Consider the following 52,956-nt stretch of genomic DNA (forward strand, 5'->3'; position numbering starts at 1 on the left):
AATATTTGGAGTGTTATGGACTTTAATAGCAATAATTATTACGGTTTCTCATGGATATAATGCTTTTTCCGATAGAGGTATTCCATCCCATGAAATCTTTATCGATGATACCTCAGAAACCCACGCTAATAATATAACTCCTGAGTATAGATTAAATGAACTGCAAAATTTATTGAATAAGGGGCTTATTACTAATGATGAATTTAATGAAAAACGCAAAAAAATTCTAAACGACCTCTAAACTTATCTTAAGCCATCAAATAAAAAACAGATCAATCCTATAACTCCAATCCGAGTAACTTTGATTGGACTTATGGGACTGACCTATATAGATTGTTCCTGGTTTCTTTATTTTTTCTCTTTTTTTGTTTCTTCTCTTTTTTTGTTTCTTCTCTTTTTTTGTTTCTTCTCTTTTTTTGTTTTCTTCTCTTTTTTTGTTTTCTTCTCTTTTTTGCTTTTGTCTCTGCTTTTTTGCTTTCTTCTCTTTTCTTGTTTCTTATTCCGGTTTCATGTATGTATCCAATGCAAAACTAATTAACAGCGCCCTATTTATTTTTTTTAGCACGTCTTGATCCAGATGACATACTTTTTCTTTTAACCTCGATTTATCAATGGTCCTTACCTGTTCCAGTAAAATAACAGAATCTTTTATTATTCCATATTTATCTGCATCAATCTCCACATGTGTAGGGAGTTTGGCTTTATTCATTTTAGAGGTTATGGCTGCACAGATAACAGTAGGACTATGCTTATTGCCTGTATCGTTTTGTATTATTAAGACTGGCCTAACACCGCCCTGCTCCGACCCGATGACAGGCCTTAGATCTGCATAAAAAATATCTCCGCGTTTAATAATCACTTTTCTCACTCTCCATTTTATGGCTTTAGTCTTATTATTTCCCAATTCTGACCGGTGTATTCCATAAAATATTCTCTTAACGTGATTATTTCTGTTAATTTTTGTTTTCTCTTTTTAAATCTATCTTACAATCTTATCTTTCTGTTTTATATTCCGATATTCCATAATTTATTATTACGATAATATATACGCGGGATTCGCTTGCCTACATTACAAATAAATTCATAATTGAAGGAATATGACATGTCTGCCACTTCCTCAACAGATATAAACTCATCCCTATCTCTTCCGATAAGGGTTACGGCATCGCCTTGTTCTACCCCCGGAATACCTGTTACGTCCACCATGAACTGATCCATACACACTCTTCCTATAATTGGTGCAGACATACCATGAATCAGAACTCTCCCCTTTGAGGAAAGCTGCCTGGGGTAACCATCTCCGTATCCTACCGGAATCGTAGCAATCTTTGTTTTTTTAGAGGTTACATATGTACTTCCATAACTAACCCCTATTCCGGCTTCAACTTCCTTCACATAGCTTACATGAGATTTGATCTCCATTGCTGGCTTTAGTTCCAGCACATCTTTATTTACTTCTTTTGAGGGATAAAGCCCATAGGTTGAAATACCGCTTCGTACCATATCCAACTGAGCCTCCGGCATATCGATAATACCGGCACTATTTGCTATGTGCCTTATGGGGATATTAATACCTTCTTGTTTTAGTTCTTCCACAAAGGTTAGAAATTTTCTTAACTGACTGTTGGCTGAGGTCTTATCCGTTTCATCCGCACAGGCAAAATGAGAAAAAATACCTTCTATTTCTATTCCCTTAAGCTCCGATATTTTCTTTATTTCATCAATACTAAGAGCATCATCGAAGAAACCGATTCTTGTCATTCCCGTATCTATCTTAATGTGAATCTTAGCTGTTTTTCCCTGGTTTAAAGCTTCTTCTGACAGATCCTTTGCTGTGCTGTATTGAAAAATTGTCTGCGTTATATCATGTTCTACCAGCTTTTTATATTGGCCTTTAGGGGTATAACCCAGTACCAGAAGAGGTTTTTTAATTCCTGCCTTCCTTAATTCAATTCCTTCTTCCAGAATTGCAATACCAAAACTGTCTACAGCCATCTCGGAAAGAGCTTTCGCTATAGGTACAGCACCATGGCCATACCCGTCAGCCTTTAAGATAACCATAAGTTTTGTCTCAGGACGTAATATTTTTCTTGTATTATTTATATTGCTGCAGATTGCATCCAGATCAATATTTGCTGATGCTCTGTAATATTTTGAATTAAATTCTTCAATTGATGTCAGGTCTATATTTCCTGCTGTCATAGGTTCCTCCATTCATATCTGCAGTAAATTCCTTTAACTTTATTACCGCTGAAATGTGATTGATTATATCATCTGCCATTACAGAGTGCTGACCAGATTCTTCGGCCGCAAGGTCACCGGCTAAACCATGCAGGTATACGCCAAGGGCTGCTGCTTTTGCCTCTGTCAAACCCTGGCCTAACAGTCCTGCTATAATCCCGGTTAGTACATCACCGGAACCGCCGGTAGCCATACCGTTATTTCCGGACAAATTAATATATCTGCTTTCCTTTTCCGCCACAATGGTTCTGGCATCTTTTATTGTATATACTATATTGTTATCTAAGGTACATAGATCGGCTGCCTTTAACAGGTTGTTCTGAAGCCATTTTACAGGAATATTAAGCAAATAGCTTAGTTCTTTTAAATGTGGCGTAAGTATGGTTCTGTCAGGCAGAAGATTCTTAAGAATTGTTATTCTATCAGCGGCCTGCTTTTCTTCCATTATTTCCGCTTTCATTAATTCAGAATTTCCCGGTGAAAAATCCTGTTCTTTCACGAAATTTGTTGCTTTTTGGCCAAGCAGCCAGAGGGCATCACCGTCAATAACAACAGGTACCTTTACCTCCTCAATTACTAGCTGCAATAACCTCTCTGCCTGTGTACTTCTTCCAATACCAGGTCCAATAACTACTGTATCCGCCCATTTAAGCTCTTCTTTTAGAGTATTCACATCCCTGGGTTTAAGTTCCCCATCAGAATAAGTATTTAAGAGAGCTTCCGGTAATATGGTCTGCAAAATTATCCTATTCTTCTCATTGGTCAATATCTTGACTAAACCGGCTCCCATACGGTATGCTGCCTTGGCAGAAAAATAAGCTGCTCCTGACATATCTTCTGAACCGGCAATAACCAGAATCTTTCCATAAGTTCCTTTATTTGAATAGGCTTTTCTATTGGGTATTAATTTTAAATCTTCCTTATTAAAAGTATAGTGATGAAAGGGTAGCTTAAGAAGTTCAGGTGCCGCAAAACCAATGTCCGCAACCGTTATTATCCCCGCATATTCACATCCGGGAAACAGTACAAGACCTAACTTAGGGTATCCGAAGGTTATTGTATAGTCTGACTTCACTGCTGTTCCTAAAGGAAATCCGGTATCGGCTGATATTCCTGAAGGAACATCAACAGCAAAAACCTTTCTTTTCTTTAATCTGTTTAATTTATCTATTATATTCTTATATTCACCCTGGATATCTTTATTTAATCCTATGCCAAAGATGGCGTCTATAAGAATCGTGTTTTCATCAATAGTATATTCCGGGGTATCAATATTGCTAACTATTTCAACGCCGAAATTGGCAGCAATTTCTAATTGCTGCAAAAACAAGGCGGATGCCTTATTCCTGTCACCCACCACATATATTGTTGCTTTATACCCTTTACAGGTTAGAATCCTGGCAGCTGCAATTCCATCAGCTCCATTATTCCCTGTACCGCATATAGCAAGTATTTTCAGTTTATTATCTTTGTCACAGCTTGAATTTTGGATATATTCTTCAATAACTTCTGCTACCGTTAAGGCAGCACGCTCCATTAAAACAATAGCAGGTATTCCCATTTCTTCAATGGTCTTCCTGTCAATTTCCTGCATTTCATTACGCTTGACCAGATATTTCATATAAACCTCTTTTATATACTTGACTTTCTGAATACCTATCTACGTATTTTCTTAATTCTAAGAATTAATGCTTTCTCCAACAGCAAAAGCACTGGCAAATTCCTTTGTATTTGTAATAGTTACCAGTATCCTTTGACAATGGATTTTATTGGCAGCCTCTTTGGCCCCTTTAAATAAATTCACATAAGGTTTTCCGTATTCATCCCGCAATACTTCTATATCTGAAGGATGAATCCCTCGAAAACCCAGACCCAGCATTTTAACAACTGCTTCTTTCACAGCAAAATTTCCGGCAAGCTTTCTTCTGTCTTTCTGAGCAAGCTCTAATTCTTTCGGAGTAAAGACTCTCCTGCAGAAATGTTCCCGCTCACAGGCTTTCATGACTCTTTCGATTTCAATTAAATCCGTACCGATGCCAACAATCATGCTATTGATTCCTTTTTATCTCTTCGTCCAGTTCCTGCAATAGTTCCGGTCCCAGCAGATCATGCATGTAATTATAGATATCTGCATTTTTCATTTCCATATCCTGTTTCTCCAGGATTTTTATTTTCAGCTGCTCTCTGATGTTTTGAATCCACTTATTGATCTCATTGATTTTCTCTGTGTTCTCACTAAGCCGTTTATAGCAGACTTGCGAACTTTCTATAATTAAGGCTTCGTTAGCTGCCTTAATTTGATAAGGCAGATCAACAAGTTCATTCTCTGAGTCTTTTACTTTGTCGCCAATCTCCCTTATTAGTCTCTGGTTCTGATCAAGTTTCTTTTCCTTGGCTTTCCCTAACTTAGTGTCATTTACATCCATGTGGGTAATAATCTCACCCATCAGCTGATTTTTTATCTTTTTATAATCCTTTAAGTCATTAGTAAGTTTGCCTTGCTGTTTCATCAGCTCATCCAGCTTATTTTCCATTGCTCTGATGTGGGCAGGTTTATCATAATCCGGAAACAGCTGATGCCAGCGTTCATCCAATACAACTATGGGTATTTTCTTACCCTTAAAGATTTTTTCAAAGTTAATTTCTTCTTTTTTTCTCATGTATACTTATACCCCATTTCTGGTGCAAGCTTTCGCTTTTGTGTCCGTTTTAATTATTATCGGATGAAATGTCTTCTTCCGTAATACCTTGGGACTCTTCCAAATCTTTTAGGGTATAGGATAATCTCATAAGACTTTCTGCCAGATGTACATTCTCTACTATGACATCTGAGGGGAGATTTAAGTCTACCGGTGCAAAATTCCAAATAGCTTTAATACCTAAGGCAACTATTTCTTTTGCTGTCTGTGGTGCCTTTATCTTTGGTATGGTCAGTGCGGCTATATGAACCTTATTATCTTTCACAAACTCTTCCAGTTCATCCATCATCTGTATCTGAGTTCCCCTGATTGATATTCCTTCCAATCTTGGGTTAACATCAAAGATACCTTTAATCATAAAACCTCTTCTCTCAAAATCACCGTAGTTTGCCAAAGCCTGTCCTAAATTACCCGCTCCTATAATAATTACATTGTACTTTCTGTCAAGTCCTAATATTTTTCCGATCTCAGTATACAAATATTCAACATTATATCCGTACCCCTGCTGCCCGAACCCGCCAAAATTGTTCAAATCCTGCCTTATCTGGGAGGCAGTAACCTTCATCCTCTCACTTAATTCCTTAGATGAAATACGTACCACGTCATTTTCCAGCAGTTCTCCCAAGTAACGGTAATATCTGGGTAAGCGCTGTATTACTGCTAATGAAATTTCTTTCCCTTGCACTTCTGACCCTCCTTTATTTTTTATAACTGAAAGCAGGTAATTCAATATAGCAAATTAAAACTAGTATATGCATATATTCATTAACCTGCTTTTGACTTTTCTTATGTTTAAAGGAATGTATTAAGTAAAGTATCATCTGCTCTTCCTGTGTTAAAATACAGTATTTATGTATTTTAACATAATGGATTTTACAAATACTTAATATAACTTAAATAACTCCTGAATATAGCTTTCTACTAAGATATTATATGTGAATGATATTTATTTGTCAAATGCTGATTCCTTTGTGGGTTTTCTTATATTCCCTCAATTTATCTGCCGGCTCTTATATTTAGAACCGTTCTGTGCTCCAGTGTTATTTTCTCAAAATATCGTTCTCCGCCTTTTCCGATTGGTGCCTGCGCCACCAAACCAACTTTGATAGTCTGACTAACCGGTAGAATAAAATAACGCATCATATCAAATTTTATACCATCCAAAGAATAATGAAAGGCGAAAGTATCTCCTACCCTGGCTGCCTGAAGCCACACCTCATTCCCTTGTATATTACAGCCGTTCGCATCATCAGACAGTGGATTCGTTACAACACTGACAACTGCATTGGTGTCAAAATCCGTCTTCTCAAAGCAGGCCTTAGCCCAGATGCTTTCATTCTCCATTAACATAATTGTTGCTGCATCAAAGGTATCCTGAAAAGCATGGGATACCTTAGCTCTAAACACAAAATCACCAAAAATCTCTGTATAATAAAAAGGAGCATTATCGCGCACAAATACTCCCGTACCACGGAAGAAATCACTCTGCCCGGGTGCTTTTATCATAATTCCTTCTTTTGTATACCGAATACTGCTTTCATTTAACCATTTAAAATCCTTAAAAAATGTCTTGCTCATATGTAAACCCCTTTCATATTTGGCTTATAATAGTACCTGCGCTGTATATGACAACCTTCCCGCAGTCTGAAACAGTCACTTTTTTTCCATAATAGCATTGATATGGGCACTATTTCAAGTTTTTTATCTTACTTATTACCTTAAGCAGTATATTTTCATAAAATGCTTTGATTATCAATTGAGTTTCCTATTGAGATATCACATTGAGACCTCGCGGCAATTGCATTGTCCTTCTTTAAGGCAATGGTCTAAGGTTTTGCCATATATGGGACATGTCAATTACTTGACTTTTTACAGGCATTCCTTTATCATTCTAAATAGAAATCCAAAGAGAAAGGTAATTTGAAATGATTTTAGCATGCAGAAATATTTCTAAAAGCTTTGGAACAGACCAGATTCTTAACAATGTTTCTTTCCATGTAAACGAAAGGGAAAAAGCCGCTGTTATCGGTATTAACGGTGCGGGAAAATCTACTCTCTTTAAGATTATTATGGGAGAACTGGCACCGGACGACGGAGAGATTATATTTGCAAAGGGCTGCAGTGTAGGTTATCTTGCACAGCATCAGGGACTCTCCTCTGAAAATTCCATTTATGATGAAATATTGACCGTTAAACAGGATGTTATTGATATAGAAACCAGGGTTCGCCAGCTGGAAGAATCCATGAAGGGAGCTTCCGGCACCGAACTGGAGCAGATGCTCTCTGCCTATACAAGATTAAATCATGAATTTGAACTGAAGAATGGCTATGCTTATAAAAGTGAGGTTATTGGTATCTTAAAAGGGTTAGGTTTTGCTGAAGAAGACTTCTCAAAACCCGTTACTACATTATCAGGTGGCCAGAAGACACGTGTTGCCTTGGGTAAACTGCTCTTAAGCAAACCTGAGTTAATTCTTCTGGATGAGCCTACCAATCATCTTGATATGGAATCCATTGCCTGGCTTGAAAACTTTCTGGTTAATTATCAGGGTTCTGTTGTTGTAATAGCCCATGATCGTTATTTTCTTGATAAAGTTGTAACAAAGGTCGTCGAGTTGGAACAGGGCAAAGCAGTTTCTTATGATGGTAACTACACAGCTTATGCCGATAAAAAAGCTATGCTGCGGGATGCCATGTTAAAGCATTATCTCAATCAGCAAAGGGAAATAAGGCATCAGGAAGAAGTAATTGCCAAGCTTCGTTCCTTTAACCGTGAGAAATCTATTCGCAGGGCTGAAAGCCGTGAAAAGATGTTAGATAAAGTGGAGCGCCTGGATAAACCGGTTACCTATGAGCCCCAGATGCATATTAACCTGGAGCCTTCTGTAATCAGTGGAAATGATGTGCTGCGAGTTGAAGAACTTGCAAAATCCTTTGGCAATTTAAAGTTATTTGATAATCTGAACTTTGAGATAAAAAGAAGTGAAAAGGTATCTATTATTGGAAATAACGGAACCGGTAAGACCACTTTACTGAAAATTATTAATGAGATCATTCCTGCTGACTCCGGAAAAGTAACCTTAGGCTCCAAGGTAAAAATCGGATATTACGATCAGGAACATCAGGTGCTTGATTCTGACAAGACTCTTTTTGACGAATTAGGTGATGCTTATCCTAATATGGATAATACTGCCATCCGTAATATTCTGGCTGCTTTTCTCTTTACCGGAGATGATGTGTTCAAGCGAATTAAAGATATCAGCGGTGGTGAAAAAGGACGTGTTTCCCTTGCAAAGCTTATGCTCTCAGAAGCTAACCTTTTGATTCTGGATGAGCCTACCAACCACTTGGATATCACCTCCAAGGAAATCCTTGAAAATGCAATTAATAATTATTCAGGAACCGTCTTATATGTATCACATGACCGTTATTTCATCAATAAGACTGCTACCAGAATTATGGATTTAACCGGTAATAGGCTGGTTAATTATATTGGTAATTACGATTATTACCTGGAAAAGAAAGATGAACTAACACCTGGTACTATTGCTAACAATACGTTTTTTTCCCAAAAAGACAAGGATTCTGAAGAGTCTGACACGAAACAGGATTGGAAACAGCAGAAAGAAGAACAGGCTAAGATACGTAAACGTCAGAATGATTTAAAGAGAACAGAAGAAGAAATACAAAAGCTAGAGCTTCGGAACGAAGAAATTGATGAACTATTGACCAATGAGGACATCTATACCAATTCCAGCGAACTTATAAAGCTTACTACAGAGAAAAAGACCCTGGAAGCCAGATTGGAGGAACTCATGGTACTCTGGGAAGAACTGGCTGAGTAGAATTAGTGCCCTATAATGTTTTATTGTGAATATTGTTATGTATAAATAACATCACCCCTGTAAAAGAGATTGTCATATCATAGAAATCTTGATAATCTATTATAACAAGAACTGCTCCCGGTTTATATGTTGAAATTGGTAACCTGCAATACATATACCGGGAGCGTTCTTATTGTATTCTTTCTTATAACATGATATTAAACTCAAAGGCTTAGTAAGCTTTGCTTCCATATGAGTACAGGCAGATTCCATGAACAGAAAGAATAAGTACACCTGTGAAAGGTATTGGAAATCCTTTCACCGAAACTTATGCTCAAATCCTCCTGTTAATCTTCCAGTAAGTATGCATCATCCGGAGACAGTCTCCGTTCAGGTGTAAAGATCAGCCAGTCTGTTATATCTTCTATCTTATAAGTCCCTTCACTGCCGGTATGCATATCCTTAACGTAATAGGGCTCCTGGGTAAGTGTTCCCCTGACCTGGTCCTCTGTAATTTCAAGAAGTTCAAACCAGATATGCTCATGGAAATTATCCTCGGTTTTATGCTCATCATCAACTGTCAGTCCAATTTTTACAAGTATCTGATTCTCTTCTGAGGTTATTGCCTCTCTGACATAATTAATCCGCTCCAGTGCCAAAGCTCTCATTCTATTTGTTTCGTTGTTGGAGATCATATAGATTGGATTATCTTTCAGTATCTCATCATAAATAGATACGGGCTTGTATTTCTTCTTTTTATAATCCTCCTCCGTTGGATAAACAAAGACAGCACTGGTATTTCTGTTATGACTCTCCTCCCTGTCTCTTCTTCCCCCCAACATATCTGCAGCATAACCTTTAACAGCTTCTTCCCAGGGTATCAGAGTTATAACCAGGTAATCCTCCTCTGATAATCTTGCAAGATAAAGGGGTTCCTTGTGCTTTAAAGGTTCTTCTGCTTCCAGCAGCCGGTTGGCAGCGGTTTCAATGATGTTATAATGATTATTATAGGTATCTCTGGTAGAATTCAGTACCTCCAATTCAGTGATGCCACAACGTGATAATCCATGGGAATGCAGCCAGACATGGTCTTCATCGGATACTGCCTGAACGGTATAAATATAACGAGGTGCCGGCGGTACATCTGAGCTTGCCGCCATGGCTACCCATCTGCCGGACAGAATCTTCTCTGAGCTGATATCAAGCAGTGCCAGAATATCAGGTATTATTCCATTTGCGATTTTTAACTGCAAGTGATAGGACTCTAAACTGTCATCCCCAAAAAGCATTTCTATCATTAATCCGGATTCTGCTCTCTCAAGCTTATGTATGTCAACATCAGGGAACAGATGCTGCTGTCTGTAGAAATCCGGTAAAGCAAAACTATCCGGATAGAAAATCAACGGATACTCATTTTTCTTGTATTCAATTACAACCTCAATTTTATAATCCTGCATTTTCCTGGACAATATACTGATTTCTGGAATATCACCAAGACGGTTTATGATGATTTCAGGTTCTTTTATATCATCTTCTTCCTTCGGTATTGCCAACATCATGCTAAAGTCATCAAACTGCTGCTTTTCTTCTACCTTTCGGTTAAATAAATTAAATAATCCCATTCGTATCTCCTTATCAGCGGTAATTCCTTAAAGTTACAAAATACACTTAAACCGTCTTTGCAAATATTTACAAAGGCGGTTTAAATGCAGCTATATTAAATTTCATATGGTGAAGGTCTGTTTCAGTCACCTGCTGCCTGTGCTTCTTCTTACAGCCCTCTCTCACTTATGTTCTTGATGGTATTCATAATATGTTCGTGAGCAAGCATTTCTGCCTTATCACCATCTCTTTGACGGATAGCGTCCAATATGGCGGTGTGTTCCTTATTGGAATTTGCTGCCCGTAAATCCGAGGCCAGGGTTATCTTTCGTATTCTTTGCACATAATGATGAAAATCAGAAAGTATATGATTTAAAATCTTACTGTTGGAGGCTTCATAAATCAATTGATGAAACTTATTGTCCAACTCCACTATCTGTTCGTGATGTTCTTTCTTAGCGTGAAATTCAGACAAATATACAACTTCCTCCAGCTCATCTATCTGTTCTTTGGTAATGTATTCACATGCCCATTTGGCACAAAGTCCCTCCAGATAAGACCGGATAATATAAATATCATGGATATCTTTTTCTGAAATGCCATTCACATAAGCACCTTTATTGGGTACTATGTTTACCAGCCCTTCCAGTTCAAGCTGACGTAATGCTTCTCTGACCGGTGTACGGCTGACCCCAAGTTCCTGTCCGATTGTGGTCTCTTTTAGTTCGTCATTCTGTTTATATTTTCCTGATAGTATATCTTCCCTGATCTTTGTAAACACTCTGCCTCGAAGGGAATATTTATCCGTATTTTCCTTATGAACATCTTTTTCGTCCACAAAATTCCTCCTAAAGCTTTTCAATGGTCTCCATTAGGTAATCGGCAAATTCAGCACTGGTTGCTCCGGTATTTCTTCCTGTAATGACCAGTTTCTTCTCGGTGATGGTACAGATATCAAGCGCTTTATAGAGCTTATCTGCTTCATTCTGGTACCCTATATGTGATAAGAGCATAGCACCTGCACGGATTACACTGCAGGGATCTGCATAGATATCTCTTCCTTCATCCACCATTCTGGGTGCTGATCCGTGGATTGCTTCAAACATAGCATACTGCTTACCGATATTGGCACTGCCGGCAGTTCCCACACCGCCTTGAAATTCTGCTGCTTCATCTGTGAGAATGTCTCCGTAGAGATTAGGCAATACCAGTACCTGAAAATCTTTTCTTCTCTTTTCATCTACCAGCTTCGCTGTCATAATATCAATATACCAGTCATCTGCCTCAATATCCGGATACTCTTTTGCAATTTCCTTAAAGGTATCAAGGAATTTACCATCTGTTGTCTTAATGATATTTGCCTTGGTTACTGCAGTTACTTTGGTTTTATTATTTGCTTTTGCGTATTCAAAGGCAGCTCTGATAATTCTTTCGGTTCCCTGACTGGTAACCACTGTAAAGTCAACTGCCAGATCCTCTGTTACAGGAAAACCCTTACTGCCTACTGCATATGCACCTTCTGTATTTTCACGGAAAAAGGTCCAGTCAATTCCCTGCTCAGGAATACGTACAGGCCGCATATTGGCAAAGAGGTCCAGTTCTTTTCTCATAGCTACATTGGCACTCTCAACATTGGGCCAGGGATCGCCTTTTCTTGGTGTTGTTGTAGGTCCTTTTAGAATTACATTGCATTCTTTGAGCTCTGCAAGCACATCATCAGGAATCGCCTGTAATTTTTCTGCCCTATGCTCAATGGTTAATCCATCAATGGTCTTAAAGGTTACTTTTCCTTTTTTCACTTCTTCACTTAACAGGAACTCCAGCACTCTTTGTGCCTGACCTGTTATGGCAGGGCCTATACCGTCTCCTCCGCATACGCCGATTGCTATGGTTTCAAGCTCTTTATAGTTCACAAAATCCGCCTGATTCTTCATTACCTCAACCCGCGCCAGCTGCTCTTCTAATAATTTCCCGAATTTTTCTTTCGCCGCCTGTATAAACTCTGTCATCTTACACCGTGCCTTTCTTTTGCATGTTAATAAGTTTCTATTGAAGCATTCGAATGGTAGTACCATACAATGCAGATCTAAATTCCTGTGATGGCTTATCAGTAGGAATTTACAACCGGTTTTCTCTGATGTCTGTAATTACTCCGATCAACTCTTCATCTGTAATTACCGTTACACGTCCGCTGTCATATTCCTCATCTACCCATTCTTTTACTTTAATCACAAGAGGGTCATTCTTGTCAACGATTTCATCTCCCTTAAGTTTAAAGTAAGTATTAATCCAATGGGCGATACCGGCAAGCCCTGAAGTATTGGATACTGCAACCAATGCAGGCCTGTTTAAAAATTTCTCCGTATCAAATATATTATATATTTCCTCATTTTTCAATAGTCCGTCTGCATGAATTCCTGCTCTTGTAACATTAAAGTTCTTTCCGACAAAAGGTGTTCTGGGAGGAATCTTGTAGCCGATTTCTTTTGTAAAATAATCTGCCAGCTCAGTAATAACGGTAGTGTCCATACCGTCTAAGGTACCTTTGAGCTGAGCATACTCAAAGACCATGGCCTCCAAAGGCGTATTACCGGTACGTTCTCCGATACCGAAAAGGGAACAGTTAATACCGCAGGCTCCATATAACCAGGCAGTCGTAGAATTGGTAACTGCCTTATAAAAATCATTGTGCCCATGCCATTCTATCAGGTGCGAAGGTACCCCTCCATGGGTTAAGAGACCATAGATGATGCCCTGTACAGACCTTGGTATAACAGCACCGGAGAAATTAACTCCATACCCCATGGTATCACAGGCTCTGATTTTAACCGGTATACGGTATTTTTCTCCCAGCTTCATTAATTCCATACAAAAAGGTATAACAAAACCATGGATATCTGAGCGCGTAATATCCTCCAGATGACATCTGGGCGCAACACCGGTCTCAAGACATTCCTGAACAATATTCAGATAGTGGTTCATGGCTTCTCTTCTGGTCATCTTCATCTTATAAAAGATGTGATAATCAGAACAGCTTACCAGTATTCCGGTTTCTTTCATACCGATATCCTTCACCAGCTGAAAATCCTTCTTGCTGGCTCGAATCCAGGAGGTGACCTCCGGGAACTGGTATCCCTTCTCCATACATTTATACACTGCATCCCTGTCCTTCTTGCTGTACAGGAAGAATTCACTCTGGCGTATAATTCCTTTGGGACCTCCAAGTCTATGTAAATAATCAAATATGGTAACAATCTGTTCGGTGGAATAAGGAGCTCTGGATTGCTGTCCATCACGGAAGGTAGTATCCGTAATCCATATCTCTTCCGGAAAATTATGAGGCACTATTCTGTCATTAAAAGCTATTTTAGGGACCTCATCATAAGGAAATAAATTCCTGAAAACATTTGGTTCGCCGACATCAACCAGAGTATATAAGTGTTCCTCCAGCTGAAGCAGGTTATTCTGACGGTTCATAAATACTTTCCTGTTTTCCATTGCTCTGCTCCTCATTCCTAATAGTTTTAACTTTTTCAATTTGTCTTATTGTATACAATTATACCTGTGTTGTCAAGAAAAAAATTTTACAATGTAAACAGATAATGAATTATCACGTTACTGCAGTAAACTACAGCCAGGCTCATCTGTTTATTTATTTGTAATTCCTTCATGTAAGGCCTTGTACAAAGTCTAATTTACACTTTCCTTTTAGGCTGTATTATTATATAATTTGAATTATCTATATAAGTTGATTGCATTATTTCATATCTCACTTCAGCTTATAATTGCAATTACAGGAATTCTTTCTGCTCACAGAGCTGGGATTCTTAGTGAAATAACCTATGAAAGAGGTAATAATATGCCTAAAAAAAGAATGGTAGTTGTATTAGGCAGAGATGCGTTTGCCGAAACTTTTCCGGAACAGCAAAAAGCAATTAAGAAAGCGGCCAAAGCAATTGCTGACTTAATTGAAGATAATTATGATATTGTAATAACTCACAGTAATGGTCCCCAGGTCGGAATGCTTCATACTGCAATGACTGAATTTGCAAGACTTGATAACCAGTACACTGCACCTCCCATGTCAGTCTGCAGTTCCTTAAGCCAGGGTTATATGGGTTATGATCTTCAGAACATACTGCGTACAGAACTGTTAAACCGAGGTTTATATAAACCGGTGGTAACTCTTATCACACAGGTTAAAGTAGACCCTTTTGATGAGGCTTTTGCTAATCCTACGAAAGTCATTGGCAGATATATGACCGAAGAAGAGGCGGAAAAGGAACAGCAGAAAGGCAACCATGTAGTGAAGCAGGACAAGGGCTACCGCAGAATAATTGCTTCACCAAATCCTCTGGAAATATATGAAATTGATTCCGTAAAAGCACTCTTAGAGGCGAATCATCTGGTTATTGCCTCCGGTGGCGGCGGTATTCCTGTGCTGGAGCAGGGTACTAATTTAAAGGGTGCCAGCGCAGTTATAGAAAAGGATGCAACTGCAAAGCTACTGGCTGAGGGTGTGAAAGCTGATACCCTTCTGTTCTTAACCGGTGTTGATAAAGTATATTATGGTTTTGGCAAGCCTGATGCCCGCCCCCTTGATACCATATCTGTTGCAGAAGCCGAAGATTATATAAAAGAAGATATTTTTGAATCCGGATCAATGCTGCCTAAGATTAAAGCAGCAATAGAATTCATCACAGGCTCCGATGATAACAGAGAAGCTATTATTGCTCCCATTGAGAAAGCACTGGATGCTGTTCACGGCAGAGCCGGAACCCATTTTACCAAATAAGAAAATAGTTTCCCATAATAAAATGCACCTCCAAAAGATCTGTCTGACCTTTTGGAGGTGCATTTGCTTTGGATAAGAATTTTTCTTTTGGTATAAATCTTTAGATGATATAATTTCCCAGGTCTTCCTGGAAGTTCTGAATCATGGTATCAAATACTGTAATCTGGTCGTTAAGTTTCTTTATCTGTTCAACATAAACCGTAACATTGGAATTGGCTTCCTGTGTAGATGCGGAATTCTCTTCTGCTATAGCCGCAAGATTCTGTATTCCGTCAAACAGGTCTGAAATGTTATCTGCTTCTGACTTCAATTCAGTTGAATTCTTTATTAAAAGCTGGGATACTACCTTTAATCTCTGGTTCATCTGATTTGATTTCGTAACCGCATCCGAAAGCTTGGTATTTTCATTTTCCAGAACCGTGTACTGAGTATCAATTCCTTCAACGACTATTCCTATACTGGAAACAAAGCCCATAAGGCTCTCATTAATCTGCTTAACCGCTTTATTGGTTTCCTCTGACAGCTTTCTTACTTCTTCTGCTACTACGGTAAAACCTTTTCCGGCCTCACCAGCTCTGGCGGCTTCTATCGATGCATTTAATGCCAGCAGGTTAATCTGCTTGGCTATTGAGGCTACAATAAGCACAATCTGAGTGATCGCATCGGCATTATTCTTTAGATCCGTACTTTCTTTTTTGATATTACTGAAACTATACAGGACATCCGCAATCTGGGAAGCAGTCGCCTGAACATTCTTAAAGCTGTCTTCAATTCCAAGTACTGCTTCTTCAATCTGGGTCTTATTCTGCTGTCCTTCATTAGAGATTGTTGTTACATTCTGTACACTATCATCCAGGACACTGATAGCCTTTGTAGTATCCTCAGCCTGGGTTACTGCTGCCTGGGCTACCTGATCCAGCACAACCGTAATATCATCGGAGGTATTCATCATGGTCCCGGCAATATCAGACACAGATTTATTAAAGGTATACAGCTCATCAACAATAGCATTAAAACCGATAAAGTCCTTCTGGATGTTTCTCTTTATCTCGTTTATATGTTCCATATAAGTCTCGTATTCATCCTTTGTCTTAAGCTGGATGGTTTCTACGAATTTACGCTCGCTTAAGTTCTTTAATTCCTTCATGATCATCCGGCTTGGACGATTAAGATAAGAAGCTGACAAAATAGAGAAACAGAAAGCAACAAGAGCAAGTATGCCTGTTTTTAGTATACCTTGGGATAATAACAGAGAGGTCACGGTAACAGCAGCGGTATTTACAATAGAGGACTTTACGGCAGTATTCTTAATAAATCCAAAAGACAGAAATCTGTTGGCACGATACTTCTTAGTGGATTGAATTTCTCTTTCAAAAGTCAGTTTAAGCTGTGTCTCTTCTTCATTCTGATACAGAATTTCAATTTGGGCATTTTCGTTAAAATGCTTGATTGCACCATTTGTGAGACCAATAAGATAATCCACCATACCTCTTTTTGACCGGTAAGTAAATAAAATTTCATGTGATGATATTGTTTCTACGTCGAGAAGAGGAGGTTTTGCACCTCGGAAGCGTTTCATAACAATGATATGGACATCGTTCATAGATTTCAGGAACTGATAAGCAGACTCATGCCGGAAGAAACCAGGGTAGTTCTTACTAAAGGTCTTTATATTCTCCTCTCCCATGGTATTCCATATTTCTTTGGTTGTTTTACCCAGCTGATTTCCTATGTGGTCTATGATTCCTCTGGCAACTCTGTCTTCCACATCTTCAAAAGGTGTAAAAATATGCTCGCTTGTAAGGTTGAATTCTTTTAATGCTTTATTGACAATATCATTGCCATACAGCTTCCTGCATGATTCCACCCAAGACGATACTACTGTACCTTTCATAACCTTCCTCCTTAAGTTAATAAATTACCGCATTTATCTTAATATTTCGATTTTTTAACACTTTATACTCCATCATTATAAATCATCTGTCATTTAAAAACAAGACAGTGCAATTACTTTTATCCGGCCTTAAGTATCATTGCCTTAAGGCTTGCATAGAATAACTAGCAGATATCTATAAATGTAAGGATGGTGGCAGAATTGTGCGGAATAGCAGGTTTTTGCAGCTTCAAGGAAAATTACTCTAAGGAGTCTGCCAAATGGCAGGAGACTCTGGCTAACATGAAGAACAGTATTAAGCACAGAGGTCCCGATGAGGACGGTTTTATGCTGGAAGAGCACGCGGGCTTTGCTCACGCCAGGCTATCTATAATCGACCTGGCAAACGGTAAGCAGCCAATGACCAGAAAAATCGGTAATCGCTCCTATACAATTATATATAACGGAGAACTCTATAACACCAGTGAGCTTAGAGAAGACTTGGAAATCAAAGGCTGGCGTTTTAAGACTACCAGTGATACAGAAGTTATTCTGGTGGGAATTATCGAATATGGAAATGAGTTTGTGAAAGAATTAAACGGAATCTTTGCATTTGCAATCTGGGATTCCTATCAGGAAACCTTAAGTATCTTCAGAGACCGATTGGGTATCAAACCCCTTTTTTATACCAATACAGGCAATGCATTGATTTTCGGCTCTGAGCTCAAGGTTTTATTTGAATATCCTGGCATCAGACCTATAATAGACAAGGAAGGGCTGTGTGAGGTCTTTGGAATCGGCCCTGCTAGAACATATGGAAAAGGTGTATTCAAAGGCTGTAAGGAGGTACTTCCCGGATATTATAATGTATATACCAGAGACGGGATGAAAGAATATCAGTATTGGAAATTAGTAAGCCGGCCCCATACGGATTCTTATGAAGAAACCGTTGAAAAGACCGCTATTTTGCTAAAGGATTCTATAATCCGACAGATGATCTCTGATATTCCTATCTGTACTTTTCTCTCCGGCGGTGTAGACAGCAGTATCGTTACTGCCGTTTGTGCTTCTGAGCTTGCCAAAAGAGGCGAACAGCTTAATACCTTTTCCTTTGACTTTGCCGGAAATGATCAATACTTTAAGGCAAATGATTTTCAACCCTCCAGAGACAGACCTTATGTCGATTTGATGGTAAAGCATTTTAATACCAAACATACTTATCTGGAATGTGATAATTTTAAACTTGCAGATGCCTTGTATAAAGCAGTGGATGCAAAAGACCTTCCCGGTATGGCAGATGTGGATTCCTCCCTGCTATATTTTTGCAGTGAGGTAAAGAAATTCAATAAGGTTACACTTACAGGAGAATGTGCGGATGAATACGTACATATATGTTAACATCCATTACAAGTAATATATACATTATAATAGGAAGTTACTTTATTATACACAGTTATTTCGTCTTTTCATTTACAAGAGAACGTTTGTTCTGTATAATTAGATTTATTAAACCGTGAGGTACTAACCTATGAATATCCCTATAGATGTAATTGCAATATTTGACCATCAAGGTAATATAACTCCTTCCTATGTGCGCTTGGAGGATGAAAAGCATAAGCTAATTAATCATAAAGTAACAGATGTTAAGCTGCAGCAAGACCGCAACTATGCCGGTATTGCAACGATAGACTACCTCTGCAAATTAGACGATGGCCGAAGCATAGAGCTTATGTTTTTCACGCGTGAACATAAGTGGGTTATAAAGCCTTGATATTTTACAGAATATGTATTACAATATACTTGTTCTAGTCGTAGGAGCAAGCGACAATTTATATTTAATCCCCCAGAACCATCCCCTCTGGGGGATTATTTAATTTGACATCATAGGAAATATACTCCATAATAATTACATAATATTACACATAGGAGGAGTATATGAAAAAGTATTTATCTTTGTTATTAACCCTGGCACTTATATTTTCTCTGGCCGGACCTGTACAGACCGTAAGTGCCGCAACTATAAAACTTAATAAGACAAAAGTTTCTTTATTTGCAGGGGATTCAGTAGATTTAAAGTTAGTTGGAACAACTAAAAAAGTGAAATGGTCAAGCAGTGATTCCAATATTGTCAAGGTGTCCTCCTCAGGAAAGGTTACTGCTATGTTTGGTGGTAAAGCTAATGTAATCGCTAAAGTGGGAAATAAATCATATACCTGTAAAGTAACTGTTAAGTATGATGTTGATTATATGAAGGTAGAAAGTTACAACTGGGTTGTTGGAATTTGGAACGATAGCTTTTGTGATATATACCATTATATTGAAGATGGGACAAGTGCTACCGGCAGAAAATTAGATGTTGAAAAATCGATTAAAAACGCTGAATCATATATGAAGAAAGTATATTTATATGATAATTTTGTGAAAAGTTTAAGTAACAGTGAATATTCTGACTTTAAATCTACATGGAAGGCCCTTAGAACTGAAGCAGACTATCTTTATAATAGAATCAAGGAGGAAACTCCAAGGGCAACTGATGAAACCTATGAATTCAAGTATGAATCTTTTAACGATGAAATGTATGAATTGATGGGTTTACTGTATTAAACCTAATATATTTGGACATAACCGTCCATTTACTGTTTACGCATCTATGTTATAATTATTTACAGAGGGGATTACCCCGGGTGTTCTATGCCCGGGGTTTTTCTTATTTTATCCCAATAACTTCTTTAACGCTGTAGCTCCTAGCTTACCATTCTGGATCCAGAGATTCTGTACACGGAACTTATTAACAGCTGCCGTTGTTTTATCTCCCCATATTCCGTCCGTTACCAATCCTGCTCCTATCTTCTTGTTAAGGGCTATTTGCACTGCCATAGTGACATAATAGGTTGTATGGCCTTTATAAAAAAGACTTTCAAAGTCCCCTTTTACCTGGAAGTGAGGAGAATCCGGGTTATCCTTCCAGTTCGCTCCGGGTTCAAAACCATACTTAAGCATTGTACTTATAATGGCTTTAGTCTCTTTATCCTGGCTGTCCCAGATAGCTGTCATCTTGCCTGATACCTTACGCTGTGGAACGACGTCCACGGCTTTACGCTGTATATGTATACTGTTTAAAGTCCACGTCACCTTGGAAGCTTTAGGAGCGCTGTGAGCCGTTGCGAAAGTCTTTGTTATCCCTGCTGCTGTACACTCTGATATCGTGCGTCCCTGGCAGTACAAATAACGCTGACGCTCTAATGGGCGGTATGTCTCCACCACAAGAGGGTTAATGCCCTGTCTCTTAATATCTTCCAGGGCAAGGTTTAGCATAACTTGTACTAATGGATTAAGTTCTTTTATATCTCTGCATTGGTCTGTATTACTCATTCTTGGAGTCCTCCTTATCTCTGAGCTGTAATAATGTTTCTTTAAGTTTGGGTGGTATGGGTATTAGCACAGCAGCGTTTTCAAGAAGGCTAAGGGCTTCATTCACAATGAAGAACATTATAACAATCTCTCTTAAGGCAATGGCTTCACCCAGCAACTTCTGGATTGTCCAAGCTGTTGTTATTACTATAAAAATCATAATCTTTTTCAGAATACCTCTGAATCCTATTTCAGAGGATAGCTTTTTCTCATAGATTCCTTTAATTACGCCGGTTGCATAATCCAGTATAACGAGCACAATAATAGTTTTAAGTAAAAGGTCAAACCCTCCTAACCAACTGCATATAATTCCGCCCACCATTCCAAGGGCTAAACTGATTGAATTAAATAATTTATCCATTTTATACCATCCTCTCAATAATAAAAAGAGGAGCCTTTTTGCCCCTCTATACTAAACTGTCCAGTATACTCCAGACTACTTCCTGTAAGTTATAAAGCTTTGGAACATCTTCGCGCTGGTATGTCCCTGCCAATACTAAGCTAACCCATATCTTAACGATTGAACTATTTGGTGTAAACACCATAAGTAACACCGCCTTTCTAAGCTTTAGCTTCCAGAACACTGTTAACAATATCCCTAAGGTTACCAATGTTAGGAACCTGCTCTTTTTCGTACTGCCCATTCTTAACCACCCTTACCCATGTTTGTACTAATGCATTATCTTCCGTAAAATTCATTATGCTATTTCCTCCTCTTTTATCATAGACGCTATAAGGATTGTAATCTCAGCTACGGCCGTATCGCTCATTGCTTGCTGTATAGTCATAGCACTCTGTAAGGCTCTCATTTCTCCAATACTGGCATCTGTACTTAATTCGATTAAGTATGTATCCTGTGGCTCTCCGTCTATCTCTGTACCGTATTCTGCTGCCATTCTTTTAAGGCTTATACAGTCCGAATAAACTGCTGCCGGTTGCCCATCATTTCCGATATGGGTAATCTTTTTTTCTAGTCCCTCACGGATTATTAGAAGCATGGGGTCAAACTCCATACTTTTAACAACTTTAAAAGACCTTGTTTTCCTTTGGGCATCTTCTGATATCCCCATCGGTACAAGGTCAAATTCTGTGTTTCCGATTATTAATTTTTCCATAGTTTATCCTTTCCTTATGCCCAAGGGAACCACCCAGTTGAGTTGATGTTTCTGCGGCTATATTTTGCACCGGCAGTTGTAATAAATTCTTGGAACACCCAGTGACCATAATCAGCAGTTTTTACTGTTAATATTCCGTATGCGTCAACTGGTGTATTTGTGGCACCTACATAGACTGAGTATATGCCTGCTGTAACAACAGTGTTTAAATCAGTAACTAATGATGAACCACTAATTTTTCCATTAATAACATCAATCTCCTGCCCAAGTGTATATCCGACATTAGCGCCTAAAGGTTTGTTCGAATCATTAACGGTGTCTGTGTTGGCTAAATCTGTATTTCTTAAGAGTCTGTTCCAGCTTGGACTTCCACTTGTATACATTCTTTCATATGTTGTTCCTGTGGAGTCTATTGCTATCTGTGCATTTGCAGATGCGCTACCTTTACACAGGCATATTCCCCAGTAAGCACTAGGAGCACCTACGTCTCCTGCTGAATAACTCACTATTTTTACCCCTAAGGCCCCCGTGGTATATATTTTATTTAACCCCTTCGTAGTATCAGCAAGGGTATATTTAATATTATTGTTTATATCCGTCAGTGATGTAAGAATATTTGTATTTGCATTTTCCAAATTACCTACGGCATTTTCCAAATCAACTATAGCATTATCCAGATCGTTGATACCTTTATCCATCGTGTTAAGATTTATATCATTGACGGGTGTTGCTACTGAAGGTCTATTCTGAAAATTTACTCTGGTGTACCTTTTAGCCAACCTTATCACCTTCCTTTTGCGCTTGTTCCTGCTCCATCTGTACACAATTCTGCACTATCGCGTTTAATTGGTTAAGGATCTCAGCCATACACATACTCTGCACGATAACCGGCAAACCAGATTCATTGCCGATAGTCTCAACAGCTTTCGTTAATTTTTTCTTATACTCTATTATCGATAAATTATCCATTCATCCTCCTATACTAGCCCGTAGTTTTTTAATGCATTCACCAGATTGTTATAGGCATCTATAACATTTGCAAGTGTGCTCGACGTTGAAATGGTAGGTATTGTTTGCTTACTCCGCTGAGTTGCACCAAAGAAACCAAGCGTACCGGAACTGTGATGATAAAACCCTCTGGTATATAATCCGTTCCAGTAATTCAAGGATCCGGTACCAGGACCTCCAATATAACAATCCGATGTTAGAGGGTAAAGGTATTGTCCATTCCAGTACATGGAGTAACTTGAACCACCTGACCTGGTAGCAGATAAACCTACATAACCACTGCTGCTAGTAGCTTGGATGGATACTATCCTGCCCATGTTCACTACCGTATCACCGTAGACAGCTGTCTTTTCAGAGGTATCACCTATAACAACCGCTTGGTAACTTCCTGATTCATTAGTGGTATTCTTAAAAGAAACAACATTGCTTGTACCGCCAGAAGATACTGCATATACAGCCGTGTCATTATCATTAAGGTTCAGATACAATTTACCCACAATTGACACTGCATTGGAAACTAAGTCTATTTTAGTCCCTTCAATTTTGACACCGCCACCTGATAAGTTTATGGCTGCTATGACACCTGCAGTATCCACCTTTAGAGCTATTTGCCCAGCCTGTACATCAATCTGCCCTTGAAGGTTATTGTTAACATCAGTAACCTGCTGTGTAATACTTGTAGCAGTCTGAGATATCTGACTTTCAAGATTATTCTTAGTATCCGTGATCTGTGTCTGCAGCTGTCCGGCTGTCTGTGTGATCTGACTCTGTAAACCGGCTCCCATATCCGTTATGGTAATAGACATTTCTTCTACGGTCCGCTTCAATACATTGGACTTGCCAAGGAGCTGAATTACCTGTGTGTTAAGACTAAAATTCTGTTCTCTTTCCTCATTACCCTCCGCCGAAAAAGTATCCCTGAGAGCCTGTATACCGGTAAGATTCCTTTTAAGGATGTATCCTGAGACAGTGTCGCTCTGTTCAAAAGAGGCTGTATCGCCTACCTCGACATAAGGTAATCCAATATTCTGACTTTCAAATGGTCTGTAGGGTCTTTTCTGCATATTACCAAAGGCGTTAATAGCTATTGTTTCTAATTCTTCCGCGGATTTACCGAATACCAGGAAGTTTCCTTGTATGACATATGCATTTGTACCGGTACCCACTATAGCGCCGATATCGCCTTCCTCTTGGCGTATTTGGAGCTTATCTATCTCTTTTACGGTATACTCTTCAAAACGGATACCTGACCGCATGGCAACCGATATGTTTACAGCCTCGGTACCCTCCTGGAAGAAAGTCGTATCATTTTCATCTACCGGATAAAGATCATCGGAAGGATAAAGATTATCTGCAGGATAAAGGCCGTAATTGGGTTCTAAGATAACATGCTTAAACTTTCCGTATCGACTTATTCGTCCGAATGCACCGTTTATCTCTTCGCTGGCCTGCAATACATCTCTTGCCTTAAGCTGTACCGGATCTATCGTTTTCTCGACCGTCATATTATCATTTGGGAGATGCCTTTCCTCTTCCTCTATATCAAGATAACTTAAAAGGCTGCCCCGAAAGGCAGCCAGTGTTAAAGGAAATGTCAGTCCGTTATACCATGAAGCAACGTCTGTATCAGTGTATTTTAATTTATCGTATGCTACTACATCCTTAAACCTTAAATCATCTTGTTTTTTACAGCTAAACACCCAGTAAGTACCAAGCGGGATAGATTCGCCCTCGACAACCTGAGTCACGGTGAACTCCTGACCTTTTAAGTCCTGAGTTACGTCTGCAACTGTAATTCTTATTAAAGAAGATTCACAGGATCCAAAAACAAGATCTTCACTGCTACAGAGTGCTTCCTCTAATGAAAAGCTATCTTCCACGATTTGATCTGTTTCTATGGTCAGGCCAAGGACTGGAAAATGTATTATTAAATCCTTTTCAACATTGGAAGGGACCAGAGGAAGAATATCGTTTCGTAACTTGTTTTTTAACTCTGTTGATATATCTATCACTGCGGCTCCTCCCCGTATGCTATAAATTCAATTTCCATTCCCTCATAGTAAAAGTTTCCATCGTCGTCAATCTTATCTACTACATATTCAATATCAGGAACATAGCAAACACCATATTCATAGCTGTTCGTTTCATCATTCCAACGCTCAGCAGGAACGTAATCTCGATTTAGGAAAAAAAACTGGACAATAAGCTTCTGGCCATAGGTTAGGTCAATCGTCTTAAGCTTACTGGTAGTCCTTTTTACGGGTAAGATATTCCTACGCGTTATCCCCTTGCCGTCAGTGTAGCTGTTCTTATCCTGTCTACGGTTAGGCGTGTTCCTGTACCCTCCACGAGCAAGGAGCGCATTAGGGAATATGGTGCCGTCAACTTTTAAAACATAACCGTTACCTGTCATAACACACCTCCTTAATGTACAAATACAGCCTTGCCGGTTGCATTATAATTCTCTTTTTCTGCTTGGACTATTGTATCTAAGAGTACTTTTCCGTTAGGTAGGGTAATCGTTACATGCATCATGTTTCCGGATCCACCGTTTGCTGCTAGTTCTTCACGCAGAGCTTGTTTCATCGTGGATAATGGGGATACAATTTCGGGTTCCCTTCGGTTATCTCCAAGCGTAGCCAGGAAATTACCATAGTTAGCAGGAACAACGGTTCCGGTAGCAAGCTTTGGTATGCTGGGAACTGATAGTGGATTATATCCCCATAGCCCTTGAAACGGCTTTATCGCACCAACACCAGCGTCACGAATGGCGTTGAGCATTCCATTTATTTTATTGAATGGAACGGCAATAATTACATTAATTCCATCAATTAACTTATTTACTACTGCGCTGAAAGTATCTGCGATCCCCTCTTTAATTCCATCATATACCTTGCCTCCAGTGGAAAAAACGTCTTTAACAGCTTTCCAAGCTTTAGAGAAAGTGTCTTCAAACCAGCTAGACACATGGCTAAAAGATTTTTTTATGTTTGTCCATACATCATCGAAATGCGTCTTCATAGCGGTTGCACTAAACACTTCTTTAATCTTATTTAAAGAATCCGTAAACTTACTTCCAAACCAATCCGGTAGCCCTGTAAAGAATCCCTTTATATCAGTTGTCAATTTAGAGAACTTTGTCTTAACATCTCCTACAAGTGACTGAACTCCGTTTCCAAGTCCCTGCATAAAAAACTTACCGATTTCAGCCATAACGGTACTGGGACTGTGTATACCAAACAATTCTTTAATGTTGTTTACGATGGGATTAAAGATATGTTTCTTGATCCAGGTTCCTGCATTCTTTATGATATCACTTAAGGTTATACCATCCTTTAAGCCATCCATGATATTTTCGCCGATTGTTTCGCCGATTCCGAATATTAAGGATACCAAACCATTAAAAGCTTCCACAAGTAGGTCAATGACTCCTTCCGCTATCCCTGCCCAATCAATTTCAACAATCATATCCCCTATCGTATTACCTATGTTCCTCCAGTCAATTTCTTTTATGGCGGTAACGATAGAATCTAATAGGCCGGTTACCAACTTCGATGCACCTTTCGCAAGCTTTTTCCAATTGGTTTTTTCCATGAATCCATTTATAGAATCCGCAATGCTCTGTCCAAACTCTTTCCAATCAAAATCCGATATAAAACCATAGGCTGTATCAATAGCAATGTTAAGCACATTTGCAATAGCCTCTCCGACTTTCTTCCAGTCAGTATTTCTTATGGCTGCATTTATACTGGAAGCTATATTACTGCCAAACCCTACCCAGTCAACCGATTTGTAAAAATTGGTTATGAAGGATGATATAGAGTTAAAGGAATCCGAAAACACCTTCCCGATACCTGGCCAGTCTATACTCTTAATTGCAGTCTGTACGCCGCCACCTATCTTTTTTCCAGCGGTTGCCCAGTCAATGGAAATTATTACATTGTCAATGGCCCTAAATATACCGGAATAGAAAGTACCGAATGTTTCGCCCAGCTTATCCCAATCGATGGTTTTAATCATGCCATCTATGGCGGTACCTATTCCTTTTCCTATGGTCTTCCAATCAAGAGTTTTTACAAGTGTATTTGCAAACCCTATTGCTGTATTTATACCATTTCCTAAGGTACTTCCAAGAGTAGACCAGTCCAGCTCCTGCGCAAATCCGTTAATCAAAGTGGCTATACTCTTAGCAATTTTATCAGCGGTGCCCTGTATCCCAGACCAATCAATCCCCTGCATGGCCTTATTAAGACCACTTGCTATTGTTTTGCCAACCTCGGTAAAATCTGCATTAGCCCAAGCCTCTTTTAACTGTCTTACAAAGTCAGAGACAGCCTCAGAGGTTTTTATATCACTTGTGAAATCAGGAGCTGCAGCACTACTATCCGACCCAGATCCGCTGTCAGTGGAGTTATTAAGCTTATCAATAGAGGATAACTGCTTATTAGCCCCTTTGGCTGCTTTGGCAGTATCATCCAAGGCTTGTGCCTGTTCGTACTGTGCCGCCGCTGCTGCCTGGCTGGACTGTACTGTTTTCCCAAAGAGCATAGAAGTAAACTGTGCCAGATAACCGGTAACCCTTACAAGCACTTCCATGAGGGCATTCAGTACCGGCATAACAGCGGATGTAATCGGTTCAAAGGCCGTGTAAAGATTACCTTTAACTTTGGAAAGACTTGATACAAAAGTATCATTTGTCATAACAGTAGATTTCAGTACATTTCCTATACCGCTTAAAATTTTACTAAGACCCTGGTATAGAAGTATGGACTTTAAAGCCTGGCCGATTCCAACACTAAAGCCTTTCGCATTCTTATTATTCTGCTTAAAAAGACCGCCCATCTTACCGAGTCTTGAAAGAAGAGAACCTATTCCTTTACCGGCGGATAATACAGCCTTACCTAACTTTCCAAATACCGAAGCTGCTATACTTCCCATTTTCTTTAATACTGGTATCACCTTATGTACTGCGCCTGAGATACTGCTTAAAGCCTTTGAAAACCCTTTTTGATTACCTGCCTGGGCAAGGGAAGACTTATAACTGTTAAGACCTTTTGTAAGCCTCTGCAATTCTGCATAAGCCTCATCATACTCTCTGTCTCCAAAATAATACCCTTGAGATTCTAGGGAATGCAAACGTTCTTTATAGCGGTCAATTTGATCTACCATATTCTTTATTCCCTGGTTAGAGCCATCGCCAGCCAAGGAGGACTTTATACCTTTTCCAGCTCTGGAAAAAAGGCCTGGTAAATCACTCGCTGCCTGTTTTAGCAGGTTCAGAGTGTTACGAAGCATCGACGCATTTTCGCTTGTTTGCTGTATCTCAGGAGCCACACTATCTGGGACGATATCGTCCATGACTGCCTGGACTTCTTTAGCTGGCTGCACAACCTCTTCTATAGAGTCTGCCAGATCACTGGCTGCAGCTTCTGTTGCATCCCACCGGGTTATAGTTATCTGGTCCATAGCATTCTCAAGACTTTGAGCACTCGTTTCTGCTTTAGCCATAGCGTTATTTGTGCCAGAGGCCATTTGTTCAACTGCTCCTTCGGCTTCCTTTGCCCCTTGTTCAACCTGCTGTAGCCCGGAATCAACCTTGTTAAAGCTAATAGAGTTTATGGCACTATCTACTGTCTTTGCGAGGCCTTCGATAGAGCTAATCAATCTTTCCAGTACTGTTTTAAGAGTCCCGGCATCCTGTTCGGCTCCGTCTGTATCTATTTTTGTATCAAATATCAAAGAGCCATCAGCCATTACTTACACCTCCCTCCTACTCAAGTAATTTGTTAAGACGCTCTATCTCTGCTTTTTCAGCTTCGGAATAACGGGTATCAAGGTCAATCAAGCGCTTATTATCCCTGTAAAATTCCTGTTCATATTTCTCCAATTTCTTACCCTTACTCTTCTTTTGCCGAATACCTATAACAGTGCTTAAGAGACCCTCTCCAATCTCATTAAAAAATCCAAGGAATGTCCACCAGTGCAGATACTCAACCGCCCTTACTTCGCGACTGGCCACTTTGTTGATCGCAGGAAATATGAGCTGCTCATCCTGTTCCCAATCTAAGACCTTTTTAGCATTCTTATCTTCATCGATTTTACGGCCACCATCCAAAAACCAAACTGCCTGTTCAACCGCCTCAAGGTAATCTTCTTGGGTAAAAGAATCTGAATCCTCATACAAACAGTCAAGCATTACTTTTGACTTTTCTTGGTCTGTTAGCTCTGGATCCGCATAAGCTTGGAAAATCAAAAGAGCCACCCGGAAATCACTCCTGATAGCTCTCTGTACACCATTAACTATTAAGTTTTTGGGAAGTTGTCCAATCAATTCCCCTTCACCTGCCCGGTATATTTCTGCATACGCTTCTGGCTGGCCTTCTGTTCTGTCTCGATTTCCTTTTCAATGTGAGGACCTGCAGCGTCAAGAAACTGTTCAAAGAGGAATTTGCCTTTAACAGTACTAACAGGGGACTGGTTACCAAAAGCCGCTTGTGCAACATTGGAGTTAAAGATATAGTTTACCTGTTCATTAATCATACCGGTAAGTTTTCTAACCAGATCAGCTGCTCCCTCAAACTCTTCTAGGGGATTCCCGTCCGGTCTTAGCTTTATGTTTTCCTGCAGGTCTTCAACCGCTTTTATAATTGCTTTCCTTGCATCAGAAAATCGATTCAGAAGACCGTAATCAGATGGATTAAAACGGATCACCCTGGATTCATCATTGTTTATACTAAACTCTTTGTAACCTTCATCAAAATTAAGATTTTGCATGTTTCCTCCTTAAAAAGGAGCGGTATTATAACCGCCCCACTAATTACGCTGCCGCAGTAAAAGTCTTTGTAGATGCTACAAAAGTACCTTTTACCCTGTTGCCTACATGATGCACGTTAAAACTAATCTGGTAACCGGTATTGTCGCCACCATAGGAAGCAATTTCGATTAGTGCATCTTCTCTGTACGCCACAAATGTTCCAGGAGTTTCTTCATCCTCTTCCCAAAGATGCACTTCTAACACTGTTGTTTTTAAGTTATCCAGCACCAGTCTTTCGTCGATGATTTTCTGCAGTCTGGGATGGATAGGGTCTGCCGGATCTGCGTAGAACGGTTCTACTGAAGACTGCGCTTCATAGCTGCTTATGCTTTTACTGGTCTCTCCCAGTATGTTCTGTGTGCTGTTTACCTCAGCATTCATTTCGATAGTTAACTCTTCTAGATCTTTACCCAGCCTTGCATACGCAGGCGTTGCTGTTAAGGAAGAATCAATGTAATGTGCAAGGAACTTTCTTTCTATTTTCACTAAAAAGCCTCCAATCTGTATTTAGCATAAATCTGTAACTGGTATGTTACTGGAGCAGATAAGTTCTCACTGTCAAATCCGTACAGCATACCATTGGCACTGCTTAATTTGTTAAGGGTACCGGTTACAGTTTTATCATTTATAGTTACTTCAATCTCCTGCCCTGTGGCTGTATGTTCCATCCAGTAAGCCAAGTCCAACAGGAAGCTACTGTTTGCAAGCCTGTCATAATCAGTAAACGACTGAAACTTAGCATTCAGTATAAAATTATGCTGCCGATCCTGATTCCCGATTATATCTTCTTTCAGTAATTGGTCACCAGTGGGATACAATCCGCAGTTCCCGGCATCCTGTTCCGTAAAATCAATGTCAACACCATTATTAAGCTCAGCTATCTTTGGGAATTCAGACAACGTATGCTGCACTACTTCAATTATGTTCATTTTGTTCTTGCCACCTTTCCAGCCCCCCAAAGGATATCCTCTTTGTTATCAGCTTTCATTCTTTCAAACCACATCTTACCTGCTTTAGGGTGCTTGGACTTATTGTATGTTAGTGGTCTACCTGTAGGCTGTTTCTTTACTCCCTTGCGAGAAATAAAACCCATTAGTATGCCGTTTTCAAATATTGGTATGTTGGGCCCGAAAATCTCCCCATAATACTGATACCTGGCATAAGGGGTTTCCTGCTTAATCTCTCCGCTGCCTATTACTGTGCTAAGAGTAGCACTGTCCTCAAGCGCACCATTTAAATAAGGCGTATACGGTGCCATAAGGCGGATACATTCAGCGTCTACAAATTTTTGTACCCTTCCACCTGGTTCCAGTCCTCTTTCTTTCAGGATGGCGCTGACAGGGACCATTTCTAATTTACCCTTAAAACCCATATGACTCCTACTTTCCAGATAAGTCCCAGTGCCGCATATGCTCGCTACCGTAACGCTTATCGTCTGCACTCTGAATAGTAAACACCTTATGGGATGCATTTAAAGATTTTAAGCTCACAGAAATCGTCTGGCTATTGGTATTATCAAACTCAAATGGAATAATCCCCTTAACGATAAGATCTTTACCGGCTGTAAACTCTGATATATCTGCACTGGATGCCGGTATCATAATCTTTACTGCATCAGCGGTGGACATTCCGGTTTTAAGCACATTTGCTTGCTTAGAATCCTGCCAATAAATATCTTCTACAGCCTGACGGATATACTTTCCATCCCGATTAAAATAGATAGTACAATCAGCATTTGTGAACACTAATAATACCCCCTATACAGTAAACCGGTCATAAGTAGCCATTTTTGTATAACCTCATTGCAATCTTTAGCAAGTTTCATATCAATATTGGCGTTGTTTTCATAAGTCACAGAGTAGTCACCAACTTTTTCTGACGATATGCCTACATGTCTGCTCTTATCAGCTTCATAATTCTTTTCAGCTACCTCACAGCAGCACATCTTTACTTCATCCGGAATATTACTGTCATCAACCCTGTTAAAGGTAAGCATTTTCATGTAAACTGTGGCATTTCTGGCATACCGTTCAAAAGAGGCGGTATCCAGGACCGCCCCTTTGTATGTATCAGTATAATACTCGTAATCAGCATAATTCACTGGTACCGCCTCCTTAGTCTTATTCTTTAATCATTGTCACAGCCTGTGCAACGGCAGACTCTGCAACCGTAACAGTTCCGGAAACTTTAGTATATCCCTTAAGGGTTACATTGTAAGGATATGTACCAGCTCTTAGATTAAATACTGCCTGGCCAGATGCATTGGTCTTGATATTGGATCCATTTACATTCACTCTGGCATCAGCAATATTGACAGGTGTTTCAGCATTATCTTTTACAGTAAATGTTACTGCTCTGGTTGTAACAGGTGTTGCTGGCTCCAGATAAGCAAAAGGACACCCCACTCTATCTTCATCGATACGAGTTGCAGGATTAGGTAAAGCCCAGCCCATACGGAACACAACACGGAGAGCAATCATATCCTGCTGTGCAAGGTTGTATACAATCTCCTTGGTAACAGGATCCTGGATAACTCCCTCTGTAAGGATCTTTACTGTGATATCCTGTCTGATAGCATATACAGCTTTTGCAAAATCACCAACAACCATCTGAGCAATAGAATTGTTAAAGGATCCATTGTCAGGGAAGTACATAGGAGCTCCATCCAGCGCATACTGAGTAGCACCTTGCATCACCTTATTAAATAAAGGCTGTCCGGAATCATCACGCAGACCTCTAAGCTTTGCTTTCATATTCGTGGATGCAATTACACCAGATACAGAATAGCCATCATCCTCAATCTTGGAAAAGACACCGTCCTCTGCAAGAATCTTCGCATAATAATCAGGACTGGAACCTAAAGAGACATTGTTACCAGACTGTCTGGCCAGAGTGATTATATCATTCTGCCATTCTGCCGGCCGGTTCTCTCCAAAGATCGTAGCAGCATCTACACGCTGTCCAATTGCTTCAATAACACGGGGAGTAACTTCGCCCATGATATCAAACTCTGCATCATCAAGTACAGCTTCCGGAATAGGCACGATAACCGCCAGCTCTGCAGCTGTAAGCCATACATTATCCCAGGCCTGGCGAGATGTCTGTTTCATCCCGGTATCGCCATTTACCCAATAAGCCGTAGGAAGGAAGTCGAGCACCCTGATTCTGGTCTGCTTGGATGTCATATTAGGTAGTTTCTTAGCCAAGGCCATAAAGGTAGATGATTTGGGTGTATCCTGGGCAATAGCTTCAACAATCTGTTCTCTTATAATTGCCTCCGCATCTTCTCTGTTTACAATACTGGTTGCAAATCTCTGCAACTTCATTGCTAATTTTCCATTTCTGTTCATTTATATTACCTCACTCTTTCTTAATTATTCCGACTTAAACAGAGATCTAAAAGCTTCGTTAGCAGCTGCTTTCTTATCTGTATTGTCGGTAGTTGTCTGATTACCGGTTACCACTCTTGGATTGGCCTTTGATTCCTCAAAAAGATATCCGTTATCCTTTTTTAGAGCTTCCAGAGCTGCAGTAATATCTGTATCTTGATTTTTAGATTTCTTAAGATTCTCCATGTCCAGCAAAGCCATAACAGCCTTACTATTCCTTGGTTTTAGAGCAGATACTTTACCTTCCAGAGCTGCGGTAAACTGCATATCGGATATCTGGTTCTCATAAGTTGCCTTTGTGGTGTTTAAGTCATTCGTAAGCGTGCTTATCTTGCCTTGAAGATCTTTAATGTCCACACCGTCAAATGCCTTAAGTTTTTCCTGTACATCTTCGAGCTGTGTTTTATACGTGTTTGCAACTCCCTGTTCACGAGTAATGTCATTTCCATTTTCTTTCATGATCTGTTCTATCTGTTCATCTGTCAGTCCCATGTCTTTTAAGAATTTTCTTTGCATATTATCATCCTCTCATTACGCTTTTTACGGGTCAGCGCCCGGTGAGTTTAGTTTTACGTCATTTCGGACATAAAAATAAGACGTTAACGTACGTCTTAAACGATATTGATAGATCTCTTTTCATCCATTATCATTACATTGTCTGGATACCGCTCTGCAATGCTTCGATACCCAATTTTAGCCGCTGATAACAGTGTCCTTACGATAACACTCCCTATGTTTGCTACGGCAAATTCTATATATGCATCACTTTCCATAACAAATGGATTAATCTCAGCAAGCTCAGACAGTGTATTTACTGTATTGCTTGTTAGCATGGATACAGCTGCACATACAATATCACGCCCGGGAATGGAATAATTCGCATGTCCCTCCACCCGGAAGCCAATCAAATAACCATCTTGGTACAGTTCTGTTATTTTTGTCATCCTACCCTCCCTAATCCATCACGGTATATTCTTTCTCTTTGCTGTGGCAATTCCATCTGTTTAGAAAAATCAATGTACTCCTGCATCGTACTGTGATATAAAGCTTTATCTACAGCAATAATATCGTCAGGAAGACCAGCTGACCTACCTAGCTGTATATCCTGCCTTTGCTTTCTCATAAGGGTTTCAAGATACCGCTGACGCTGCGTGGCTTCATAGGAGTTGTATTCCCTGCCTTTATAATTCTTCTTTTCGCTTTCTTTGCGGTTCATCTCGTCCAGCTGCTCGTCAGTGTAGATCCGCTTAGATATGCCAGGGATAAAAGGATAGTATGAATGATAACAATTAACTCCGCAAAGACCGGTTACAGTTCCAAGTCCACATACTGTTTCAAGCTCTTGTTTGCTGTATACTCTTCCCTGCCATAGCTGATGGGTAGGCCTTGCAGTTCCATGCCAGCTGATTTCAAAGTGTTCAGTTCCAAGAGCTTCAGCATTCATTTCATTAATCTGGTTCGTTACCTGACTTAGCCCTGTCATGACTGCATTTCTTACGGCAACCTCTACTCGGTTATGATGTCCACTCTCATACTCTATTGCCCGAATGCCTGATTTGGTCATTTCCTTAATGGTATCTGATACCACTTTGTTATAATCAAAAGCACCAGAAGCAATCTCCATTACTGTTTTATCAAGCTTTTGCTTCAGGTAATCAGGTACGGCTTGATACTCTGATCTACCATTATTCGTAACCCTGACGGCGGTTGTTTGCGTTATATTTACCATATCCGCCTTTGTCTGCCGTTTAATGGCTTCTATGAGTTGCTGAACAGGTTTATTATCTTCAAATCGGGTAAATGGTTTACCGGTGGCCTTATAAATCGTTTCATCCCTTTCGTAGCCTTCCTTAATAACTTCGTCATAGATTTTATCAATCTCGGAATCTGCCTTCAGTAATGTGGACTGGATAGCTTTGCGGATAGTACTGCTGGATAAACCTAGTCGGCTCAATTGGTATATTTCATAGTCAGTAGTCCTGGATATGCTGTCAATCATATGTATCCGGTCAACTACATCCTCCATAATACGCATAGCCAAATCAATCATGAGCTTTTGTATCTCTATTGGAGCTTTTTCAAGTTCTGCCGGTGTAAGCATCTAATCACAACCTTTTATGGAATATTATGTTATATTGTGGTACAATCTCCTTAGAGGCTATTGCAGTAGCCAAGTACATATGAGAAAGGAGATATATTATGGGATTTCCCACTTTAAAAAAATTTATATTGCAAGAATACAGCGGTATTCAATATGCAGAAGATGAATTAATGTTTGTCGTCACATCTGCAGGAATAATTTCCGGTAAACCTTTTCGTTATGAAGAAAATGTTGCTATACCGGACTATGCAAATTTTCTGAAAAAAAAAGCATCAGAATATCGTATATCAAACAATATTAAAAAAGGTGTTTCTCTTGATGGAGATGATGGTTTCTTTGTTTTAACAGATGTCACATTAAAGTCATCATCAGCACCAACCACTAAATTTCCTTACCTTGTCATTTTTTATGACCAAGTTATTGGGGTTTCTTTCGGATCTTACTCCGATTGATATTTCATGCTGGCTTTGAACTTGTCCATCAAGGTCAGCACTTCTTTTTCTAACTCTTTATATTGCTTCTTGCTTATGAATATTTCTCTATTCCTCCTTTACAAATCAACCTCTGCTCTATCCGGTATCATTTTCTTTGCCTGTTCCTCAGTTTCACCATACCATTTCATGCGGTATTCCCAGTGTGGCATAACCCCCATAGCAACATCTTTCCTGTCCTGTTCTCTTTCAAGTGCATTATCGGTTATTATGCTATCATCCCAATCAAAAGTAGTTTCATAGGATCCAGCAGGAACAAGATTCTCAGCGCTCACCCAGAAATCTATAGCTTTTATCAAGTCAATTAATGCTCTTTGTAAGGCCTGCTGTATATCAGACACAGTAGCGTATGATCTTTGTTTGCTGGCTTTTATCTCCTCTGCTGTTTTTTCTACTTCTTGTATATCCGATAAGGTGCCATAGGCAAGGCCACTATCAAACTCTATCTTGCGTAACTGCTGGTTATACCCATGATAATAAGATTCATCTCGAATATCTGGGCTGTAAGGTTCGATTAAAGGCTTATCATTTGCTCCAGTATTGTATTCCATATTGCGATAAAGCCGTTCTCTGCCTCCAGGATACTCAAACTTATCTTGATCCTTATTATACTTAAGCAAGGAAGTTGCTATATGGATGGCTGCTTCTTTGCTGTCGTATTCCCAATCAATCTGATTATACCGCTTATCTGCAACCTTGATATGCCTTGCTGATCGGCTGAATACTGATACACCAAGAGGGCTATCCGCATCAATATTGTTTGCAACAGGGACCTTGAAAAAGCCTATTGTCAGTTTATCAGCCCCCTCTAATAGTCCCTGAGGCTCTATATCTTCCCACTGCTTCACCGTTTTAAGCGATACCGGGCTACCAAGATTTGCACCGGTTTTACTTAAGTATGCAAAGTTATATACCTGCACCCCCATATTCGTGAGGGAGTGTAATTCTACTCTGGTATATATTTCTTTCCCTCTCGTGAATTGCTCTGTAAATGCGCATTGTGTAATATTTCCGTTACTGTCAAAAGTAATCGGGTAAAAACTGTCAGCAGCATTATACTGAACTGCTATAGTACCATTGGAAGGATAAGGTTTAAATACCATGCTTCCTTTAGCGCATCCATACTCTACCTGTTTTCTTAAATCTGTAAGAACATTCTGGTATATGGTATTAATGTATTTGGCTCTATCACTTTCCCCTGTGACTTCTGATTTAAGTTCCAGAGTAACCAGCCTTGCAATCTCACTGGCCACTGATGCAGGAATCCCTGCAGATTCTTGCCCTTTACTTAGCCAAGGTGCTCTATTGCTGTACATTAAGTCCCATAATTCAATTGCATTCTGCATAATAGGGGATACATTAATACCGTCCAGCTTTAGACTCTTTTCCGCTACAAGTTTATTCAGGCATTCAACCATTTTGCTATACTTCATCTTCTCACCTCTATTCGTACCGGATGAACCGGCTAATGTCCCTTTCAAATCCATATTCAAATCCGTCCAGTGTATCAATGTCACTTGTGCCATCATCCAGGCGCTCATCCTCCGTTAGATTCTTAGGATTCCAGAGAGCCCCACATAGTGCAAGTTCTAAACTCTTACAGTGTTCTGGGACATAATAAAAGCGGCCTTGTCCCATCATACGCTGTGTAAAACGTATCCGGTCATTTACCGCTGTCTTTAATGCATTATTTATTCTTAGCCAACCTAATCCTGACTTTCTGGCTGTACTCCTGAGACCGCTTATAAGGGTCTGCTCTGCGCTGTCACAATTCACTTGAGTTATAAAGCCATAGATGTTAAGCACCTTGAGACAAAAGTCTACAAACAATTGTCCAAGTTTTTCAGGATCTATATCATTCTTGCTGCAGTCTATCCATTCGGATGCTAATCCTATCAGACTTGTATACCCTCTGCCATATCCAGTAGCTACAAAAGCATGACCAGAACCAGATCCACCAAAATCCACCCCGATGTTTATCTCCATAAGGCTTTTGGGCTTTTCCGTGAGCTTAAAGGGATTTATTAACTGTGCTTGGGCATCATTAAACAATTTGTATACAGCGCCCTCAGCAGCCACCCACAGGCCTCTTATGTACCTGTCATAGTAAACAGTACCTTTATATTCATTACACAGGTTTTCGACGAATTCAGGCGGTAAATACGGGTTATCAAATATGGTGTATTTTTGGCAGTAGATATCAGCATCGGAATCAAGGAACTTTTTAAACCAGTGATTAGGATTATCCGGATTGCAAGCACCATCAAAGCAGCTATATGACTTATCCATACGAGATTTAAGCAGCTCAAATACTTGTTGATTCCACTCTGCAACCTCATCACCATACACATATTTGAGAGAAGAACCTCTAAGCTTTGCTACCTGACTAACCTTTTCTGCTCCAAGGCAATACGCCGAATCACCAAAGAGGTCAACAATATTATCAGAACCAATATCACCTATTAACCTAGATCCATAAATTTCTCTCATGGGCTGTAAAATATTACGCTCTATAGTGCCTTTCGATACTCCTATAAGGGCATTAAGACCATCCTTGCCCTGTCTCTCTCTGATTCTGCCTGGGATGGTATAAAGATTGTCCATATATGACTTACCAGAACGGGTAGCGCCGGTTTTGACATTATAACGATGATTAGCATTAGCTACAAACTCCATCTGTTTAGGACTTAGTATCAACTTGTACCACCTGCCTGTTTCTTTATTTCTGCTAACATCTCATCCAGCTTATTAAGTTCATCCTCATTTCCTTTACCGGTGGATTTATTAACATCAACTTTGAGTTTTTCTATGCGCAGCTTTTGTTCTTCCGTGGCTCTGTCCCAATTGTTATGTAGCATTTCATCGTATTGCTTAATTAGGGACCTCAATTCACTCTGAGCCCTGGCCTGGGCCTGCATAAACTTTGATTGCTTATCTATCGCAGTCTGTACCAGATAATCCTCTCCTATAATCTTTCCAGCTTTAAAACCGGACTTGATAATGGTATTATCCTTTTCATCCTTTACGTAAGCTATCCGTTGTGCCCTTACTATAGCAGCATAAGCAATCTGTATATTTTCCCACAGGATATCCAACGGATCTTTTTGCTGTATCTCCTGGATAATAGAAAAGGTCTCTTCCGGAAGATACTTCGAGAAGAAACCATGCTTTTCTGCATTTTTATTTTCTGGCGGTCCTGTAGCATTCTTATTACCTGGCTGACCGCCTTTCTTTCTATCCGAGCGTTCGCTTTTAGTATCCGAACGTTCGCTATCCCATTTATGAGTACTCTTCCACCGGCGAACAGTGCCCTCCGGAAGATTTAGTTGATTTGCAATCTCAACTAATTTCATGCCGTTCTTAAATAGCTCATATGCTTTATCATATCTTTCATCCGGCGCCCTTGCCAAGCTTCATCACCTCACATTCGTCGTTTTGGGTATAGAAAAAGCACCCCGAAGGATGCTTGTTAATATCTAATATTCTCCATATGATATCCCTAAATCAGAAAATACAGGAGCTAATAAATCCTCTGTAAGATCCCAACTTTCAATCAATTCACTACTATGACTTTTCGCCAGATAATAAATCAAATATATTATTGGTTGTTGATAAATAATATATCTAGATGATTTTAGTGTGATATTTTCCGTTATGAATGGTTTGCTTACAATAAAATTCTGTACTTGTTCAACTGAGATATTATGGTTGTTTACTATTTCTTCAACCATATCATAAAGTGATTTATTTATTTTTTCACTCATATTATTAAAATCAATATATGTTTTAAAAGCATTTGTAAATTTATAATATTTAATTTTCTCCTTTTCCATCAAGGTATATACCCTCTCAAATAAATCATCAGTTGCTTCGTTTAATGCCATACTTCTAGCTAAAAATCTTTTTACCTCACTATTAATATTTGCATTTTTCTTATAAATCATATCATGGGATATTTCTGCATAAGCATGCTGTTCTAATGTCCTTACTTGAATTTCACAAGGTGTTCCTTGAGTAATATTATATTCATTAAAAGTTAATTCATTCCTATTTCTAACAATATAATGCACGGATTGATATGTAAATAATTCCGGAGTCTCAGTTTTATTCTTTATATAATCAACATCTTCAGAATAATCCCAATTCTCATTATCTTCAATTAAGGCTTTAATAATTTTTATTTGAGATTCTAATAAAACAACAAATCTAATACCAACTTTATCAGTTATCATGTTATAAGGATCTTCATAACTTTTTCTAATAAATGCTTTTTCTATTATAGAATCTATAGCCTTTATTCTCGGTTCTACTGGTATTTTTATTATTTTATCTTTATCAATTTCTAAATCTATCAAACCCTCTAATATATAGGTCTTAACATACTCACCCCATGCCTTATACATAGGGATTTCACTAATATATAACTCCTTAAATTCATCCATACTTAATTTATTTTTCATTGAGTACTTTACCTTGAATAATAATGGAAGTTTTCCCACCTTCTAATTCATTAATATCTACAATTTCACTAAAGTCATCGACCGGAACTTGTAATTTCACAGAATTACTAAAGTTAATATTTCTTGTTTTTAGTTTATCTCCAATCATTGAAAGATTCTTTCTAATATTTGATAAAGGGACTTCCTTTTGCTCAACAAATTTTATATATGAATCTTTTAATTCTGGTTCCTCAAAATATCTTTCTGCGAAATCTTCGGCATTTACAAATCTAGAAACATCCACTTTCAGATATGATAGTAAGGCTGTCCCTAAATCTATTTTTGTATCAGAGCTAACGTCCAGCGAATTTATATATAGTTTAGTTGCTTCAAAGAACTTATTTGTTAATACATCACTGTCTTTCTTAAAATCCAGTCCCAGATACACACTATAAAAATATGTGGCCTTAGATACTGATATTGACGAATTAGTATTACTATCAAACACAAATGAATCAATATCTCTGGCTTCTATTTCCCTACCTGCAACAGCATTATTAATAAAAAAACCTATCTTTTGTAATTTTTGATGAGGTGTTAGTAATAAATCATTAAAAAATTTAAGAATCATTTTACCGTTTGTCTCTTGTGCAGTAAATCCTTTTTGCTTTTCAGCTTTAATAATGGCTAAAAAGGGTTTATTAATCTGCTGAACCGTTCCCTTTACAACTACCACTATCCCCCCTGGATAAGCGCGAGAGGTCTGTGCTTCAGCCAGCTTAAAAGTAGCTTCGATAGAAAAAGCAATAAATTCTTCATCTGACATATCAGATTTCCAAAAATCTCTTATAGGTGAAAACATATTACTGCTTGAAAATTCCATCTGAATAGCGTTAGATTTATGACTCAAGGCTTTGGTTATCCTTTGTTTCAACACATCAAGGGCATCATCATCCAATGAACTACATTCGTCATTATAAAATGGTGTAATAATTCTACTTGGATGCTCTCTTTTGTAAATTTGATGAATTATAACCTTCTCAATTTTAAGATTCTCAAATTTATTAATATTCATTATACTCCTCCGCATAAATCTTTTTTTACATTATATACCTATTTTATTATGCTTTCAACAAAAAAACACTCATATTTGAGTGTTTTTAAAGAGTATTGATTTTATGAATCTTTTAAGAACAAGCCACCGGCCTTTGACAACCGGCAGCCACAGGAGGAAGCTTGGTATCTGTTCAAACCTTCCACTCTAATGATAACATAGGGAAATATAACGCGTAAATCACGTCTTTATCGCATTGGTATCTCACAGGAAGTCTATCCCCTCTACCCCGAAAAGCCTGATACTTACCTCTTTTGTTAAATCTGTTACCCATCTACCTATTGTCTGCTTGCAAGTATAATACCCTTCTGCAGCTTCATCATAGGTCTTGCCATTTAACATACAGTCAGTAAAAGCACTGTATTTTTCAGGGACTCCCTTTCGTTTGCATTCTTCCTGAATAGATGCTAAGGCCTTGTCAACATTGGTGATAATTACAAGACTTCTAAGCTTACTTCTTTTGATGCTTTCAATGTACAATTCATCTGATTCATTCAACACAAGATACTCCTGCTCAAGCTGCATAGCCTCAGACACACCTTCCTCGATGCTCTCCTGGATCTTATGATAATTCTTTAGCAGTAATTTAGTATTATGCAAGGCCTTCTTTCTACTCTTCGCCTTCTGCTCATTGCTGTATTCTTTAATGGCTTTCTTAACCGCTTTTTCAATTAAATCGTCTGCTGTTTGCTGATTCAATATTATCCCCTCCTTAAATAACCTTACCACCGTGTTTATATGGTCTACGCTTATTAAACTCATGTTTCTCCAACAACATGGATTCAATATCAATCCCATAATGGTGACACATATCAAATACCCGAATAACAACATCTGCCAGCTCTGTAGGTATACCCTCAGGCTTTGCATACATACAGCCTTTACACGTTGTCACTTCATCAAGTTGGCAGATAATCAGAGTATCTTTGGGTGCTTTACATGTATAATAAGTTTCATCCGGTTTCTTTCCGTTCCGAAATTCTTCCAGAGCCTCCGATAACTCTGAATGACACAGTGCTATTAATTCACCGAAGCTTCTCTCTTCCTCCCACCAACCGTGGACTATCGAATTTTTTCCAACTTCTTTTACAAACTCTTTTATGTTCAACATAATACATCCTTTCCTCTCAGCAGGATAACCTGCTGGCCACTCCTGTGTCTTAAGAAGTCCGTTTGATTTTCTCCCGGATAACATCATACCAGGGTATCCGCTCCACTTTATCCAGGCAGTCACTACAGATATCTGTTATCTCCGCAAGTTCAAGTATCTGTTCTGTTTCCACTAATGTTTTTCTATGACTACCTGGTGCAATTTCTTTTTCACAAATGTCACAAAAGAATTTTTTCATATCCTTATTCCTCCTAAAAATTCATCCAAAGATATTCAGTCCTTGGTAATGACCGCTCTGCTCTTGCAGGAATAGATTCCTTTCGCCAGCCTACCAGATATGTATTGTAAATCTCATTGTCATATCCTGAAAGCATTACAGGCCCAGTGTGTTGCAGTAGTGTTTCCAACATCTCAATATGTTCTGCGTCTGTGCCCATTTCGTGCTTATACATTTTCCTTGACCTCGTAGAAAATAGATAAGGCGGGTCATTATATATCAAAACATTACTGTGGTTAAAAGCCTTGATAATCTCTACAGCCGGCCTGTGTTCTATCTGTACCATCTTAAGCCGCTGTGCTGCCGCTGTGATTACTTCCGGCATATCATTCCAGTACCGAACTGCATAAGCTGCTTCTCTTGCATATACATCACGCTTCCAGCCTGTTTTCTCACATAACCGGAAGCCATAGCCCATACCAGACCGAATAAGAAAGTTCTTTGCCCTCTCTACTGGATCCAGTTCATCCGTATTATCCGGAAAGGCATTGTCATAAGCCACTCTTGCATATGGTGTAAGGACTATCTTTCTGATTAACTCCTCTCTGGTACCGGAATCCTGTATCACTCGGAAGAGATTTATCACATCATCATCCAGGTCATTTATGGTTTCTATCCTGGAAGGCTCCTTATTCATCAAAACGTTAATCCCTCCGCAATAAGGCTCTAAGTAACTGTGATGCTTCGGCATCTGGCCTATAATCCAGGGAGCTATCCGCTGCTTACTCCCTGGGTATCTTAAAAGTGTTCTCATATTTCACCTATTTTTTTCCTGCAAGCATCTGGCGCTTAAACTCATCCTTGCCCATTTTGTTAGCATCCATGAAAGGATCCTTAGGCTTAACCACTACCTTCTTGAGATTATTCTTTTCGATAAAGGTATGTAACTTAGTTGATTCTATCCCAAAGTATTTAGCAGTATCCGCTAGACTCATGGAACCGTCTGTGTAAACCTTACGAACTGCTTCAACTGTCATAACAGGATATCCAACCGGCTCCGAAGCTTCTCGGGTGATATTATGCTTCATGGCGAAATTACGAACCGTATTCTCTGAGCAGCCACACTGATCGGCTACTTTCCGGAAAGATAGCCCCTGATTTACATATAGTTCCTTAACCTGGTCGATATCAAGATCTATTGACTTTCTGCCGCTGGCTTTACCTTTAGACGATTTTTCCATATCCTGGACAGCCTCCTCGAATACTGGGTTTACTGTTGCCGGCTTCCGGTTAAGCTTCTCCAGGAAGGATTGTGCAATTGCAGCATTATCGTAAATCTTATCAATTATCCCATCTCTGATAACTGTCAGCTGATCAGCAGTAAGTATTCCATCCAAAGAAACTACCTGCTTACCATCCGGATCATTAAAGCATACATCTAAGTTCTTTACCTTTTCTGCCACTGAATCACAGATTTCAATTACATTCATTTTCTCATAAATTTTATTTACCAGTTCTCTTGAACTGTTCAATACTTCCTCTCTTAACATAACCTAATCCTCCTCGTTAAATTTTCTAACCATATCGTTAAGTGCATACATACTGTCTAACTTAGCTTGTGCTTTCCTTAGAGCATCCTGATCATACCGAAACAAATCTACTTTATCATTGAACTTACGAAGAAACTCCATTGCTACACTGGGAGGTAATTTCATGTCCTGTGTGACGGTTTCTGCCAGGGCGGTAGCTACAATCATTAATTCTTCCCTTGCTCTAATTCTAGCCACCTGGGTAAGTTCTGATTGACTTATATTTAGTGGAGCATCATGCAACCCCCGATAATTTATTTCCCTCTCAAGCGCTTCTACGCCACCGTTCTTCGCTACCCTTAAGGCAAATGACATACCGTCAAGGTGCAGACGCTGCTCTTTATTTATCTTGGCCATTAGTCATCCTCCCAGTCTCCTGTTTCGCAGATTTCGTCCGAAGATTCTATCCTGCTCTTTAGTACCATGCAATCTGTAGTACTGTTTACAGTTTCGTTTAGAAGCTCAAGCAGCCCATCCAAGCTATATATTTCGTCGTCAATCTCAACTGTGTAAACTAATTTCATTAGTCAACCTCCTTCATTAGCCAATCCTTAATACATTTCCTACAACCATTATCATCAGGGTATGGGCAATTAACTAACTCGTCCGCATCGTTAAAATCCGCCTTGCAGATACTGGGGCCGATATCATCCGCCTGATAAATCAGATCTACCAGAACATCAATATCACTTACAATCTTTTCAGCATTTGTCATGAATGCGCTCCTTTCTTAATCCCTGCAATTGCCTGTGTAATACCTGCTATTTCAAGCTGTCTTTGTGCCTTCCGGAATACATAATCTATATTCTCATTTTGACGGATACCCCCGTCATTATCCAAGTGCTTAATCGGTATCCATACATTTTGATTAGTTCCGTTTACGGTATACCTCATTGCCTTACGTTTTCCATATCGGCGATCAATAAGATTAAGAGGAATCCCTTTGTAATATTGCGTATTAAAATTCAATGTTTCCCTCCCTGCTCAATGATGGTACACAGATCCACCGTGATATGTCTTACCAGATCATTATCTCCATGCTTCCGGCTGAGTTCCCTGGCCTCCGCTACCATCTGCTCACTAAAGCCGGTCCCTTTCCATTTCAGGTAAAAGCTATAAGTGTCTGTAAGAATTCTAGGAACCAAATTTGAATCAACTGCAAAAATATATTTCACAATATTCTGGAATAATTCCTCATTTAGATAAGCCTTGTAGAGTGTAAATGTATTATGAAATATCCCTTTCACATCAGTCATGAATCAGGCACCCTTTCTTTCTGTAATGTGTCTTACGCTTTTTATACTGATTCTCACAGAACTGTATATCATCGACATAGTCATAGCATATAGCATCTATCTTTCCTTGGCTTATTCGCCCGATACGTCCAATGCTCTGAACAACAACCGCATAATCTTTCTTCGGAGTAGCAAGGTATAACCTGTCCAGACAAGGAATGTCCAATCCTTCCTTAGCTAAGGAGTAAGAAGCAAATAAATATTTCTTTTTACCGGTTCTCATATCATCTAAGGCTCTTATCCGCTCACCCTTGGCTTTCTTACTGGTCATTTTCCCATTAATCATGACGGCATCCGGTGAAGCCAACATATTCATGAGTATTTCAAGGTGTTCCAACCTGTCAGAAAGAATCAAATTACTATGATCCTTATTTGCTTTAAGCTGTTCCACTATCAGATAATTCCTTTCCTGGCTACATACCAGATAATTCATAAGCTCACTGTAAATCAATGTCCCATCAGTATCCAGGCATTCCTCACTGACCTTTACACCGGTATTACATTTCTGGATAGTGATTTGCATCGTTTTATCTGCAACAGCGTCCTCTGGTACCGTATAAGCAATATCCCCGACAATGGCAAAAGTTGATTTAATGAGTCCATCTCCTCTATGTACCGTAGCTGAAAGCCCGTATTTATACCTGGCAGCCAGGGTATTCATAACTCTGGAGAACATAGTCACCTGAGTAGGTGTACCAGCAAGTCTTTGCACCTCATCCACAATAATGACATCCCAGGTATACTTGTATTGCTGTAGATCCATCTTGGTAAGAGTCTGCACAGTAGCAAAGGTAATTCCTGTACCGATATGCATCTTACCTTCAGTGATTCTACCCAAAAGGGTTTTATCCATATACATGGCAGCTCTGTCATAAGACTGATTTAACAGATCCGCCGTATGGGTAATCCATAAGGTTTTCCGCCCTATCTTGGCAGCTAAAGCAATTCCCATTTGAGTCTTTCCTGATCCGCAAGGGGATTGCAGTATGCCGCACCCAGCCTTAACCATACCGGTAACTGCCGGCTCCTGATATTCATACAAAGGTATATCTGCTTGATAGTTGATTGGCGTATTATTAGCAAGGTCTTGTTTAAAGTCAGCTCCTTTTACAAACTGTTTAATATGCTTCCCTGCACCAACTGGCAATATAAGACTACTCCCATCTACTTGATACAAAGATATAAACTCCGGTGTATTACCTGTCCAAAGACCCATTCTTCTCTTTTTCTGATAATCAGGGTTCTTTATTATCAGATTTTCTTGTACCCATTTAACCAAAGTAGAAGAAGGATCCTTTATAGTTAACTCATTGCTTATAATTACCTGCATTTAGTCCCTCCAACCATTTAGAAAGCGGTGTTGAATACCAGAGTAAATCATTTTTATTTACTACCTTGATATTCTTACTCTTAAGAAACTCAAGCACTTCCAATGAAATAATCCTTATTCCCTTGCTGGTATTCATTGCAAATAACCCTTCATGGTTTCCACATTTCTGCCAGAGCGTCATTGCATTGTATTGATTTTCTTCAATCCTGGACAAAGGAAAGATATCATTCTTACAGTCTTTACAATCAAATATATAAGTCTCTCCTGCTCTGGCTGCTATTACATCAAAAGGCTGTCCATTCTTGTTATCCTGTAACTTATGTACCCAGAAACCATGTTTTGAAAGAGTCTGTACAAATGAATGCTCAAAATCTGTTCCAGCTTTTTTATTATTTAATTTCAAGATGCCTCCTATTGAGTTCCCCCAGTTCCCAATATTTTTTCTTTGGGGTACCAATTGGGGAACCGATAAAATATAGTAAAATCAATGGGTTGCGGTACTGGTTCCCCCGGTTCCCCACATTTTTAACTTTTCTATATAAAGGTTAGTGTGTGTATGTATTTATTGACACACACCCAGAGTATTATAGACGTGCATTTCCTTGGGGAACTTGGGGAACTGGGGAACCGCTGTTAATCAAATGGTAATTCCATCTGTTCATTAACCGGTACAAATTCAGTATTTTCAATGACTTCCTCACTTTCTTCGTCATTCATTTTTATGACATTGAATCTTGATTTTTTACCGTTAACCTTCTTGCTTTTCTCCATTCTGGTTCCCCCACGATCATTATCTTTTAATAATAGACCGTTCCGATCCGCCCAGGTAAGAAAAGATTTACTGGAGAAGTTGCCCCTATCGCACATACTTTTAAAGACATTTGGCTCTATGTATACATATCCACGCTCAATAAATCCCCATACTTCACCTTTATAGCTGCCATATATGTCTGGGACGAAATTATTGTGATGAATTGCTATATCCGACATGATAAAACTATAGGCCCGCTCTTCCTCTGATACCTCTTCTTTATTTTTTAGAATATTAAAGCATGTATCAAAATCAAGATACCTGTCATCCTCAAAGATTTGCTCTGTTGCAATTTTGTCAGCTGTAAGAAGAATAGACATAGGTAAGATCTGTTTATCCTCTTTTTCAATTCCCAGCTCTATGGCCTTTGCATAAATACGATCCTGGAAATTTTTCTGTATAGCCTTTAGCTCCTTTGGGTCCATGTCGGTTATAATTTCTATAAACTCTTTGCCAGCATAACCATAATGTTCTTTTACGGTACTTACCACGGCAGCTGACTCTGATATGTTGCCAAAGATACTTCCTTCTTCGCTTTCAAATTCGATTATTCGATTGATGGCTCCTCCTTGCATCGTTTCGCTGATTAAAGAGCGTTCCGAGTTCGTAAGGATAACATTCTTCCAGTATCTCTGTCTCTGCAGCCCTATATTGACATTAGAACGCTCCTTACCGCCGCCGGAACATAAACTATATACATATCCAGAAAAATCGTCTTTCATTTTCTTCTGGATCTCTGAAAAATCATCAATGGCTAAAGGTAAATGATTAAGAAAGTCCAACCTTGCCTCCAGAGCTATTTCATTTGCCTTTGATTTTATCCAATACTTACCCTCTGTCGGATCCGCCCAAACCGAAGTCGCAACCATTAAAGCTACTGTTTTTCCCTTACCGGTCTTACCATGAGTGTTAATAATAAAGGGCAAAGCATTAAATTTATGTAATAAAGGACTTGCAAAAGCTCCTGCCAAATAAATCTTAGGCTCTAATCGATCACTCTGCCTAATTTTATGCATCAATTCCAGCCATTTCGTGTAGGATCCATTGCTCTGAATGCTCTTAAAAGCACCGGATAGGTTATCCTCATTATCAAAAATTACGCTCTCATCATATGGAATAAAATTATTATTGAGCCAGCCTAATTTTGAAGTAGATAACTGTTCTGGTATAGCAGAATCATTCATGCTTTCAATGTCAGCCAAATACTGTACAAGCGCCCTGGCATTCTCACTGGTGACTCTGACCCCATATTTTGATAATCCAGTAATCCGGTTACTGGAGGACATGACTTCTTTATCTACGATGATTTCTTTCCACCGGTTTCGGACTTTAAAAGCAAGTATCGTTTTAATATATCCGGTCTCTGCATTGATCAGCGATTTTACTGGTAGAATGGGATGGCTGCAGGCTGTCTTTTCTCCAAAGTTCGTAAGAATGGTAATGCCTTCTTCGTTCGCGGTCCAGCCACCGGCATACATTTGAGGATACTCCCCTTCAAAGTCCGTATAATTACCTCCGATTTTAAGTGTAAAGCTACGTTTAGATTTAGCAAAAGCCTTGTACTTTATATCAAATAACTGCTTTACTCCAAGCGACTTTGCTTTGGCCATAAGATCAACTGTAAGCGTTGCATGCAGAATCGGATCTTTTTCTTCATAGAGTTCAAAGAAAATTTCATCATTTAGGATAGTCTCTTTATTAAGTTCTGCTATATTAATCATTTATCCAACTCCAATACAGTTTCTAATAGGTATTCCTGATACTGCAATTTATTAACACAGGAGCACCAAAGGTCCGAAAATGGATGTTCAGCAGCAATTATATTGCGATAAGCTGTAATATGTAACTGAATGCTGCGCATCCTCATGGCATTCGAATGCCTTACTTGTTCTGCTTCATTCCTTGCTTTTCTTGCCTTATTTGCAATTACAGTAGTCCGCCAAGACGGCTTATCAGCGCCTCCAAGCAATTCAAAAGCTGTACGGAAATTACACCCATTCAGATGCATTTCCATATCAAAGATATCTCCTTTGGCTCCGCAACCAAAACAATAAAATGAATCATTATATATCTTCATGGAAGCAGTTTTTTCAATATGGAACGGGCATGATATAAACCCGTTCCTATTTACAATAAGTCCGTTACGATGCAGAACTTCCTTCATTGTAACCGTTGCTTTTAGCTCATCCCTGGTCAAATAATCACCCCTAAGACATAAATGGTAGTTCTTCTTCCAGCCCATTTGGAATATTCATAAATCCATCGCCTATAGTACTTGGAGTGTATCCGGGACCATAACCATTATCCTGGCTTTCAGGAAGAAGCTTATCTTCAGGAATATCCACACCATTGCGAATTGATTCTATGCTGCGGAACTGAACACATTTTGTAGCGAACTTTTTTTCACAATAAGAATTCAAATACTGCTCGCGGCCAAAAACACCGCCGATAAGCTTTCCTTTAAAGCAGGCAGCAAAATTGTTTCCCCATGCAACCTTAAAGCCAGAATTTGAGTTTTCGGCAGATGTTATAAAGGTTTTAAATCCCTTACTTGTGTTTCCATCGTTATCCTTAACGAGCTGATAAACAACACATCCCCACTTCTTGTTTTCCCTGGTATCAGATTTGTACTGCTGTGCAAAGTAATCCTTCTGATCACCTTCTGCAATATCAAGGCTGATTTCCAGCATTTCTTTACCAGCCTTTGATGTAGTTTCCTTTACCTGCATTATCTTGCAGATATGCCCTCCAAGCTTCAGGGGAATAAAATCCCCATAAGCCTGGACATTATCATAATCATTTGGTTTCTGCATTATTTGTATCCTCCTTGTCAAGTTCGTAATATTCCCTAATAGAATCATCTACGAATTTTAAATCATTATCTATTTCCAGTGTTTCAAACATTCCCATAGGGGATTTGCTTACTGCCCCGGCATCTGATTGTGTAATGAATTTATGAACATTATTTTCACTTACACATCTTAGGACGATTGTAAACATTCCCTCTACGCACACCTTTTCATCCAGAAGCTTTCCAATGGTTTTAGGCCGGATATCTCCGAAGTCGTTTATATCCTCATGCATAATAAAATAAACTATTCTGTCTGCCGGCAGTTTCCGGATAACAAACTGAATCAAGTTCCAGAAGTAATCCCCCAAGTCGTTGTAGAGGCTAAATACTGCATTTCCTCCCCCAGTCGAACTGTGCTTGCTCATAAAATGGTTGGTAATGAGGTAGCCAGCATCATCAATTACAAAGCTCTTGAAAGCCTTATTAAACAACTGCTTCATGATTTGCTGGTAATCATCTGTAACCACCTTAGGAATCTTTGATTTAAAGGAAGTGGTTTACCAAGAACATTAATCAGGGCTAAACCTTCATTAAAATTCCTAAGACTTGCGCTTTTTCCACTGCCCGACTTCCCTATAATTAATACAGGTAATCCCATTATTTATTCGCCTCCTGTTCAAAGTCGATGGCAGAAAGTACTGCTATCAAGGTGTTGTCGGTTTTAGCAGCCTCACCAAGCAGTAATAAAGTTGTGGTAGCATTTCGCCAGAAGAACATACCCTGACTCATACCCGTACAGGGTCCTGCCGGCAGGCTCTCCTGGTCATAATCAATCTCACTAAGATCAATCAGATTCATAAGATTCATATCCATCAGAATAAGTCTTTTGTCAGCATTAACCTGTAACAAGCTATATAAACTGTGCTTCTTGTCCAATAACACATCAGTGACAGTTACGGGATATTTTGCTTCACGCTGAAGGATATTTATATGGGCATGGTTGTGTATATCCATTTCAAGCTGTGGCATTGGACGCTCTTTGCTTACTGAGAATAACGTCCCTTCTTCCGGAAGTGTACCAGCCAGCTCCATAATAACGGCTTTGACTTTATTCGGAATAAAGTTTACATCAAGCCAAACACCCCATTTACCCCAAAAATCACATATCCTTCATCAATATAACCAATCCGGACACCACCGCCCTTATAGGCAGTGGTCATAAGCTTTCTTAAATGTGATGAATTAATAAACATATGTACCTCCTTAATAAAATCTTCATCGTCAGATTCAGCTATTGGAGTTTTGCTTATAGCTGAACATAACTTGTTAATAGTCTGTTTGTCAGGTGTGAATCCATATCTCTGATACCGCAACATTCTCTCAAATGTTGATTTCGGGTAAGGGATTGATCATCAATAATTAATAATTTTAGAAATAGATGTTCAAAGAAGTTATCATCATAAACAGCAGTATATTCTTCTTTGTCCTCCCCTTCTCCAAATGGAAAATCACTGGAGTGGATTATCTCTTTGAAGTATGCAAATTTGGTTATGGTAAAATCAAACTGATTCAGGATCTCTTCTGGTGACCAAAAATTTTATGACATAACTCAATTGAGAACCCTTGCTTTATAGCTTTTATAAGCTTTTACATTATCATTTTGATAAAATAATTCGTAATCTGGGTTATGATTAAAACAACAACCGCGTCGTCATAGTCTTTTTGATTCCTAAAATAAATATCTATATCCTTTTACCGGTTTTCCATTCAGTAGGTCTTTAAAACACCCTCCAGCAGCAAAACCTTTGTGCCATTTAATAATTGATCAGCATATGTAAGGCTTTAAGTTTTTTAGTGCAGTGCCTATGCAGCATATGTACCTCCTAACGTATACGCAGGCTTCGCCTCGTGGTTCAAGATGTGCCCAGGCAACTCTGTTTTTCAAGCAGCTCTCTGATTTTCTCGTTGTTTGGTAATGGATCCTGTGGAATAAGATACTCAGCCGGAATGGTATTAACATCTAAGGATCAATCTTAAGCGGCTGCTTACACCGTTTTTCTGGATGCCAAAACTAAATAAAGTAGTCTTGAACTTGGTTTGCCAATCTGCTTCATATTAGCTTCAAGAGTGTCTTTAAGAGACTGCGCTCTGTTCTCAAAGGTATTCAGCCTAGACGTAAACGGTCTATTTCAGTCTGTATTGTATCCGCATCATACTTAAGAGTTTTATAAAGCTTGGCATATCCGTCTGCTTTATCTCAATTCCCCTCTATAGACTCAAGGGTATCTAATATAGTGCTCGTCCCATTTCCTCATCGTAGGCATATTTAGAACGGCATCATAATCTCTGTTATCTGGTATAAACTGCTCATTACTTCCTCCTGTTCTTTTTTAGATAACTGCACTTCCACGGATTAAGAACTGGTCATATTATCAGGAACATACTCCATCAGACCACGCCTCCTGTTTAATGGCAGCACTAACTTTCTCCGCACACTTACGGCAGAGCTTATGTCCATCCACCTCAATCAGATCTTCTGTCTCCTCACACCATTCACAACCAAACTTCCGGATGCAGATTATGTTTCCATCTATGGAAATGTCCATAGCTTGTCCAATACTCCAGTCATTGGTACGGCGGATTTCTTTAGGAATCGTAAATCTACCTAACTCGTCAGTACGTCTACCTCTTCCCTTACTTAGCTTTAATACTCCATTTTCAAAGGTCATATCAAGGTAATCTCTGTTTTCAATACCTGCAGCTCTTCTAATCTCTATCGGGATAACGATTCTTCCCACTTCATCAATTTTTCTTACATATTGCATACTTGCATTCCTCCTAGTTCTGCCTTATAATAAGGCTATGGTTTATTTGTTATCTGGACCTTTCGGTATTC

Annotated in this window: 64 protein-coding genes (1 of these 64 running past the window's edge); 7 read left to right on the top strand and 57 right to left on the bottom strand. The window is 39.2% G+C overall.

What is annotated here, in order from left to right; all coding sequences use genetic code 11:
• A protein-coding gene (locus tag BR73_RS0119310) for an SHOCT domain-containing protein (RefSeq protein WP_033166873.1) crosses the window boundary here: on the top strand, positions 1 to 241 show its 3' portion. It extends 110 nt beyond the left edge of the window; the window shows 241 of its 351 coding nt (coding positions 111–351); the start codon falls outside the window, past its left edge; the stop codon is at positions 239 to 241.
• Positions 242 to 496: 255 nt separating this feature from the next.
• Here the strand turns inward: BR73_RS0119310 and BR73_RS0119315 are convergent, their stop codons facing one another.
• From BR73_RS0119315 to BR73_RS0119345, 7 genes are all read right to left on the bottom strand, one after another.
• Positions 497 to 859 (bottom strand): type II toxin-antitoxin system PemK/MazF family toxin, encoded by a 363-nt coding sequence (locus tag BR73_RS0119315; RefSeq protein WP_033167649.1) that lies wholly within the window; start codon positions 857 to 859, stop codon positions 497 to 499.
• A 146-nt stretch (positions 860 to 1,005) separates the two neighbouring features.
• Positions 1,006 to 2,202 (bottom strand): alanine racemase, encoded by a 1,197-nt coding sequence (gene alr, locus BR73_RS0119320; RefSeq protein WP_051685331.1) that lies wholly within the window; start codon positions 2,200 to 2,202, stop codon positions 1,006 to 1,008.
• Positions 2,168 to 3,862: a bifunctional ADP-dependent NAD(P)H-hydrate dehydratase/NAD(P)H-hydrate epimerase gene (locus BR73_RS0119325; RefSeq protein WP_051685332.1), complete on the bottom strand. Its 1,695-nt coding sequence runs from the start codon at positions 3,860 to 3,862 to the stop codon at positions 2,168 to 2,170. Before BR73_RS0119325 ends, alr begins: the two co-directional genes overlap by 35 nt.
• A 57-nt stretch (positions 3,863 to 3,919) precedes the next feature.
• Positions 3,920 to 4,288 (bottom strand): holo-ACP synthase, encoded by a 369-nt coding sequence (acpS, locus tag BR73_RS0119330; RefSeq protein ID WP_033166874.1) that lies wholly within the window; start codon positions 4,286 to 4,288, stop codon positions 3,920 to 3,922.
• Between the two features lies 1 nt (position 4,289).
• On the bottom strand, positions 4,290 to 4,901 hold the full coding sequence (locus BR73_RS0119335; RefSeq protein WP_051685333.1) for a hypothetical protein: 612 nt from the start codon (positions 4,899 to 4,901) through the stop codon (positions 4,290 to 4,292).
• Between the two features lie 49 nt (positions 4,902 to 4,950).
• The gene (locus BR73_RS0119340) at positions 4,951 to 5,625 is read right to left on the bottom strand and encodes a redox-sensing transcriptional repressor Rex (protein ID WP_033166875.1); all 675 of its coding nucleotides are present in this window, start codon (positions 5,623 to 5,625) and stop codon (positions 4,951 to 4,953) included.
• 311 nt (positions 5,626 to 5,936) lie between these two features.
• Positions 5,937 to 6,518 carry a DUF1349 domain-containing protein gene (locus BR73_RS0119345; protein WP_033166876.1) on the bottom strand — a complete coding sequence of 194 codons (582 nt, stop codon included), beginning with the start codon at positions 6,516 to 6,518 and terminating at the stop codon, positions 5,937 to 5,939.
• A 347-nt stretch (positions 6,519 to 6,865) separates the two neighbouring features.
• Here BR73_RS0119345 and BR73_RS0119350 point away from each other — a divergent pair, with 347 nt between their 5' ends.
• Entirely contained in the window at positions 6,866 to 8,785 is a 1,920-nt protein-coding gene (locus BR73_RS0119350) for an ABC-F family ATP-binding cassette domain-containing protein (protein WP_033166877.1), read from the top strand.
• Positions 8,786 to 9,111: 326 nt separating this feature from the next.
• Here the strand turns inward: BR73_RS0119350 and BR73_RS0119355 are convergent, their stop codons facing one another.
• The 4 genes from BR73_RS0119355 to BR73_RS0119370 all read right to left on the bottom strand — a co-directional run bounded on the left by BR73_RS0119355 (position 9,112) and on the right by BR73_RS0119370 (position 13,864).
• Complete coding sequence (locus BR73_RS0119355) at positions 9,112 to 10,386, bottom strand: DUF4026 domain-containing protein (protein ID WP_051685334.1); 1,275 nt, start codon at positions 10,384 to 10,386, stop codon at positions 9,112 to 9,114.
• A gap of 149 nt (positions 10,387 to 10,535) precedes the next feature.
• On the bottom strand, positions 10,536 to 11,204 hold the full coding sequence (locus BR73_RS0119360) for a GntR family transcriptional regulator (RefSeq protein WP_051685335.1): 669 nt from the start codon (positions 11,202 to 11,204) through the stop codon (positions 10,536 to 10,538).
• Positions 11,205 to 11,214: 10 nt separating this feature from the next.
• The gene (locus BR73_RS0119365) at positions 11,215 to 12,375 is read right to left on the bottom strand and encodes an isocitrate/isopropylmalate family dehydrogenase (RefSeq protein ID WP_033166878.1); all 1,161 of its coding nucleotides are present in this window, start codon (positions 12,373 to 12,375) and stop codon (positions 11,215 to 11,217) included.
• A gap of 109 nt (positions 12,376 to 12,484) precedes the next feature.
• The gene (locus BR73_RS0119370; protein ID WP_033166879.1) at positions 12,485 to 13,864 is read right to left on the bottom strand and encodes a 2-isopropylmalate synthase; all 1,380 of its coding nucleotides are present in this window, start codon (positions 13,862 to 13,864) and stop codon (positions 12,485 to 12,487) included.
• A 361-nt stretch (positions 13,865 to 14,225) separates the two neighbouring features.
• Between BR73_RS0119370 and arcC the strand changes: the two genes are divergently transcribed.
• The gene (gene arcC / locus BR73_RS0119375) at positions 14,226 to 15,161 is read left to right on the top strand and encodes a carbamate kinase (RefSeq protein ID WP_033166880.1); all 936 of its coding nucleotides are present in this window, start codon (positions 14,226 to 14,228) and stop codon (positions 15,159 to 15,161) included.
• A gap of 100 nt (positions 15,162 to 15,261) precedes the next feature.
• On the opposite strand, the gene BR73_RS0119380 is transcribed toward arcC, so the two are convergent.
• Complete coding sequence (locus BR73_RS0119380; protein ID WP_033166881.1) at positions 15,262 to 17,055, bottom strand: heme NO-binding domain-containing protein; 1,794 nt, start codon at positions 17,053 to 17,055, stop codon at positions 15,262 to 15,264.
• 189 nt (positions 17,056 to 17,244) lie between these two features.
• Here BR73_RS0119380 and asnB point away from each other — a divergent pair, with 189 nt between their 5' ends.
• From asnB to BR73_RS27655, 3 genes are all read left to right on the top strand, one after another.
• Positions 17,245 to 18,432, top strand: coding sequence for an asparagine synthase (glutamine-hydrolyzing) (asnB, locus tag BR73_RS0119385; RefSeq protein WP_051685336.1), 1,188 nt, complete (start codon positions 17,245 to 17,247; stop codon positions 18,430 to 18,432).
• A 130-nt stretch (positions 18,433 to 18,562) separates the two neighbouring features.
• A complete protein-coding gene (locus tag BR73_RS0119390; protein ID WP_033166882.1) occupies positions 18,563 to 18,805 on the top strand; it encodes a hypothetical protein in 243 nt (80 codons plus the stop codon).
• A 164-nt stretch (positions 18,806 to 18,969) separates the two neighbouring features.
• Positions 18,970 to 19,638, top strand: a complete 669-nt coding sequence (locus tag BR73_RS27655) for an Ig-like domain-containing protein (protein WP_051685337.1) — start codon at positions 18,970 to 18,972, stop codon at positions 19,636 to 19,638.
• 108 nt (positions 19,639 to 19,746) lie between these two features.
• Here BR73_RS27655 and BR73_RS0119405 read toward each other — a convergent pair whose 3' ends face one another.
• The 20 genes from BR73_RS0119405 to BR73_RS0119495 form a co-directional block, all read right to left on the bottom strand.
• Positions 19,747 to 20,406, bottom strand: a complete 660-nt coding sequence (locus BR73_RS0119405; protein WP_033166883.1) for a M15 family metallopeptidase — start codon at positions 20,404 to 20,406, stop codon at positions 19,747 to 19,749.
• Positions 20,399 to 20,806: a phage holin family protein gene (locus tag BR73_RS0119410; RefSeq protein ID WP_033166884.1), complete on the bottom strand. Its 408-nt coding sequence runs from the start codon at positions 20,804 to 20,806 to the stop codon at positions 20,399 to 20,401. The genes BR73_RS0119405 and BR73_RS0119410 overlap by 8 nt, the downstream gene beginning before the upstream one ends.
• A gap of 200 nt (positions 20,807 to 21,006) precedes the next feature.
• Positions 21,007 to 21,144 (bottom strand): hypothetical protein, encoded by a 138-nt coding sequence (locus BR73_RS28845; protein ID WP_156034773.1) that lies wholly within the window; start codon positions 21,142 to 21,144, stop codon positions 21,007 to 21,009.
• The gene (locus tag BR73_RS0119415; RefSeq protein ID WP_033166885.1) at positions 21,144 to 21,560 is read right to left on the bottom strand and encodes a hypothetical protein; all 417 of its coding nucleotides are present in this window, start codon (positions 21,558 to 21,560) and stop codon (positions 21,144 to 21,146) included. Before BR73_RS0119415 ends, BR73_RS28845 begins: the two co-directional genes overlap by 1 nt.
• 14 nt (positions 21,561 to 21,574) lie before the next feature.
• A complete protein-coding gene (locus BR73_RS0119420; RefSeq protein ID WP_033166886.1) occupies positions 21,575 to 22,339 on the bottom strand; it encodes a pyocin knob domain-containing protein in 765 nt (254 codons plus the stop codon).
• Entirely contained in the window at positions 22,332 to 22,529 is a 198-nt protein-coding gene (locus BR73_RS0119425; RefSeq protein ID WP_033166887.1) for a hypothetical protein, read from the bottom strand. The genes BR73_RS0119420 and BR73_RS0119425 overlap by 8 nt, the downstream gene beginning before the upstream one ends.
• Positions 22,530 to 22,537: 8 nt before the next feature.
• A complete protein-coding gene (locus tag BR73_RS27660; RefSeq protein ID WP_051685338.1) occupies positions 22,538 to 24,580 on the bottom strand; it encodes a hypothetical protein in 2,043 nt (680 codons plus the stop codon).
• The gene (locus tag BR73_RS0119435) at positions 24,577 to 24,981 is read right to left on the bottom strand and encodes a DUF6711 family protein (RefSeq protein WP_051685339.1); all 405 of its coding nucleotides are present in this window, start codon (positions 24,979 to 24,981) and stop codon (positions 24,577 to 24,579) included. Before BR73_RS0119435 ends, BR73_RS27660 begins: the two co-directional genes overlap by 4 nt.
• A gap of 11 nt (positions 24,982 to 24,992) precedes the next feature.
• Positions 24,993 to 28,322 (bottom strand): hypothetical protein, encoded by a 3,330-nt coding sequence (locus BR73_RS0119440; protein ID WP_033166888.1) that lies wholly within the window; start codon positions 28,320 to 28,322, stop codon positions 24,993 to 24,995.
• 16 nt (positions 28,323 to 28,338) lie between these two features.
• Complete coding sequence (locus BR73_RS0119445; RefSeq protein WP_033166889.1) at positions 28,339 to 28,899, bottom strand: Gp15 family bacteriophage protein; 561 nt, start codon at positions 28,897 to 28,899, stop codon at positions 28,339 to 28,341.
• The gene (locus tag BR73_RS0119450; protein WP_051685340.1) at positions 28,896 to 29,342 is read right to left on the bottom strand and encodes a hypothetical protein; all 447 of its coding nucleotides are present in this window, start codon (positions 29,340 to 29,342) and stop codon (positions 28,896 to 28,898) included. The genes BR73_RS0119445 and BR73_RS0119450 overlap by 4 nt, the downstream gene beginning before the upstream one ends.
• A 43-nt stretch (positions 29,343 to 29,385) precedes the next feature.
• Complete coding sequence (locus BR73_RS0119455; protein WP_242860707.1) at positions 29,386 to 29,868, bottom strand: hypothetical protein; 483 nt, start codon at positions 29,866 to 29,868, stop codon at positions 29,386 to 29,388.
• On the bottom strand, positions 29,868 to 30,311 hold the full coding sequence (locus tag BR73_RS0119460) for a hypothetical protein (RefSeq protein WP_033166891.1): 444 nt from the start codon (positions 30,309 to 30,311) through the stop codon (positions 29,868 to 29,870). Before BR73_RS0119460 ends, BR73_RS0119455 begins: the two co-directional genes overlap by 1 nt.
• Complete coding sequence (locus tag BR73_RS0119465; RefSeq protein ID WP_051685341.1) at positions 30,308 to 30,754, bottom strand: minor capsid protein; 447 nt, start codon at positions 30,752 to 30,754, stop codon at positions 30,308 to 30,310. The genes BR73_RS0119460 and BR73_RS0119465 overlap by 4 nt, the downstream gene beginning before the upstream one ends.
• Before the next feature lie 7 nt (positions 30,755 to 30,761).
• Positions 30,762 to 31,127 carry a DUF6751 family protein gene (locus BR73_RS28850; RefSeq protein WP_033166892.1) on the bottom strand — a complete coding sequence of 122 codons (366 nt, stop codon included), beginning with the start codon at positions 31,125 to 31,127 and terminating at the stop codon, positions 30,762 to 30,764.
• Positions 31,127 to 31,483, bottom strand: coding sequence for a hypothetical protein (locus tag BR73_RS0119475; RefSeq protein ID WP_033166893.1), 357 nt, complete (start codon positions 31,481 to 31,483; stop codon positions 31,127 to 31,129). The genes BR73_RS28850 and BR73_RS0119475 overlap by 1 nt, the downstream gene beginning before the upstream one ends.
• 19 nt (positions 31,484 to 31,502) lie before the next feature.
• Entirely contained in the window at positions 31,503 to 32,732 is a 1,230-nt protein-coding gene (locus BR73_RS0119480) for a phage major capsid protein (RefSeq protein ID WP_242860708.1), read from the bottom strand.
• A 24-nt stretch (positions 32,733 to 32,756) separates the two neighbouring features.
• Entirely contained in the window at positions 32,757 to 33,287 is a 531-nt protein-coding gene (locus BR73_RS0119485) for a phage scaffolding protein (protein ID WP_033166894.1), read from the bottom strand.
• A 95-nt stretch (positions 33,288 to 33,382) separates the two neighbouring features.
• Complete coding sequence (locus BR73_RS0119490; RefSeq protein ID WP_033166895.1) at positions 33,383 to 33,715, bottom strand: ribosomal-processing cysteine protease Prp; 333 nt, start codon at positions 33,713 to 33,715, stop codon at positions 33,383 to 33,385.
• Positions 33,712 to 34,872: a phage minor capsid protein gene (locus tag BR73_RS0119495; protein ID WP_033166896.1), complete on the bottom strand. Its 1,161-nt coding sequence runs from the start codon at positions 34,870 to 34,872 to the stop codon at positions 33,712 to 33,714. The genes BR73_RS0119490 and BR73_RS0119495 overlap by 4 nt, the downstream gene beginning before the upstream one ends.
• Before the next feature lie 98 nt (positions 34,873 to 34,970).
• Here BR73_RS0119495 and BR73_RS0119500 point away from each other — a divergent pair, with 98 nt between their 5' ends.
• Positions 34,971 to 35,324, top strand: a complete 354-nt coding sequence (locus BR73_RS0119500) for a hypothetical protein (protein ID WP_033166897.1) — start codon at positions 34,971 to 34,973, stop codon at positions 35,322 to 35,324.
• Between the two features lie 98 nt (positions 35,325 to 35,422).
• Here the strand turns inward: BR73_RS0119500 and BR73_RS0119505 are convergent, their stop codons facing one another.
• From BR73_RS0119505 to BR73_RS27665, 25 genes are all read right to left on the bottom strand, one after another.
• Positions 35,423 to 36,892 carry a phage portal protein gene (locus tag BR73_RS0119505; protein WP_242860709.1) on the bottom strand — a complete coding sequence of 490 codons (1,470 nt, stop codon included), beginning with the start codon at positions 36,890 to 36,892 and terminating at the stop codon, positions 35,423 to 35,425.
• Positions 36,807 to 38,060: a terminase family protein gene (locus BR73_RS0119510; RefSeq protein WP_033166899.1), complete on the bottom strand. Its 1,254-nt coding sequence runs from the start codon at positions 38,058 to 38,060 to the stop codon at positions 36,807 to 36,809. Before BR73_RS0119510 ends, BR73_RS0119505 begins: the two co-directional genes overlap by 86 nt.
• Positions 38,057 to 38,773 carry a phage terminase small subunit gene (terS, locus tag BR73_RS0119515; protein WP_033166900.1) on the bottom strand — a complete coding sequence of 239 codons (717 nt, stop codon included), beginning with the start codon at positions 38,771 to 38,773 and terminating at the stop codon, positions 38,057 to 38,059. Before terS ends, BR73_RS0119510 begins: the two co-directional genes overlap by 4 nt.
• Positions 38,774 to 38,839: 66 nt before the next feature.
• Positions 38,840 to 39,823, bottom strand: a complete 984-nt coding sequence (locus tag BR73_RS0119520; protein WP_051685342.1) for a hypothetical protein — start codon at positions 39,821 to 39,823, stop codon at positions 38,840 to 38,842.
• Positions 39,813 to 40,877, bottom strand: coding sequence for a nucleoid-associated protein (locus BR73_RS0119525; RefSeq protein ID WP_033166901.1), 1,065 nt, complete (start codon positions 40,875 to 40,877; stop codon positions 39,813 to 39,815). The genes BR73_RS0119520 and BR73_RS0119525 overlap by 11 nt, the downstream gene beginning before the upstream one ends.
• A gap of 243 nt (positions 40,878 to 41,120) precedes the next feature.
• Positions 41,121 to 41,615 (bottom strand): hypothetical protein, encoded by a 495-nt coding sequence (locus tag BR73_RS0119530; protein WP_051685343.1) that lies wholly within the window; start codon positions 41,613 to 41,615, stop codon positions 41,121 to 41,123.
• A gap of 13 nt (positions 41,616 to 41,628) precedes the next feature.
• Positions 41,629 to 42,027, bottom strand: coding sequence for a hypothetical protein (locus BR73_RS0119535; RefSeq protein ID WP_033167665.1), 399 nt, complete (start codon positions 42,025 to 42,027; stop codon positions 41,629 to 41,631).
• A 49-nt stretch (positions 42,028 to 42,076) separates the two neighbouring features.
• Entirely contained in the window at positions 42,077 to 42,265 is a 189-nt protein-coding gene (locus tag BR73_RS0119540; protein ID WP_033166902.1) for a hypothetical protein, read from the bottom strand.
• Positions 42,266 to 42,278: 13 nt separating this feature from the next.
• Positions 42,279 to 43,058: a DNA adenine methylase gene (locus tag BR73_RS0119545; RefSeq protein ID WP_033166903.1), complete on the bottom strand. Its 780-nt coding sequence runs from the start codon at positions 43,056 to 43,058 to the stop codon at positions 42,279 to 42,281.
• A 7-nt stretch (positions 43,059 to 43,065) separates the two neighbouring features.
• Complete coding sequence (locus tag BR73_RS0119550; RefSeq protein ID WP_033166904.1) at positions 43,066 to 43,794, bottom strand: hypothetical protein; 729 nt, start codon at positions 43,792 to 43,794, stop codon at positions 43,066 to 43,068.
• Positions 43,795 to 43,797: 3 nt separating this feature from the next.
• A complete protein-coding gene (locus BR73_RS0119555; protein WP_033166905.1) occupies positions 43,798 to 44,190 on the bottom strand; it encodes a hypothetical protein in 393 nt (130 codons plus the stop codon).
• Positions 44,190 to 44,357, bottom strand: coding sequence for a hypothetical protein (locus BR73_RS28855; RefSeq protein WP_156034777.1), 168 nt, complete (start codon positions 44,355 to 44,357; stop codon positions 44,190 to 44,192). The genes BR73_RS0119555 and BR73_RS28855 overlap by 1 nt, the downstream gene beginning before the upstream one ends.
• The gene (locus BR73_RS0119560; RefSeq protein ID WP_033166906.1) at positions 44,357 to 44,548 is read right to left on the bottom strand and encodes a hypothetical protein; all 192 of its coding nucleotides are present in this window, start codon (positions 44,546 to 44,548) and stop codon (positions 44,357 to 44,359) included. Before BR73_RS0119560 ends, BR73_RS28855 begins: the two co-directional genes overlap by 1 nt.
• Positions 44,545 to 44,802 carry a hypothetical protein gene (locus tag BR73_RS0119565; protein ID WP_051685344.1) on the bottom strand — a complete coding sequence of 86 codons (258 nt, stop codon included), beginning with the start codon at positions 44,800 to 44,802 and terminating at the stop codon, positions 44,545 to 44,547. The genes BR73_RS0119560 and BR73_RS0119565 overlap by 4 nt, the downstream gene beginning before the upstream one ends.
• Positions 44,799 to 45,089 carry a hypothetical protein gene (locus BR73_RS0119570; protein WP_033166907.1) on the bottom strand — a complete coding sequence of 97 codons (291 nt, stop codon included), beginning with the start codon at positions 45,087 to 45,089 and terminating at the stop codon, positions 44,799 to 44,801. The genes BR73_RS0119565 and BR73_RS0119570 overlap by 4 nt, the downstream gene beginning before the upstream one ends.
• Positions 45,082 to 46,458, bottom strand: coding sequence for a DEAD/DEAH box helicase (locus BR73_RS0119575; RefSeq protein ID WP_033166908.1), 1,377 nt, complete (start codon positions 46,456 to 46,458; stop codon positions 45,082 to 45,084). The genes BR73_RS0119570 and BR73_RS0119575 overlap by 8 nt, the downstream gene beginning before the upstream one ends.
• Positions 46,436 to 46,861, bottom strand: a complete 426-nt coding sequence (locus BR73_RS0119580) for a Holliday junction resolvase RecU (RefSeq protein WP_033166909.1) — start codon at positions 46,859 to 46,861, stop codon at positions 46,436 to 46,438. Before BR73_RS0119580 ends, BR73_RS0119575 begins: the two co-directional genes overlap by 23 nt.
• A gap of 230 nt (positions 46,862 to 47,091) precedes the next feature.
• Positions 47,092 to 48,990, bottom strand: coding sequence for a DUF927 domain-containing protein (locus tag BR73_RS0119585; RefSeq protein ID WP_033166910.1), 1,899 nt, complete (start codon positions 48,988 to 48,990; stop codon positions 47,092 to 47,094).
• The gene (locus BR73_RS0119590) at positions 48,987 to 49,466 is read right to left on the bottom strand and encodes a CHC2 zinc finger domain-containing protein (protein ID WP_033166911.1); all 480 of its coding nucleotides are present in this window, start codon (positions 49,464 to 49,466) and stop codon (positions 48,987 to 48,989) included. The genes BR73_RS0119585 and BR73_RS0119590 overlap by 4 nt, the downstream gene beginning before the upstream one ends.
• Positions 49,467 to 49,476: 10 nt before the next feature.
• Complete coding sequence (locus tag BR73_RS0119595) at positions 49,477 to 50,082, bottom strand: hypothetical protein (RefSeq protein ID WP_033166912.1); 606 nt, start codon at positions 50,080 to 50,082, stop codon at positions 49,477 to 49,479.
• On the bottom strand, positions 50,066 to 50,560 hold the full coding sequence (locus BR73_RS26845) for an ATP-binding protein (RefSeq protein ID WP_242860710.1): 495 nt from the start codon (positions 50,558 to 50,560) through the stop codon (positions 50,066 to 50,068). Before BR73_RS26845 ends, BR73_RS0119595 begins: the two co-directional genes overlap by 17 nt.
• On the bottom strand, positions 50,557 to 50,718 hold the full coding sequence (locus BR73_RS29465) for a hypothetical protein (RefSeq protein ID WP_242860711.1): 162 nt from the start codon (positions 50,716 to 50,718) through the stop codon (positions 50,557 to 50,559). The genes BR73_RS26845 and BR73_RS29465 overlap by 4 nt, the downstream gene beginning before the upstream one ends.
• Positions 50,718 to 51,152, bottom strand: a complete 435-nt coding sequence (locus tag BR73_RS0119605) for a hypothetical protein (RefSeq protein WP_033166913.1) — start codon at positions 51,150 to 51,152, stop codon at positions 50,718 to 50,720. The genes BR73_RS29465 and BR73_RS0119605 overlap by 1 nt, the downstream gene beginning before the upstream one ends.
• Positions 51,153 to 51,184: 32 nt before the next feature.
• Positions 51,185 to 51,313 carry a hypothetical protein gene (locus tag BR73_RS29675; protein ID WP_278248535.1) on the bottom strand — a complete coding sequence of 43 codons (129 nt, stop codon included), beginning with the start codon at positions 51,311 to 51,313 and terminating at the stop codon, positions 51,185 to 51,187.
• 1,179 nt (positions 51,314 to 52,492) lie between these two features.
• Entirely contained in the window at positions 52,493 to 52,885 is a 393-nt protein-coding gene (locus tag BR73_RS27665) for an AbrB/MazE/SpoVT family DNA-binding domain-containing protein (protein ID WP_051685345.1), read from the bottom strand.
• Positions 52,886 to 52,956: the final 71 nt, after the last annotated feature.

Origin of the sequence: Clostridium sp. KNHs205, from assembly GCF_000702945.1 — a bacterium.
Taxonomy (GTDB): domain Bacteria; phylum Bacillota; class Clostridia; order Lachnospirales; family Lachnospiraceae; genus Anaerocolumna.

Excerpts from the sequence above, each read along its gene's own strand:
- alr (WP_051685331.1), bottom strand. The coding sequence starts at position 2,202 with ATGACAGCAGGAAATATAGACCTGACATCAATTGAAGAATTTAATTCA.
- BR73_RS0119325 (WP_051685332.1), bottom strand. The coding sequence starts at position 3,862 with ATGAAATATCTGGTCAAGCGTAATGAAATGCAGGAAATTGACAGGAAG.
- acpS (WP_033166874.1), bottom strand. The coding sequence starts at position 4,288 with ATGATTGTTGGCATCGGTACGGATTTAATTGAAATCGAAAGAGTCATG.
- BR73_RS0119335 (WP_051685333.1), bottom strand. The coding sequence starts at position 4,901 with ATGAGAAAAAAAGAAGAAATTAACTTTGAAAAAATCTTTAAGGGTAAG.
- BR73_RS0119345 (WP_033166876.1), bottom strand. The coding sequence starts at position 6,518 with ATGAGCAAGACATTTTTTAAGGATTTTAAATGGTTAAATGAAAGCAGT.
- BR73_RS0119350 (WP_033166877.1), top strand. The coding sequence starts at position 6,866 with ATGATTTTAGCATGCAGAAATATTTCTAAAAGCTTTGGAACAGACCAG.
- BR73_RS0119355 (WP_051685334.1), bottom strand. The coding sequence starts at position 10,386 with ATGGGATTATTTAATTTATTTAACCGAAAGGTAGAAGAAAAGCAGCAG.
- BR73_RS0119365 (WP_033166878.1), bottom strand. The coding sequence starts at position 12,375 with ATGACAGAGTTTATACAGGCGGCGAAAGAAAAATTCGGGAAATTATTA.
- BR73_RS0119370 (WP_033166879.1), bottom strand. The coding sequence starts at position 13,864 with ATGGAAAACAGGAAAGTATTTATGAACCGTCAGAATAACCTGCTTCAG.
- arcC (WP_033166880.1), top strand. The coding sequence starts at position 14,226 with ATGCCTAAAAAAAGAATGGTAGTTGTATTAGGCAGAGATGCGTTTGCC.
- BR73_RS0119380 (WP_033166881.1), bottom strand. The coding sequence starts at position 17,055 with ATGAAAGGTACAGTAGTATCGTCTTGGGTGGAATCATGCAGGAAGCTG.
- asnB (WP_051685336.1), top strand. The coding sequence starts at position 17,245 with ATGGTGGCAGAATTGTGCGGAATAGCAGGTTTTTGCAGCTTCAAGGAA.
- BR73_RS0119390 (WP_033166882.1), top strand. The coding sequence starts at position 18,563 with ATGAATATCCCTATAGATGTAATTGCAATATTTGACCATCAAGGTAAT.
- BR73_RS27655 (WP_051685337.1), top strand. The coding sequence starts at position 18,970 with ATGAAAAAGTATTTATCTTTGTTATTAACCCTGGCACTTATATTTTCT.
- BR73_RS0119405 (WP_033166883.1), bottom strand. The coding sequence starts at position 20,406 with ATGAGTAATACAGACCAATGCAGAGATATAAAAGAACTTAATCCATTA.
- BR73_RS0119410 (WP_033166884.1), bottom strand. The coding sequence starts at position 20,806 with ATGGATAAATTATTTAATTCAATCAGTTTAGCCCTTGGAATGGTGGGC.
- BR73_RS28845 (WP_156034773.1), bottom strand. The coding sequence starts at position 21,144 with ATGAATTTTACGGAAGATAATGCATTAGTACAAACATGGGTAAGGGTG.
- BR73_RS0119415 (WP_033166885.1), bottom strand. The coding sequence starts at position 21,560 with ATGGAAAAATTAATAATCGGAAACACAGAATTTGACCTTGTACCGATG.
- BR73_RS0119425 (WP_033166887.1), bottom strand. The coding sequence starts at position 22,529 with ATGGATAATTTATCGATAATAGAGTATAAGAAAAAATTAACGAAAGCT.
- BR73_RS0119435 (WP_051685339.1), bottom strand. The coding sequence starts at position 24,981 with ATGACAGGTAACGGTTATGTTTTAAAAGTTGACGGCACCATATTCCCT.
- BR73_RS0119440 (WP_033166888.1), bottom strand. The coding sequence starts at position 28,322 with ATGGCTGATGGCTCTTTGATATTTGATACAAAAATAGATACAGACGGA.
- BR73_RS0119450 (WP_051685340.1), bottom strand. The coding sequence starts at position 29,342 with ATGCAAAATCTTAATTTTGATGAAGGTTACAAAGAGTTTAGTATAAAC.
- BR73_RS0119460 (WP_033166891.1), bottom strand. The coding sequence starts at position 30,311 with ATGAACATAATTGAAGTAGTGCAGCATACGTTGTCTGAATTCCCAAAG.
- BR73_RS0119465 (WP_051685341.1), bottom strand. The coding sequence starts at position 30,754 with ATGGGTTTTAAGGGTAAATTAGAAATGGTCCCTGTCAGCGCCATCCTG.
- BR73_RS0119480 (WP_242860708.1), bottom strand. The coding sequence starts at position 32,732 with ATGAACAGAAATGGAAAATTAGCAATGAAGTTGCAGAGATTTGCAACC.
- BR73_RS0119485 (WP_033166894.1), bottom strand. The coding sequence starts at position 33,287 with ATGCAAAGAAAATTCTTAAAAGACATGGGACTGACAGATGAACAGATA.
- BR73_RS0119490 (WP_033166895.1), bottom strand. The coding sequence starts at position 33,715 with ATGACAAAAATAACAGAACTGTACCAAGATGGTTATTTGATTGGCTTC.
- BR73_RS0119495 (WP_033166896.1), bottom strand. The coding sequence starts at position 34,872 with ATGCTTACACCGGCAGAACTTGAAAAAGCTCCAATAGAGATACAAAAG.
- BR73_RS0119500 (WP_033166897.1), top strand. The coding sequence starts at position 34,971 with ATGGGATTTCCCACTTTAAAAAAATTTATATTGCAAGAATACAGCGGT.
- BR73_RS0119505 (WP_242860709.1), bottom strand. The coding sequence starts at position 36,892 with ATGATGGCACAAGTGACATTGATACACTGGACGGATTTGAATATGGAT.
- BR73_RS0119520 (WP_051685342.1), bottom strand. The coding sequence starts at position 39,823 with ATGAAAAATAAATTAAGTATGGATGAATTTAAGGAGTTATATATTAGT.
- BR73_RS0119525 (WP_033166901.1), bottom strand. The coding sequence starts at position 40,877 with ATGAATATTAATAAATTTGAGAATCTTAAAATTGAGAAGGTTATAATT.
- BR73_RS0119535 (WP_033167665.1), bottom strand. The coding sequence starts at position 42,027 with ATGTTGAACATAAAAGAGTTTGTAAAAGAAGTTGGAAAAAATTCGATA.
- BR73_RS0119540 (WP_033166902.1), bottom strand. The coding sequence starts at position 42,265 with ATGAAAAAATTCTTTTGTGACATTTGTGAAAAAGAAATTGCACCAGGT.
- BR73_RS0119545 (WP_033166903.1), bottom strand. The coding sequence starts at position 43,058 with ATGAGAACACTTTTAAGATACCCAGGGAGTAAGCAGCGGATAGCTCCC.
- BR73_RS0119550 (WP_033166904.1), bottom strand. The coding sequence starts at position 43,794 with ATGTTAAGAGAGGAAGTATTGAACAGTTCAAGAGAACTGGTAAATAAA.
- BR73_RS0119555 (WP_033166905.1), bottom strand. The coding sequence starts at position 44,190 with ATGGCCAAGATAAATAAAGAGCAGCGTCTGCACCTTGACGGTATGTCA.
- BR73_RS28855 (WP_156034777.1), bottom strand. The coding sequence starts at position 44,357 with ATGAAATTAGTTTACACAGTTGAGATTGACGACGAAATATATAGCTTG.
- BR73_RS0119560 (WP_033166906.1), bottom strand. The coding sequence starts at position 44,548 with ATGACAAATGCTGAAAAGATTGTAAGTGATATTGATGTTCTGGTAGAT.
- BR73_RS0119570 (WP_033166907.1), bottom strand. The coding sequence starts at position 45,089 with ATGACTGATGTGAAAGGGATATTTCATAATACATTTACACTCTACAAG.
- BR73_RS0119575 (WP_033166908.1), bottom strand. The coding sequence starts at position 46,458 with ATGCAGGTAATTATAAGCAATGAGTTAACTATAAAGGATCCTTCTTCT.
- BR73_RS0119585 (WP_033166910.1), bottom strand. The coding sequence starts at position 48,990 with ATGATTAATATAGCAGAACTTAATAAAGAGACTATCCTAAATGATGAA.
- BR73_RS0119595 (WP_033166912.1), bottom strand. The coding sequence starts at position 50,082 with ATGCAGAAACCAAATGATTATGATAATGTCCAGGCTTATGGGGATTTT.
- BR73_RS26845 (WP_242860710.1), bottom strand. The coding sequence starts at position 50,560 with ATGAAGCAGTTGTTTAATAAGGCTTTCAAGAGCTTTGTAATTGATGAT.
- BR73_RS29465 (WP_242860711.1), bottom strand. The coding sequence starts at position 50,718 with ATGGGATTACCTGTATTAATTATAGGGAAGTCGGGCAGTGGAAAAAGC.
- BR73_RS0119605 (WP_033166913.1), bottom strand. The coding sequence starts at position 51,152 with ATGGAGCTGGCTGGTACACTTCCGGAAGAAGGGACGTTATTCTCAGTA.
- BR73_RS29675 (WP_278248535.1), bottom strand. The coding sequence starts at position 51,313 with ATGTTTATTAATTCATCACATTTAAGAAAGCTTATGACCACTGCCTAT.
- BR73_RS27665 (WP_051685345.1), bottom strand. The coding sequence starts at position 52,885 with ATGCAATATGTAAGAAAAATTGATGAAGTGGGAAGAATCGTTATCCCG.